Annotated in this window: 56 protein-coding genes (1 of these 56 only partly in view); 22 read left to right on the top strand and 34 right to left on the bottom strand. The window is 74.2% G+C overall.

Annotated elements, in window-relative coordinates:
• Positions 1-334 carry the 3' portion of an acyl-CoA dehydrogenase family protein gene (locus tag ACFVU9_RS15175; protein WP_380438935.1) on the top strand. 830 nt of this gene lie to the left of the window's left edge, so only the last 334 of its 1164 coding nucleotides appear in the window; its start codon lies off the left edge, out of view; its stop codon occupies positions 332-334.
• Between the two features lie 131 nt (positions 335-465).
• Here ACFVU9_RS15175 and ACFVU9_RS15170 read toward each other — a convergent pair whose 3' ends face one another.
• Positions 466-921 carry a hypothetical protein gene (locus ACFVU9_RS15170; RefSeq protein ID WP_380438937.1) on the bottom strand — a complete coding sequence of 152 codons (456 nt, stop codon included), beginning with the start codon at positions 919-921 and terminating at the stop codon, positions 466-468.
• Positions 922-1150: 229 nt separating this feature from the next.
• Here ACFVU9_RS15170 and ACFVU9_RS15165 point away from each other — a divergent pair, with 229 nt between their 5' ends.
• The 4 genes from ACFVU9_RS15165 to fxsA all read left to right on the top strand — a co-directional run bounded on the left by ACFVU9_RS15165 (position 1151) and on the right by fxsA (position 5931).
• Positions 1151-1591: an Lrp/AsnC family transcriptional regulator gene (locus ACFVU9_RS15165; protein WP_380438939.1), complete on the top strand. Its 441-nt coding sequence runs from the start codon at positions 1151-1153 to the stop codon at positions 1589-1591.
• 95 nt (positions 1592-1686) lie between these two features.
• Positions 1687-3300 (top strand): amidohydrolase, encoded by a 1614-nt coding sequence (locus ACFVU9_RS15160; protein ID WP_380438941.1) that lies wholly within the window; start codon positions 1687-1689, stop codon positions 3298-3300.
• A gap of 355 nt (positions 3301-3655) precedes the next feature.
• A complete protein-coding gene (lnt, locus tag ACFVU9_RS15155; RefSeq protein WP_387593621.1) occupies positions 3656-5296 on the top strand; it encodes an apolipoprotein N-acyltransferase in 1641 nt (546 codons plus the stop codon).
• A 56-nt stretch (positions 5297-5352) separates the two neighbouring features.
• Positions 5353-5931, top strand: coding sequence for an FxsA family membrane protein (fxsA, locus tag ACFVU9_RS15150; protein ID WP_380438943.1), 579 nt, complete (start codon positions 5353-5355; stop codon positions 5929-5931).
• Positions 5932-6087: 156 nt separating this feature from the next.
• Here the strand turns inward: fxsA and ACFVU9_RS15145 are convergent, their stop codons facing one another.
• From ACFVU9_RS15145 to ACFVU9_RS15135, 3 genes are all read right to left on the bottom strand, one after another.
• Positions 6088-6462 carry an RNA polymerase-binding protein RbpA gene (locus ACFVU9_RS15145; RefSeq protein WP_329929550.1) on the bottom strand — a complete coding sequence of 125 codons (375 nt, stop codon included), beginning with the start codon at positions 6460-6462 and terminating at the stop codon, positions 6088-6090.
• A 276-nt stretch (positions 6463-6738) separates the two neighbouring features.
• A complete protein-coding gene (locus tag ACFVU9_RS15140) occupies positions 6739-8355 on the bottom strand; it encodes a hypothetical protein (RefSeq protein WP_387593577.1) in 1617 nt (538 codons plus the stop codon).
• Between the two features lie 124 nt (positions 8356-8479).
• Positions 8480-8674, bottom strand: coding sequence for a hypothetical protein (locus tag ACFVU9_RS15135; RefSeq protein WP_188305060.1), 195 nt, complete (start codon positions 8672-8674; stop codon positions 8480-8482).
• Positions 8675-9107: 433 nt separating this feature from the next.
• On the opposite strand from ACFVU9_RS15135, the gene ACFVU9_RS15130 reads away from it, so the two are divergent.
• From ACFVU9_RS15130 to ACFVU9_RS15115, 4 genes are all read left to right on the top strand, one after another.
• On the top strand, positions 9108-9524 hold the full coding sequence (locus ACFVU9_RS15130) for an ankyrin repeat domain-containing protein (RefSeq protein ID WP_380443161.1): 417 nt from the start codon (positions 9108-9110) through the stop codon (positions 9522-9524).
• A gap of 36 nt (positions 9525-9560) precedes the next feature.
• A complete protein-coding gene (locus ACFVU9_RS15125; protein ID WP_380443163.1) occupies positions 9561-10094 on the top strand; it encodes a GNAT family N-acetyltransferase in 534 nt (177 codons plus the stop codon).
• A 60-nt stretch (positions 10095-10154) separates the two neighbouring features.
• Positions 10155-11228 (top strand): serine hydrolase domain-containing protein, encoded by a 1074-nt coding sequence (locus ACFVU9_RS15120; RefSeq protein WP_387593575.1) that lies wholly within the window; start codon positions 10155-10157, stop codon positions 11226-11228.
• A 120-nt stretch (positions 11229-11348) separates the two neighbouring features.
• Positions 11349-11852 (top strand): NUDIX domain-containing protein, encoded by a 504-nt coding sequence (locus ACFVU9_RS15115; RefSeq protein WP_380443167.1) that lies wholly within the window; start codon positions 11349-11351, stop codon positions 11850-11852.
• Positions 11853-11870: 18 nt separating this feature from the next.
• Here ACFVU9_RS15115 and ACFVU9_RS15110 read toward each other — a convergent pair whose 3' ends face one another.
• The 3 genes from ACFVU9_RS15110 to ACFVU9_RS15100 form a co-directional block, all read right to left on the bottom strand.
• Positions 11871-12524 (bottom strand): vitamin K epoxide reductase family protein, encoded by a 654-nt coding sequence (locus ACFVU9_RS15110; protein WP_380506843.1) that lies wholly within the window; start codon positions 12522-12524, stop codon positions 11871-11873.
• Positions 12525-12592: 68 nt separating this feature from the next.
• Positions 12593-13402: a thioredoxin domain-containing protein gene (locus ACFVU9_RS15105; protein WP_387593573.1), complete on the bottom strand. Its 810-nt coding sequence runs from the start codon at positions 13400-13402 to the stop codon at positions 12593-12595.
• A 180-nt stretch (positions 13403-13582) separates the two neighbouring features.
• Entirely contained in the window at positions 13583-14254 is a 672-nt protein-coding gene (locus ACFVU9_RS15100; RefSeq protein ID WP_380443173.1) for a hypothetical protein, read from the bottom strand.
• Positions 14255-14468: 214 nt separating this feature from the next.
• Here ACFVU9_RS15100 and ACFVU9_RS15095 point away from each other — a divergent pair, with 214 nt between their 5' ends.
• Positions 14469-15347, top strand: a complete 879-nt coding sequence (locus ACFVU9_RS15095) for a CHAD domain-containing protein (protein WP_380443176.1) — start codon at positions 14469-14471, stop codon at positions 15345-15347.
• Between the two features lie 155 nt (positions 15348-15502).
• Here the strand turns inward: ACFVU9_RS15095 and ACFVU9_RS15090 are convergent, their stop codons facing one another.
• Entirely contained in the window at positions 15503-16204 is a 702-nt protein-coding gene (locus tag ACFVU9_RS15090; protein ID WP_387593619.1) for a uracil-DNA glycosylase, read from the bottom strand.
• 211 nt (positions 16205-16415) lie between these two features.
• Between ACFVU9_RS15090 and ACFVU9_RS15085 the strand changes: the two genes are divergently transcribed.
• Both ACFVU9_RS15085 and ACFVU9_RS15080 read left to right on the top strand, forming a co-directional pair.
• Positions 16416-17369: an SPFH domain-containing protein gene (locus ACFVU9_RS15085; RefSeq protein WP_380506834.1), complete on the top strand. Its 954-nt coding sequence runs from the start codon at positions 16416-16418 to the stop codon at positions 17367-17369.
• Positions 17370-17480: 111 nt separating this feature from the next.
• The gene (locus ACFVU9_RS15080) at positions 17481-17924 is read left to right on the top strand and encodes a CBS domain-containing protein (protein ID WP_380443180.1); all 444 of its coding nucleotides are present in this window, start codon (positions 17481-17483) and stop codon (positions 17922-17924) included.
• Between the two features lie 31 nt (positions 17925-17955).
• On the opposite strand, the gene ACFVU9_RS15075 is transcribed toward ACFVU9_RS15080, so the two are convergent.
• Together ACFVU9_RS15075 and ACFVU9_RS15070 are read right to left on the bottom strand one after the other, a co-directional pair.
• Positions 17956-18366, bottom strand: coding sequence for a PaaI family thioesterase (locus ACFVU9_RS15075; protein ID WP_380443182.1), 411 nt, complete (start codon positions 18364-18366; stop codon positions 17956-17958).
• A gap of 32 nt (positions 18367-18398) precedes the next feature.
• Positions 18399-19019, bottom strand: a complete 621-nt coding sequence (locus ACFVU9_RS15070; RefSeq protein WP_387593570.1) for a TetR/AcrR family transcriptional regulator — start codon at positions 19017-19019, stop codon at positions 18399-18401.
• Positions 19020-19092: 73 nt separating this feature from the next.
• Between ACFVU9_RS15070 and ACFVU9_RS15065 the strand changes: the two genes are divergently transcribed.
• Entirely contained in the window at positions 19093-19569 is a 477-nt protein-coding gene (locus ACFVU9_RS15065; RefSeq protein ID WP_387593568.1) for a DUF1453 domain-containing protein, read from the top strand.
• Here the strand turns inward: ACFVU9_RS15065 and ACFVU9_RS15060 are convergent.
• The 3 genes from ACFVU9_RS15060 to ACFVU9_RS15050 form a co-directional block, all read right to left on the bottom strand.
• Positions 19566-22487, bottom strand: coding sequence for an FAD-binding and (Fe-S)-binding domain-containing protein (locus ACFVU9_RS15060; RefSeq protein WP_387593566.1), 2922 nt, complete (start codon positions 22485-22487; stop codon positions 19566-19568). The genes ACFVU9_RS15065 and ACFVU9_RS15060 overlap by 4 nt on opposite strands.
• A 132-nt stretch (positions 22488-22619) precedes the next feature.
• Positions 22620-23636 (bottom strand): glycosyltransferase family 2 protein, encoded by a 1017-nt coding sequence (locus ACFVU9_RS15055; protein WP_380443190.1) that lies wholly within the window; start codon positions 23634-23636, stop codon positions 22620-22622.
• A 227-nt stretch (positions 23637-23863) separates the two neighbouring features.
• Positions 23864-24520 carry a transglycosylase SLT domain-containing protein gene (locus tag ACFVU9_RS15050; protein ID WP_387593564.1) on the bottom strand — a complete coding sequence of 219 codons (657 nt, stop codon included), beginning with the start codon at positions 24518-24520 and terminating at the stop codon, positions 23864-23866.
• A 586-nt stretch (positions 24521-25106) separates the two neighbouring features.
• On the opposite strand from ACFVU9_RS15050, the gene ACFVU9_RS15045 reads away from it, so the two are divergent.
• Positions 25107-25895, top strand: a complete 789-nt coding sequence (locus ACFVU9_RS15045) for a serine protease (protein WP_380443195.1) — start codon at positions 25107-25109, stop codon at positions 25893-25895.
• Positions 25896-26175: 280 nt separating this feature from the next.
• Here ACFVU9_RS15045 and ACFVU9_RS15040 read toward each other — a convergent pair whose 3' ends face one another.
• The 3 genes from ACFVU9_RS15040 to ACFVU9_RS15030 all read right to left on the bottom strand — a co-directional run bounded on the left by ACFVU9_RS15040 (position 26176) and on the right by ACFVU9_RS15030 (position 29542).
• The gene (locus ACFVU9_RS15040; RefSeq protein ID WP_387593562.1) at positions 26176-27375 is read right to left on the bottom strand and encodes a helix-turn-helix domain-containing protein; all 1200 of its coding nucleotides are present in this window, start codon (positions 27373-27375) and stop codon (positions 26176-26178) included.
• A gap of 251 nt (positions 27376-27626) precedes the next feature.
• Entirely contained in the window at positions 27627-29075 is a 1449-nt protein-coding gene (locus ACFVU9_RS15035) for an amino acid permease (RefSeq protein WP_380443199.1), read from the bottom strand.
• Between the two features lie 245 nt (positions 29076-29320).
• On the bottom strand, positions 29321-29542 hold the full coding sequence (locus ACFVU9_RS15030; protein ID WP_387593560.1) for a hypothetical protein: 222 nt from the start codon (positions 29540-29542) through the stop codon (positions 29321-29323).
• Between the two features lie 98 nt (positions 29543-29640).
• Between ACFVU9_RS15030 and ACFVU9_RS15025 the strand changes: the two genes are divergently transcribed.
• Positions 29641-30639 (top strand): Ku protein, encoded by a 999-nt coding sequence (locus tag ACFVU9_RS15025; RefSeq protein WP_387593617.1) that lies wholly within the window; start codon positions 29641-29643, stop codon positions 30637-30639.
• Between the two features lie 90 nt (positions 30640-30729).
• Entirely contained in the window at positions 30730-31014 is a 285-nt protein-coding gene (locus ACFVU9_RS15020; protein WP_380443203.1) for a hypothetical protein, read from the top strand.
• Positions 31015-31047: 33 nt separating this feature from the next.
• Here ACFVU9_RS15020 and ACFVU9_RS15015 read toward each other — a convergent pair whose 3' ends face one another.
• Positions 31048-32436 carry an NADP-dependent succinic semialdehyde dehydrogenase gene (locus tag ACFVU9_RS15015; RefSeq protein ID WP_380443205.1) on the bottom strand — a complete coding sequence of 463 codons (1389 nt, stop codon included), beginning with the start codon at positions 32434-32436 and terminating at the stop codon, positions 31048-31050.
• A gap of 145 nt (positions 32437-32581) precedes the next feature.
• Positions 32582-32863, bottom strand: a complete 282-nt coding sequence (locus ACFVU9_RS15010; protein WP_380443207.1) for a DUF6158 family protein — start codon at positions 32861-32863, stop codon at positions 32582-32584.
• A gap of 196 nt (positions 32864-33059) precedes the next feature.
• Between ACFVU9_RS15010 and ACFVU9_RS15005 the strand changes: the two genes are divergently transcribed.
• The gene (locus tag ACFVU9_RS15005; RefSeq protein WP_387593557.1) at positions 33060-34058 is read left to right on the top strand and encodes an adenosine deaminase; all 999 of its coding nucleotides are present in this window, start codon (positions 33060-33062) and stop codon (positions 34056-34058) included.
• A gap of 65 nt (positions 34059-34123) precedes the next feature.
• Here the strand turns inward: ACFVU9_RS15005 and ACFVU9_RS15000 are convergent, their stop codons facing one another.
• From ACFVU9_RS15000 to ACFVU9_RS14985, 4 genes are all read right to left on the bottom strand, one after another.
• Positions 34124-34738 carry a vitamin K epoxide reductase family protein gene (locus tag ACFVU9_RS15000; RefSeq protein ID WP_380443211.1) on the bottom strand — a complete coding sequence of 205 codons (615 nt, stop codon included), beginning with the start codon at positions 34736-34738 and terminating at the stop codon, positions 34124-34126.
• Complete coding sequence (locus ACFVU9_RS14995; RefSeq protein ID WP_380497315.1) at positions 34735-35526, bottom strand: DsbA family protein; 792 nt, start codon at positions 35524-35526, stop codon at positions 34735-34737. The genes ACFVU9_RS15000 and ACFVU9_RS14995 overlap by 4 nt, the downstream gene beginning before the upstream one ends.
• Before the next feature lie 130 nt (positions 35527-35656).
• A complete protein-coding gene (locus tag ACFVU9_RS14990; protein WP_380443215.1) occupies positions 35657-36319 on the bottom strand; it encodes a hypothetical protein in 663 nt (220 codons plus the stop codon).
• Between the two features lie 129 nt (positions 36320-36448).
• Positions 36449-36892, bottom strand: a complete 444-nt coding sequence (locus ACFVU9_RS14985; RefSeq protein WP_380443217.1) for an SRPBCC family protein — start codon at positions 36890-36892, stop codon at positions 36449-36451.
• A 148-nt stretch (positions 36893-37040) separates the two neighbouring features.
• On the opposite strand from ACFVU9_RS14985, the gene ACFVU9_RS14980 reads away from it, so the two are divergent.
• Positions 37041-37910, top strand: a complete 870-nt coding sequence (locus ACFVU9_RS14980) for an Fpg/Nei family DNA glycosylase (protein ID WP_380443219.1) — start codon at positions 37041-37043, stop codon at positions 37908-37910.
• Positions 37911-37993: 83 nt separating this feature from the next.
• On the opposite strand, the gene ACFVU9_RS14975 is transcribed toward ACFVU9_RS14980, so the two are convergent.
• Positions 37994-38854, bottom strand: a complete 861-nt coding sequence (locus ACFVU9_RS14975; RefSeq protein ID WP_380443221.1) for an SAM-dependent methyltransferase — start codon at positions 38852-38854, stop codon at positions 37994-37996.
• Between the two features lie 303 nt (positions 38855-39157).
• On the bottom strand, positions 39158-39409 hold the full coding sequence (locus tag ACFVU9_RS14970) for a hypothetical protein (RefSeq protein ID WP_387593554.1): 252 nt from the start codon (positions 39407-39409) through the stop codon (positions 39158-39160).
• Here ACFVU9_RS14970 and ACFVU9_RS14965 point away from each other — a divergent pair.
• From ACFVU9_RS14965 to ACFVU9_RS14950, 4 genes are all read left to right on the top strand, one after another.
• On the top strand, positions 39393-40010 hold the full coding sequence (locus tag ACFVU9_RS14965) for a polysaccharide deacetylase family protein (RefSeq protein WP_380506802.1): 618 nt from the start codon (positions 39393-39395) through the stop codon (positions 40008-40010). The two genes, ACFVU9_RS14970 and ACFVU9_RS14965, sit on opposite strands and share 17 nt — an antisense overlap.
• A 162-nt stretch (positions 40011-40172) precedes the next feature.
• Positions 40173-40496 carry a hypothetical protein gene (locus tag ACFVU9_RS14960; protein ID WP_387593552.1) on the top strand — a complete coding sequence of 108 codons (324 nt, stop codon included), beginning with the start codon at positions 40173-40175 and terminating at the stop codon, positions 40494-40496.
• A gap of 131 nt (positions 40497-40627) precedes the next feature.
• Positions 40628-41500: a sulfurtransferase gene (locus ACFVU9_RS14955; protein WP_380443227.1), complete on the top strand. Its 873-nt coding sequence runs from the start codon at positions 40628-40630 to the stop codon at positions 41498-41500.
• 142 nt (positions 41501-41642) lie between these two features.
• The gene (locus ACFVU9_RS14950) at positions 41643-43181 is read left to right on the top strand and encodes a M1 family metallopeptidase (protein WP_380506799.1); all 1539 of its coding nucleotides are present in this window, start codon (positions 41643-41645) and stop codon (positions 43179-43181) included.
• A 2-nt stretch (positions 43182-43183) separates the two neighbouring features.
• On the opposite strand, the gene ACFVU9_RS14945 is transcribed toward ACFVU9_RS14950, so the two are convergent.
• The 10 genes from ACFVU9_RS14945 to ACFVU9_RS14900 form a co-directional block, all read right to left on the bottom strand.
• Entirely contained in the window at positions 43184-44035 is an 852-nt protein-coding gene (locus ACFVU9_RS14945; protein WP_387593550.1) for an aminoglycoside N(3)-acetyltransferase, read from the bottom strand.
• 59 nt (positions 44036-44094) lie between these two features.
• The gene (locus tag ACFVU9_RS14940; protein WP_387593615.1) at positions 44095-44568 is read right to left on the bottom strand and encodes a GNAT family N-acetyltransferase; all 474 of its coding nucleotides are present in this window, start codon (positions 44566-44568) and stop codon (positions 44095-44097) included.
• Positions 44569-44579: 11 nt separating this feature from the next.
• Positions 44580-45650: an epimerase gene (locus ACFVU9_RS14935; RefSeq protein WP_387593548.1), complete on the bottom strand. Its 1071-nt coding sequence runs from the start codon at positions 45648-45650 to the stop codon at positions 44580-44582.
• A 34-nt stretch (positions 45651-45684) separates the two neighbouring features.
• The gene (locus ACFVU9_RS14930) at positions 45685-46785 is read right to left on the bottom strand and encodes an alkene reductase (RefSeq protein ID WP_387593546.1); all 1101 of its coding nucleotides are present in this window, start codon (positions 46783-46785) and stop codon (positions 45685-45687) included.
• A gap of 50 nt (positions 46786-46835) precedes the next feature.
• The gene (locus ACFVU9_RS14925; RefSeq protein WP_387593544.1) at positions 46836-48185 is read right to left on the bottom strand and encodes a condensation domain-containing protein; all 1350 of its coding nucleotides are present in this window, start codon (positions 48183-48185) and stop codon (positions 46836-46838) included.
• A gap of 126 nt (positions 48186-48311) precedes the next feature.
• Positions 48312-49259: a PfkB family carbohydrate kinase gene (locus ACFVU9_RS14920; protein ID WP_387593542.1), complete on the bottom strand. Its 948-nt coding sequence runs from the start codon at positions 49257-49259 to the stop codon at positions 48312-48314.
• Positions 49260-49326: 67 nt separating this feature from the next.
• On the bottom strand, positions 49327-50094 hold the full coding sequence (locus tag ACFVU9_RS14915) for a CPBP family intramembrane glutamic endopeptidase (RefSeq protein WP_380497330.1): 768 nt from the start codon (positions 50092-50094) through the stop codon (positions 49327-49329).
• Between the two features lie 7 nt (positions 50095-50101).
• Positions 50102-52654 carry an MMPL family transporter gene (locus tag ACFVU9_RS14910; RefSeq protein ID WP_387593540.1) on the bottom strand — a complete coding sequence of 851 codons (2553 nt, stop codon included), beginning with the start codon at positions 52652-52654 and terminating at the stop codon, positions 50102-50104.
• A complete protein-coding gene (locus ACFVU9_RS14905; protein WP_387593539.1) occupies positions 52651-53586 on the bottom strand; it encodes a class I SAM-dependent methyltransferase in 936 nt (311 codons plus the stop codon). The genes ACFVU9_RS14910 and ACFVU9_RS14905 overlap by 4 nt, the downstream gene beginning before the upstream one ends.
• A 95-nt stretch (positions 53587-53681) precedes the next feature.
• Positions 53682-54105 (bottom strand): hypothetical protein (locus ACFVU9_RS14900; protein ID WP_387593537.1); only part of this gene is annotated, 424 nt, incomplete at its 5' end.

The following is a 54105-nucleotide window of genomic DNA, read 5'->3' as shown; positions in this document are numbered from 1 at the left end:
GTTCGGCCGCCCGATCGCCGAGTTCCAGGGCCTGTCGTTCATGCTCGCCGACATGGCCACCCAGATCGAGGCCGGCCGGGCGCTGTACCTGTCCGCCGCGCGGCTGCGCGACGCGGGCCGTCCGTTCTCCAAGGAGGCGGCGATGGCCAAGCTGTTCTGCACCGACACCGTGATGCGGGTGACCACGGACGCCGTCCAGGTGCTCGGCGGCTACGGCTACACGCAGGACTTCCCGGCCGAGCGGTACATGCGCGAGGCGAAGGTGCTGCAGATCGTCGAGGGCACCAACCAGATCCAGCGGCTCGTGATCGGCCGCCACCTCACCCGGGGCTGACGGGCCCCTCACCCGCGGGCGGCACACGGCCCCCGACACGGCCTCCGGCCGTCGCTCCAGGGTGCGGAGCGGCGGCCGGAGGTTTCGCTTTCCCGTCGTATGCGGTTTGACGTCCCGTCAACTCGCCGGCGTCAGCGGCTGATCAGCCGGCGCCGCTGCTCGGGGATGGTCGGCGTGACGGCGGCGACGCGCACCGGGCGGTGCGCCACCGCGTGCGAGAACGGCTGGGTGCGCCAGTCCAGGCCGCTCGGCAGCTTGAACAGCGCCTCGAAGCCGGCCGGGCCGTCGTCGTCCGAGGCCTCCGCCTCGGCGAGGTCGTCGGTCGGGGTGCCCGAGCCCGGGCAGATCGCGGGGGCGAAGGGGTTCCACGCGGTCGGCAGCAGGGCGTGCAGCGGCAGCCGCTCCTCGTCCGCGACGAGGGCGATCGGGCGCCGGCACTCGGGGCAGTGGACCCGGAAGATGTCCCAGGGCTCGCCGTCGCCCGGGTCGGCGCTCGGCGTGGGGAGGTGCCCGACCGCGATGTCGTCGCGGCCGGCCGTATCGTCGGTCTCGTCGGAGCCCAGGGCACGCTGGTCGGTAGCAGGCATGAGGATCCCCCTCGGATCGGGCCCGGCGTGGTCGCCCGGGGCCACAACCAGCACTTCCCTCCCGCGCGGATACATAATCCTGCGGTCCGGCGCACCATGATGCACCGGGTGTGTCCTTCGCCACATTCGCCCGGCATGTGCCCGCCTGACACCCCTGCCCGCCCCTGGTGACACCGTGTGCGCCCATCGGGGCGCCCCGCGCGCCCCCGAGCGGGTAGGTTTGCGCACTGTGGAGGATCTCGACCAACGCATCGTCCAGCTGCTCCTAGAGGACGGCCGGATGAGCTACACGGACCTGGGCAAGGCCACCGGCCTGTCCACCTCGGCGGTGCACCAGCGCGTGCGCCGCCTCGAACAGCGCGGGGTGATCCGCGGCTACACCGCGATCATCGACCCCGACGCCGTCGACCTGGCGCTGACCGCGTTCATCTCGGTCAAGCCCTTCGACCCCAGCGCGCCCGACGACACCCCCGACCGCCTGGCGGGCCTGCCCGAGATCGAGGCCTGCCACAGCGTCGCCGGCGACGAGAACTACATCCTCAAGGTCCGCGTCGGCGCGCCCGGCGACCTGGAGGACCTGCTCGCCCGCATCCGCAGCGCGGCCGGCGTCTCGACCCGCACGACGGTCGTGCTGTCCACCCCCTACGAGGCGCGACCCCCGAAGATCTGAGCACCGGTCGGTGGGCGCCTCTCCCCCAGCCCGTCGGCTTGGGGGTGCCCCCCAGCCCGTCGGCGGGCAAGGAGGGAGGGTGCAGACTTGGGCGCATGACCGAACGCACCAACCGGACCGTCCTGCTGCGCGGCGGCGCCGTCTACAGCCCCGCCGACCCCTTCGCCACCGCGATGCTCGTCGAGGGCGAACACGTCGCCTGGGTCGGCAGTGACGGCGCCGCCGAGGCGTACGAGGGGGTGGCCGACGAGATCGTCGAGCTCGACGGCGCCCTGGTCACCCCGGCGTTCGTCGACGCCCACGTGCACGCGACCTCCACCGGACTGGCGCTCACCGGCCTCGACCTCACCGGCAGCCCGTCCCTCGCCGCCGCCCTGGCGGCCCTCACCGCCTTCGTCGACGCCCAGGAGACGGCCGGCGGCGTGCTCATCGGCCACGGCTGGGACGAGACCGGCTGGCCCGAGGGCCGCCCGCCCACGCTCGCCGAACTCGACGCCGCCGCACGGGGTGCCGCCGTCTACCTGTCCCGCACGGACGTCCACTCCGCCCTCGCCACCACCGCGCTGCGCACCCTCACCGAGGGCCTCGCCGACCGGCCCGGCCACTGCGCCGAGGGCCCCCTCACCAAGGACGCCCACCACGCCGTCCGGCAGACCGCGCTCGCCCGTCTGACCCCCGAGCAGCGCCGCCGCGCCCAGCGCGCGACCCTCGCCCGCGCCGCCGAACTGGGCATCGGCGCCCTGCACGAGTGCGCCGGCCCGGAGATCTCCTCCGAGGCGGACCTGGCCGCCCTGCTGGCCCTGGCCGCCGACGGCGATGGCCCCGAAGTCTTCGGCTACTGGGGCGAGTTGGGCGGCGTCGAGACGGCCCGCCGACTCGGCGCGGTCGGCGCCGGCGGAGACCTCTTCGTCGACGGCGCACTCGGCTCGCACACCGCCTGCCTGCACGCCGCCTACGCCGACGCCGACCACACCGGCACCGCCTACCTGACCGCCGACCAGGTCGCCGACCACGTCGCCGCGTGCACCGAGGCCGGGCTCCAGGCCGGCTTCCACGCCATCGGCGACGCCGCCGTCGGCGCGGTCGTCGACGGCGTCCGGGCGGCCGGCGAGCGGGTCGGCGCCGCGCGCGTCAAGGCCCTGCGCCACCGCGTCGAGCACGCCGAGGCGCTGGACGACGAGTCCGTCGCGGCCTTCGCCGAACTCGGCCTCACGGCCTCCGTCCAGCCCGCCTTCGACGCCGCGTGGGGCGGCCCGGAGGGCATGTACGTCCAGCGCCTCGGTGCCGGACGGGCCGCCGCGCTCAACCCGTTCGCCGCCCTGCTGCGCGCCGGTGTCCCGCTCGCGTTCGGCTCCGACGCCCCGGTGACCCCGCTCGACCCGTGGGGGACGGTCCGGGCCGCGGCCTTCCACCGGACGCTGGAGCACCGGATCTCCGTCCGCGCCGCGTTCACCGCCCACACCCGCGGCGGCTGGCGCGCGATCGGCCGCGACCAGGACGGCGTCCTCGTCCCGGGCGCCGTCGCCAGCTACGCGATCTGGGCCGCCGGCGACCTGGTCGTCCAGGCCCCCGACTCCCGCGTCGCCGGCTGGTCCACCGACCCGCGCTCCGGCACCCCCGGCCTGCCGGACCTCACCCCCGGCCACCCGCTGCCGACCTGCCTGCGCACCGTCGTGCGGGGCCGCACGGTCCACGCGGCCGCCGAGTAGACGGGCGGAGCCGCCGGGCCACGCAGGTCGGCCGGACGACGATCAGCCCGGCGGTCCCCGCCGGCTCCACCGTCCCGCGCACGCTGCTCACCCAGGACTTCCGCCTGGAGCCCCTGGGCGAGCGGCACAACGCATCCGATCTCGCCGCCTGGTCCGGCAGCCCGCCTCCACCGCGCGGTCTCCATCCGATCTCGCCGCCGACCGGCCGTTCGGCGGGATCCGCCACGCGCCCCGCTGACCAGGCCGCGGGCCCGTCCCCACCCGCCCCTCGCCTCCCGGTCACCGTCCGTTCCGGGGTACCTTCTTCGCACTGCGTCCGAACAACAAGCCACAGAGAGATGGTGCGCCGGTGACCATGTCCGTCACCCAGGAGCGGTCCGCTGCCGCACCCGAGCCGCCGGCCCCCGAAGCACGGCCCGGCCGGCTCGCCCGAGCCGTCGCCAAGGTCCGCGCCGGCCTGCCCCGGACCGGCCTCGCCGCCCTGGCCGGCCTGCTGCTGGCCCTCGCCTTCCCGCCGTACGACCTGTGGCCGCTGTCGCTGCTCGGCGTCGTGGAGCTCTCGCTGCTCACCCGGGGCCGCACGGTCCGCCAGGCGGCCTGGACCGGCTTCGCGTTCGGCTTCCCGTTCTTCCTGATGCTGCTCAGCTGGCTGCGCGTGGTCGGCTGGGACGCGACGGTCGGCCTGTCGGTCGTCGAGGCGCTGTTCATGCTGCTGCTCGGCGCCGGCCTCGCCCTCACCTCCCGCCTGCCCGCCTGGCCGCTGTGGGCCGCGTGCCTGTGGGTCACCCAGGAGTGGGCGCGCGACCGGCTGCCGCTCGGCGGCTTCCCCTGGGGCCGGCTGGCCTTCGCCAACACGGCGACCCCGTACACCCCGCTGGCCGCGATCGGCGGCGCCCCGCTGGTTACCTTCGCGGTCGCCCTCTCCGGCGCCCTGCTGGCCTGGGCGGCGCTGCGCCTGCGCGGCCCGCGCCGCGCCCCGCGCGCGGCCGCCCTGGCCGGACTCGGCGCCGTGGCGGCGCTGCTGGCCGGCTACCTCGTGCCGGTGCCGACCAAGGCCGACGACACCGTGAAGGTCGCGATCGTCCAGGGCAACGTGCCCAACCCCGGCATGGACTTCCTCGGCCGCCCGATGATGGTCCTCAACAACCACGCCTCGGCGACCGAGCGGCTGGCCGCCGACATCAAGGCCGGCAAGGTCGAGCGCCCCGACGTCGTGATCTGGCCGGAGAACTCCTCCGACCTCGACCCCTTCAGCGACCCGCTCGCCTACGAGCGCATCGACGGGGCCGTGAAGACCGTCGGCGTGCCCACCCTGGTCGGCACCCTGGTGGACGGCCCGGACGCCCAGCACGTCCAGAACGAGGGCATCGTCTGGGACCCGAAGACCGGCCCCGGCGCCTCCTACACCAAGCAGCACCCCGTCCCGTTCGGCGAGTACGTGCCGTTCCGCGCCCAGCTGATGAAGGTGATCACCCGCCTGCAGCGGGTCGCCCGCGACTTCTGGCCCGGCGACCACAACGGCGTCATGCAGCTGGGCCCGGCCCGGATCGGCGACGTGATCTGCTTCGAGGTCGCCTACGACGAGATCGTCCGCGACACCGTCGACAGCGGCGCCCGCGTCCTGGTCGTGCAGACCAACAACGCCACCTACGCCAAGACCGGCCAGCCCGAGCAGCAGCTCGCGATGTCCCGGCTGCGCGCGGTCGAGCACGGCCGGGCCGTATTGATCGCCGCCACCAGCGGCATCAGCGCGGTGATCGCCCCGGACGGCACGGTGGAGCAGCGCACCCGGGAGCTGACGCCGGCCGAGCTGTCCGCCACCGTCCCGCTGCGCGACGGCACCACGGTGGCCGACCGGATCGGCCCCGCTCCGGAGTGGGCGCTCGCCCTCGGCGGCCTGCTGGCCTGCGGCGCGGGCCTCCTGGTCTCGCTGCGCCGGCGACGGTCCGGCGGAACACCGGCCGCCGGGGAATCGTTGGACGAGGTGGTGCCGTAGCCGGCCCGGACCTCCCGTGCGGCGTGCAGAGCACCGCCTTGGAGTGGATCCGTACCGTGACCCAGCAAGCTACCCCCGCCCGTCCGGCCCCGCGCGGAAAGCTCCGCCGTGTGCTGCCGCTGCTGATCACCGCCTGGCTGGTGCTGGAGATCTGGCTGCTGGTCCAGGTGGGTTCGTGGCTGGGCGGCTTCACCGTCCTGCTGCTGCTCATCGCCGGCGCCGTGATCGGCGGCTCGCTCATCAAGCGGGCCGGGCTGAAGGCGCTGTCCGCGGCGATCGAGCAGAGCAAGGACCCGAAGTCGCAGCAGCCCCAGACCGGCACCAGCATGACGGTCCTGGCCGGTCTGCTGCTGATCGTCCCCGGCTTCCTGTCGGACCTCGTCGCGCTCACCCTGCTGTTCCCGCCGACGCGCGCGCTCTGGCGGGCGGCCGGCCGCCGGCTGGCGGACAAGGCGCTGCGCAGCACCTCCGCCGTGGGCGCGGACGCGTTCGCGGACGCGATGCGGCTGCAGGAGCAGATGCGGATCCACCGCCCGGACGGCAAGGTCGTCCAGGGCGAGGTGGTGGATCCCGAGGCGGGCCCGCGCGGCCCGCAGGGCCCGGACACCACCTACCGCCCGCCGATCACCGGCTGACCGCCCCCGAAGCCCCGGTCGGGCCCGTTCACGGGCCCGGCCGGGGCTTCTGCCTGCCCGGACCGTCTGGACAGACCGGCCGGGTCCGGACACGCGAAAGGGACCCTGGATCCCAGGGTCCCTTTTCGCGTCCTCCCGCCGGGGCGGGAGAGAGGGTCAGGCGCTCTTGCGGGTGTCACGCGGGTGAACCGCGAGGTTCATCCCGCCGGAGCGGAGCACCGCCAGCCGCTCGGCCAGCACCTCCTCCAGCTCCTCGCGCGTACGGCGCTCCATCAGCATGTCCCAATGGGTGCGCGTCGGCTTGGTCTTCTTCTCCTCCGGCTCGTCGCCGTCGAGAAGTGTCGCCTCCTGGCCACAGAAGCGGCATTCCCAGGTCTGGGGGATCTCCGCCTCGACCGAGAAAGGAACCTCGAAACGGTGTCCGTTCTGACATGCGTACTCGACGGTCTGGCGGGGAGCCAGATCGATACCACGGTCGGTCTCGTAGCTAGTGGCCCCGAGTCGCGTGCCGCGGAGAGCTCGCTCGCTCATGAATCGTGCCTCCCGGGCTTATGGCCCACAGGACTAGTGGTCGCTGTTCTTCGTCGTTCGGTCAACGCTCGGCTTCCGACGAAGATTCCCGTCCCGGGACATGCGTCGTCTGTCGTGCCGCCCCTGTTTGTACCCACCGGCGCCCGATTTGTCACATCTGGCCGGTGATATCACCCCAGGTGTCACCTATTTCACATCTGGTGATCGTGCGGCCTTTCTGTCACGAGCGTACCGGGACGGGATCCGGAAGCCGTCGGCGCCCCCGGTTCCGTGCGGTCAGGAGATCGGACGGGAACGGATCATCGGCTCGCCCTTGCCGAGGTCCACGGGCCGGACGGCGGGCGCCGGCTCGGCGGGGCGGACCAGCGGCGGCTGCTCGGGGCGCGTCGGTGCGTCGGCCGCGGCCTCGGTGCGGGTGTCGCGGTGCGGCAGCAGGGCGATCACGGCGTCCCGCAGGGCGGCCGGGGCCTCGTCGTCCAGCGGGTCGACGGTGGCGGGCACCTGGAGCCGGACCGGGACGCCGTTGCCGATGCGGGCGTAGCCGCGGCCGATCGGGGCGTGCGCGGCGGGCACGATGTCGAGCGGGGCGCCGAGCGCGAGGTGGCCCTCCTCGGGGCCGGCCGGGCCGAGCAGCACGCGGGCCCTGGTGGTGGTCCGGACGGTGGGGGTGAGCCGGTCCCTGGCCTCGACGTCGTCGGCGATCACGACGGTGACGCGGGCGGCGCGGCCGTGCCGCAGCGGGAGCTCCAGCAGGTCCTGGGGGTCGGGGCGGCCCTCGGCGTGGGCGAGCTCGCTGAGCTCGGTCGGGTGGTCGAGCAGCAGCCACAGCGGCCGGGTGACGTCCTCCGGCGGGGCGCTGCCGGTGTGCCGGGCGGTGTTGAGCGCGGCGAGCCGCCGGTCGGTCTCCTGGGCGGCCCACTCCAGGGCGGCGAGCGCGCCGTGCAGGCTGGTCTCGACGGTGTGCACGCCGGGCCGGTTGACCAGGCACGCGTGCTCGCCGGTGCCCGCGCCGTCGATCACCACGAGGTCGGCGTACGGGAGGGCCTGGAGCGCGATCGAGCGGACCAGGCTGGAGGTGCCGTACCCGGCGACGCCGAGCGCGAGCAGGTGGGGTTCGCCCGAGCGCGGCCCGGTGCGCCAGATCACCGGCGGCTGCTGCGTCACGGCGCCGCCCTGGCCGACCGGGATGGTGCGGGCGGTGCCGTCCTCGTCGGTGAAGCCGAGCACGATCTCGCCGGGGGCGGCGACGAAGCGCTGGGCGACGATGTCGGTGGGCAGCGGGCTCATCGCGGAGATCCGCAGCTTGTTGGACTCCTCGTCCCAGTCGAAGCGGTACTCGCGGGCCCGCCCGGCCTTGCCCTGGACGACCTGCTCGATCCGGGCCCGGGCGGCCGGCTCGGTGTCGGTGAAGTACGCCGGATAGGTGAGCTCCAGGCGGGAGAGCCGGCCCTCGCCGTCGAACTCCCAGGAGCCGAAGGCGCTCTTGTAGCTCCCCTCGAAGTGGTACAGCGGGTTGGCGTCCTCGGGGCCGCAGAGGTAGGGCGTCAGCGCGGAGTAGAGCGCCGCGAGCTTGACGTCGGCGACGTCGGGCGCGGGCGGGGCGGGCGGCGCCTTGGGGGCCCGTCCGGCCCACGCGGCGCTGGCCATGAGCGCGATCAGGGCGAACAGCAGGCCGTGCGGCAGCAGGTAGATGCCGACGAGCATCGCGGCGGACAGGAACAGCGTCGGGCCGCGGCGCTCCTTGGGGGTGGCCTGCCAGCGGTCCTTGGCCCAGCCGGTGTGGTGGCGCAGGCCGCGGCCGATGACGGTGAGCGGGGCGAACATGTCGGAGGCGTGGTCCCCGGCGGTCCGGGCGATCTCACGGCCCTTGCCGAGGTGGCGGTGGAGCGACATTCCTTGACTCCCCGGGCGGTCGGGACGGGTGGGGGGTGAAGCGGATGGAGCTGGGACTGTCGTCGTACGACGGGGCCCGGGGCGGTGGGATCCGCGCCCGGGCCCGTACGGGGGAGTGGCGGCGCTAGAACCTGAGGCCGCCGAGCAGGCTGGCGAGGCTCGCGCCGCCCGCGGTGATGCTCGGTGCGATCGAGGAGCCGGCGACGTAGAAGCCGAAGAGCGCGCAGACGATCGCGTGGGAGACCTTTAGTCCGTCCCGGCGGAAGAACAGAAAGGCGATGGTGCCGAACAGGACGATGCCGGAAATCGAGAGGATCACGTTCTGCTCCTCGGGGAGGGGGACAGGGACAGTGTCACTGAAAGTGCCCTAATCGTGACAAAAAGTAATAGATGATGGAACGGTGCAAATGGGTGGTTTCACCGTTCAATACCGCCGTGGGGCTCGGGCGGAGGTATGCGAACCGGCCCGGGTCGGGGCCGTGCGGCGCTCTGTTGCGGTGCGGCGAGGCATTCCCGGCGGGTGGGCGGGAAGTTTCCGGGGGGTCCCGGAAGTTCGCTCGAACGGCTGCGCAACCGATCCGTCGGCGTGTCGTTTCCGGTGGAGCCCGCATCCGCCATCCGGACGCGTGCTGGCCCGGGCGTCCGCCCGGCGGCTACGGTGCGGTACGCGCGGCCGGCACCGCCACCGAGCACGAACCGACCGCGAACCGACCGCGAACCGCCCGCGAATCGACCACGAGAGGCCGCCCGCCATGACCGACGCCGCCAGCCCGCAGCCCGCCGACGCCCCCGACGCCGAGGTGATCGCGCTCGCCGGGAAGCTCTTCGACGCCGCCCGGGCCGGGGACACCGCCGCCCTGACCGCCGCCGTCGACGCGGGCGTCTCCGCGAACCTGACCAACGGCAGCGGCGACACGCTGCTCATGCTCGCCGCCTACCACGCCCACGCCGGTACGGTCGCCGCCCTGGTCGAGCGCGGCGCCGACCCGAACCGCGCCAACGACAAGGGGCAGACCCCGCTCGCGGGCGCCGTCTTCAAGGGCGCGGTGGACGTCGTCGACGCCCTGCTGGCCGCCGGCGCCGACCCGAAGGCCGGCTTCCCGTCCGCCGTCGACGCCGCCGCGATGTTCGGCAAGGCGGACCTCCTCGCCCGGTTCGAGGGCCGCTGAGTCCAGGCCGCGCCCCAGGTCGTAGGCTTTTCGTCCATGGAGAGCAGCGCGACAGAGAGCACGTCGGCCGGGGCCGCCGGCACCGTCGAGTACCGGGTCACCGGCTACGGCCACCCCGACGCCCAGGCCCTGTCGGCCGAGGTGCAGCAGGAGTACGTCCGCCGCTACGGCGACCCGGACGAGACCGTGCTGCACCCCGACGACTTCGAGGCGCCGGCCGGACTGTTCCTGATCGCCTACCTGGACGGCCGGCCGGTCGCCTGCGGCGGGTGGCGGGCCAAGCAGGCCGGCCCGCACGGGCTGCGCGACGGTGACGCCGAGCTGAAGCGGATGTTCGTCGTCCCGGGCGCCCGCGGGCGCGGCCTCGCCAGGGGCGTGCTGCGCCGGCTGGAGCAGACCGCCGCCGAGGCCGGCCGCACGCGCTTCGTCCTGGAGACCGGCACCGAGCAGCCCGAGGCCGTCGCGCTGTACCACTCCGAGGGGTACGAGGCGATACGGAAGTTCGGGATCTACCGCGAGCACCCGCAGAGCATCTGCCTCGGCAAGGAGTTCACCTCCGCGTCCGACTGACGGACCGTCCGCCGGGTAGGCTCCGGGCGAGACCGGTCCGGGGCACGTTCAGGGGGACGGATGAGTCACCAACCGCCGGCGCCCGACCGGCTCCCCGCCCTGGCCGCGCCCGGCGGGGCGCTGGACCGGCTGGTCCGCGCCGGCGCGCGAGGAGTCGGGGCGGGGGCGGTCTGGGCCGTCGGCGACGCCGGCGGGACGGTCGGGCGGGGCGCCCACGGGCCGCTCGGGCAGGGCTCGTACGCGCGGCTCTCGCCCGGACCGGACACCCGGTACGACCTCGCGAGCCTCACCAAGATCGTCGCGCTCTGGCCGTGCGCCGGGGCGCTGTGGCAGGCCGGCCGCCTCCCGCTCGACGAACCCCTCGGGCACTACTGGCCGGACGCCGCGGGGCAGCCGGCCGGCGAGGTGACGACCCGTCAACTTCTCGCCCACACCGCCGGATTGCTGCCACGGACGAACTTCGAGCGGCTCTACGGGCGCGACCTCGCGGCGATCCGCTCCGGCGTCATCGCCGCCCCGCTGCACCGCGCGCCCGGCACCGCCGTCGAGTACACCGACCGCGCCGCCGTGCTCCTCGGCCACCTCGTCGAACACCTCGGCGGCGCCCCGCTCGACGAGCTCGCCGCCCGCCGGGCCTGGCGGCCGCTGGGCATGTCCGACACCCGCTACGGGCCGCTCGGCCCCGGCGACACCGCCCACGCCGCGCCCACCGAGTACGACGAGACCCTCGGCGCCCACCTGCGCGGCGTCGTCCACGACCCGTCCGCCCGCCTCCTCGGCGGTGTCTCCGGCAACGCGGGCGCCTTCTCGACCGCCCGCGACCTCGGCCGCTTCCTCGCCGCCCTGCTCGACCCGCCGCCCGGACTCTCCTGGGGCGAGCCGTGGATCGCCGAGTCCCTGCGCGAACAGACCGGCGGGCTCGCCCCCGCCCGCGGCCTCTCCTGGCTCGTCGCCCCCGGCACCGACCCGGCCGACGGCACCTTCGTCCACTACGGGTTCACCGGCACCGGGATCTGGATCTCCCGCCGGCTCGGCCGCTGGGCGCTGCTGCTCACCAACAAGGTCCACTACGACCGCGAGGTCCAGCCGCTCACCGACCTGCGCAACGCCTTCCGGCGGGCCGTCTTCGGCTAGCGCCGTGCTGTTGGGCCCCCGCGCCACCCGATCGGGTGGATCTCGCACGAACCACCGCTCCCGGTGCGGAACCTGGGGCAGAGTGGGCCACGACGGACGGGTGGTGGCGGAGGAGTCGCGATGACGGAGACCTGGCAGCTCTCGGAGGGGGAGTGGCTGGCGCGCATGGTGCGCGCGTACGTCGGCTGCAGCGTCCTGCTCACCGACGCCATGGGCAACGTCCTCCTCCTGAAGCCGATCTACCGCGCCCACTGGCTCTTCCCCGGCGGCGGCATGGACCCCGGCGAGGGCCCGGCCGAGTGCGCCGCCCGCGAACTGCGCGAGGAGACGGGGCTCGTGCTCGACGACGAACCGCGGCTGGTCGTCGTCGAGTGGCGCGACCCGATCCCCAAGCAGCGCGAACACGCCCACCCCGCCGTCCAGTTCATGTTCGACGGCGGGGTGCTCGACGCCGCCGCCGAAATCCGCTGCCAGGCCGAGGAGATCGCCGAGTACGGCTTCTTCACCCCGGCCCGGGCGGCCGCGCTGCTCCACCCGAACGCGGCACGGCGGCTCACCCGGGCCCTGGACGCCAGGCGCGCCGGGCTCACCGCGCTGCTCCACTCGACGGGCTACCTCGGCTGAACTCCGCCCGGCCGACCGTCAGACGAGAGTGCTCCAGTAGTACCAGAACCGGTTGAGGATCAGCAGCGCGATCACCGCCGCCCACAGCACCGGCAGCGCCCAGTGGTAGCGCGCCGCCTCCCGCACGACCGTCCGCAGCCGCGGGCCCGCCGGGATCACGCCCGAGCGCAGGTTGTGCAGCGTCGTGTACCAGAACAGCGCCACGACCGTCGCCCACACCACCATGCAGTACGGGCACAACGCGCCGATCTCGTACAGCGCCTGGTCGATCAGCCAGTGCACGAAGACCACGCCCAGGAACGTCCCCGCCTGGAGGCCCAGCCAGAACCAGCGGCGGTACGCGGCGCCTGCCAGCAGTCCCGCGCCGATCGCCGCCAGTGCGCCGAAGGCGGCCAGCCCGATCAGCGGGTTGGGGAAGCCGAACACCCCCGCCTGCTCGGTGCGCATCACCGAACCGCAGCTGATCACCGGGTTGATGTTGCAGGTCGGGACGTACGACGGGTTCTCCAGGATGCGGAGCTTGTCGAAGGTCAGGACGGCGGAGGCCGCCAGCCCGATCAGCCCGCCGAGGAGCAGGAGCAGCGAGAGCGCCCGGCCGGCGCCGATCGGGGCGCCGGCCGGGGCGGGGCCGGCGGCGGGGCGGGGCACGTGCACGGAGGTAGAGGCGGTCATGGCAGCACACTCCGGTGGCTGGGAAGGGTGCCGGCCCGGCCGGGGTTCGGCCGGGCCGGTGGAGCTCGCTACAGGCCGGCGGCCTGCTTGACCTGCGCCGTGAACTGGTCCGGAGTGGCCGGGTTCTGGCCCGAGAACAGTGTGACCGGCTTGCCGTCGACCTTCACCGTCGGCGTGCCCTGCACCCCGCTGTCGTTGAACGCGTTCGCGACCTTCGCCGCCCACGGCGCGTAGGTGCCGTCCTGGACGGCCTTGACGAAGGCGTCGGTCTTCAGGCCCGGCACCTGGTCGGCCAGTTCCAGGATCTTGTTGGTGTCGCCGAAGCTGTCGGTGCGCTCGTCGGGCTGGTTCTTGTAGAGCACGTCGTGGAAGGCCTTGAACTTGTCCACGCCCTCGTTGAGCGCGGCGCCGGCGGCGGCCAGCGCGGTGCGCGAGCCCTTGCCGCCGAGGGCCTTGTCCAGGAACGCGGCCAGGTGGAACTCGACCTTGATCTGGCCGTCCGCGGTGAGCTGCTTGACCGTCTCGCCGTTGGCCGCCTCGAAGTGCTTGCACACCGGGCAGCGGAAGTCCTCGTAGACCTCCATCGTGTGCGGGGCGTCGGCCTTGCCGTAGGTGATCACGGTGCCGTCCTGGCCGGAGGCGTTCGCGGGCACGACCAGCGGCGCCGAGGAGCCCGGCCCGGCGGCCGTCTCCTTGTCCTTCTTGGCCGAGTTCACGGCGATCGCCCCGGCGCCCGCGATGGCGAGGACCACGACGGACGCGACGGCGATGACAATGCGCTGGCGGCGCTTGGCGGCCGCCTGCTCACGGCGCTGCGCCTCCTGGATCCGCTCGCGGGCGCTGATGCGCTGGGACTGCTTGCTGTTGGCCTGAGCCATGGGGGTCAACTCCTGTACGCGGCGCGCGGGTGCGCGCGGGATGCCTCGCTCGGGCGTGCCTCGGAGGGGCGTGCCTCGTTGGGCTGTACCTCGGAGGGCCGTGCCTCACTGGGGCGTGCCGAGGGGCGGGGTGGGTGAACGCGGGAGTCGTGCGCCGGGCCCGTGGCCGTGGGAACGGTGTCAGCAGGCCGGCGCGAAGGCCGGCGGGCCGCGCCGGGGCGCGGGGCTGAGGACGACGTCCTCGCGGCGGGGACGCTCGTGGTCGGACACCGGCAGCGGCACCCGCAGCACCGGGCGCACCGGGGCCGGGACCAGCAGCAGGAGCAGTGCCCGCAGCGGCGCGGCCACCGACTGGCGCAGGGCGCGCAGCGCCCGGGCCAGCCCGGTCAGGGCGGCATCGCCCAGCCGCAGCCAGGCGGACGCGGCCACCGCGATCATCAGGTGCACCAGCAGGACCAGCAACTGGGTGGCGGCGGGCGCGAACGGTCCGTCGTGCCCGAGCGGCCCGGACAGCAGCGAGCCGTCCACCGAACCACCGCCGCACACCAGCAGGTTCATGCCGCGCGCGGGCACGTGCTCGCTCAGGATCGGGCCACAGCCGGTCTGGCCGAGGTTGAACGTCGTGTTGAGCAGCAGCTCCACCGGCACCATCACGGCGGAGATGTGCAGCAGCCGCCGCTCCCCGCCGGCCAGCGCGGCCGACACCAGGAAGACGACGGCGGTCGCGGCGGCCACCAGCGTGAGCGGCAGCGGGCGACCCGTGATGACCACCTGGCCCAGCGCGGACAGCGGCACGGCGAGCGCGGTGAACACCGCGGCCCGCAGGGCCCTGGTCGCACGGGTGGACGTCATCACGTCCGGGAGTATGTCACGACCCTTACACCCGGCACGAGGGTGCGGGCCGGAACGGTGCCCCTCGGGAGGGGGTGGCGGGTCGTGCCGCGCGGTCGCCCGTGGTGGACGGAAGATGAACGCCCAGTAGACAAGGAGGGTCGGAGGACTAGCCTGGAAGGCGTTTCGCCGCCCCCGGGATGGGGCGGCGACCCCGACGAGGGGGTGAACGCCCATGGCCCGGCCCGACGCCACGGTCGGACAGGTGCTGCTCGCCCGCATCGAGGCCCAGGCCGCCGTGCTCGCCGGACTCGACGACGCCGTCCGCGCGGACGAGCCGGACGCGGTTCACCGGATGCGGGTCGCCTGTCGGCGCCTGCGCAGCGCGCTGCGGACGTACCGGCGCCTCTTCGCGGCCGGCGCCACGGACGAGCTCGTGGCCGAGCTGAGATGGCTGGCCGCCGCCCTCGGCCGCGCGCGCGACCGCGAGGTCCTGGCCGAGCGGCTCGCGGCCCGCGCCCGGGAGCTGCCCGCCGAGTGCGGCCCGGAACGGGTGGCCGCGGAACTGGAACGGTGGGGCGGGGCCGAGTACCGCCGGATCCGGCCCGAAGTGGTGGCCGCCCTCGACAGCTCCCGCCGCCGTGCCCTCGCCGCCGGGCTGGCCGGGCTGCTGGCCGCCCCGCCGCTGCGCCGCCGGGCCCGGCGCCCGGCCGTGCCCGAGCTGTCGCGCATCGCCGCCAGGGAGCAGCGGCGCACCGGCCGCCGGGTGCGGGCCGCCCTGGCCGCCGGGCCCGAGGACCGGGACCGCGCCCTGCACGAGGCCCGCAAGGCCGCCAAGCGCGCCCGCTACGCCGGTGAGACCGCCGCGCCGGCGGTGGGCGGGGCTGCGGACCGGTACGTCGAGCGGATGAAGGCCGTGCAGGAGGTGCTGGGCGAGCACCAGGACGCCGCCGTGGCCGCCGTCGCCCTGGCCGGCCAGGCCGCGACGAGCGGCGAGGCGTTCGCGTACGGGGTGCTGTACGGCGGACAGCTGGCGGCGGCGGAGGCGGCCCGGGACCGCCTCCCGGCGGTGTGGGCCCGGGCGTCGCGGCACAGGCTGGTGCGCTTCGGCTAGTGCCGTGGCCCTAGTGCCGTGCCGGGCGTCGCAACGCGGTGGACCTGTCCGGCCACGGCACCAGGGCCACGGCACCGGCGCCGGGGGCCTCAGGGGGTGCCTGGTCGACGGCGGGATCATGGCGGCGCGGCGCTTCGGCCGAGCACCCCGCCCCGCTACTTCGGGTCGAGGCCGGCGGTGCGGGCGGCGGTGCGGAGGAGGTCGTGGAGCATCTCTGTCGTGAGGCGGCCGGTGTTCGTGTTGCGCGGGCTCACGTGGTAGCAGCCGTACAGGTGGAGCGGCGGGCCGCCGTCGGTGGCGGGCAGGGTGGCGTGGGCGGCGTGGCCGAACGCGGGGCGTGGCCGCGGGACCTCCCAGCCGGCGGCGGCCACGGCCGGGAGCAGGGCCTGCCAGGCGAACCCGCCGAGGGCGACGACCGTCCGCACGGCGGGGCGCAGGAGCTCCAGTTCCCGGGTGATCCAGGGGCGGCAGGTGTCGCGCTCGGCGGTGGTCGGCTTGTTGTCGGGCGGGGCGCAGCGCACCGGGTCGGTGACGCGGACGCCGCGCAGCTCCAGGCCGTCGCCGTAGCGGACGGACTCCGGGCGGTTGGCGAGCCCGAGCTCGTACAGGGCCGCGTACAGGATGTCGCCGGAGGGGTCGCCGGTGAAGATGCGGCCGGTGCGGTTGGCGCCGTGGGCGGCGGGGGCGAGGCCGACGAGGACGAGCGGGGCGTCGGGCGGGCCGAAGCCGGGGATCGGGCGAGCCCAGTAGTCCCAGTCCTGGTAGGCGCGGCGCTTGGTGCGGGCGGTCTCCTCGCGCCACTCGACCAGGCGCGGGCAGGCGCGGCAGCCGGTGACGACGCGGTCCAGGGCGGCCATTGCGGCGGCGCGGGCGGCGGCCTCGGCGGGGTGGCGCGGGTGGCCGGGGTCGTCGGCGGGGGACAGCGGCATGGCGACGATCCTAGGGCCGGTCAACGTTCTCCCGGCTCGCACCCGGGCAGGCGTAGCGTGGAACCAGCTGCTCCGGCGGCCCCCGGTCGGCCCGGGTCGGCCACGGCCGGGACGGGTGGGCGCGCGCGAGGAGGCCGCGATGATCGTCGATGCGGTGCTGGGGGCGATCGGGGGTCTGGTGGGGCTGGGGGCGGTCTGGGCGGGCCTGAGCATCAGGGTGGTCCAGCAGTTCCAGAAGGGCGTGGTGTTCCGCTTCGGGCGGGTGCGGGACGAGGTGCGCGAGCCCGGGCTGGTCGCGCTGATGCCGATCGCGGACAAGCTGCGCAAGGTCAACGTGCAGATCGTGACGATGCCGATCCCGGCGCAGGAGGGCATCACCCGGGACAACGTGACCGTGCGGGTGGACGCGGTGGTCTACTTCCGGGTGGAGGACCCGGTCAAGGCGACCGTCAACGTGCAGGACTACAACTTCGCGATCTCCCAGGTCGCGCAGACCTCGCTGCGGTCGATCATCGGCAAGAGCGAGCTGGACGACCTGCTGGCCAACCGCGAACCGATCAACCAGGGCCTGGAGTTGATGATCGACAGTCCGGCGCTGGGCTGGGGCATCCAGATCGACCGGGTGGAGATCAAGGACGTCGCCCTGCCGGAGTCGATGAAGCGCTCGATCGCCCGGCAGGCGGAGGCCGAGCGCGAGCGCCGGGCGCGGATCATCACGGCGGACGGCGAGTACCAGGCCTCGGCCCGCCTGTCGGAGGCCGCCGCGGTGATGAGCGCGACCCCGGCGGCGCTCCAACTGCGGCTGCTGCAGACCGTGGTGGAGGTGGCGGCGGAGAAGAACTCGACGCTCGTGCTGCCGTTCCCGGTGGAGCTGCTGCGCTTCCTGGACTCGGCGACGGACGCCCAGCTGCGGTCGGCGCGGAACGCGGTCGCCGAGACCGCACAGGCGGCCGTCGACACCGCGCAGCCGGCTGTCGAGGACGGCGCGCAGCAGCTGGAACTCCCGCCGCTGGAGGAGCTGTTGAAGCCATCGCCGCCGCTGGAGGGCGCGGAGGCGGAGGACCGGCGCGCCGAGCACGGCAAGGCGGCCTGAGGGCGGTCCGGAGGCGGCCGTGAGGCTCCCCGGGGCTGCCCCGGTGGCGACCGTCGGCCGCCCGGACCACGATGGACAACGGGGACGGCAGGCACGTCAGGGAGGCGGACCATGACCAGAGCCAGCGACATCATGCACCCGGGCGCGGAGTGCATCCGCGAGCACGAGACGCTCGCCACCGCCGCCCGGATCATGCGGGACCGGGACGTCGGGGCGCTGCCCATCTGCGGCGAGAACGAGAAGCTGCTGGGCATCGTCACCGACCGCGACATCGTGCTCAAGTGCATCGCGGAGGGCCGGGACCCGTCCGCGGTGACGGCGGGCGAGCTGGCCGAGGGCCGGCCGATGACGGTGGAGGCGGACGAGGACACCGAGCAGGTGCTGCGCGTGATGGAGCAGTACCGGGTGCGCCGGCTGCCGGTGATCAACCACCCCGAGCACAAGCTGGTCGGGATGATCAGCGAGGCGGACATCGCGCGCGGGATGCCGCAGGCGCGGGTGGCGGAGTTCGTGTCGGCGGTGTGCGCGGAGGAGGCGCCCAAGGCGGACGCGTGACGCGCGTCCGCCCTTCGGGGGGAGCGTCCGGTCAGGCGAGCGCGTAGACCGTGGTGGCGTGCGCGGCCGGCTCCTCGTCGCCCTCGGCGGTGAGCGTGATGTCGAGGAAGGCGATCCGCCGGCCGAGCTTGGTCACCCGGGCGTGCACCAGGACGTCCCGCTCGGCGACGGCGCGCTGGAAGGTCGTCGACTGCTGGACGGTGGTCATCGGCCCGAAGCCGCCGCGGGCCGCCGACACGGCGATCACGCTCGCGGTGTCGGCGGCGGCCATCAGGGCCTGCCCGGACAGCCCGCCGCCCTCCCGGGCCAGTTGCCCGGACCACGGCAGGCGCAGCACGGCGTGCCGCTCGCCGGTCTCGGTCACCGACAGGCCGAGCGCCTGCACCCAGGGGGCGAAGTTGTCGGCCAGGATCTTGTCCGCCTCGGCGGTGGTGAGGGTCATCCGGCCATTGTGGCGCCGCTGGTGGCCCCGTGTCAGCGGGGTGCGGTGAGGCTGTCGAGGTGACGGCGCAGCACCGTGCGCAGCTCGTCCGGGCCGACCAGGTCGGGGTGCTGGACGGCCTGGAGGGTGAGGCCGTCGAGGAGGGCGGAGAGGCGGCGGGTCTCGACGGCGAGGTCGAGGCCGGGGGCGAGGGCGCCGGAGCGGGCGGTCTCTTCGAGGACGCGGCGGACGAGGTCGTCCAGGCCCGCCTGCATCTCGGCGGCGCGGGGCCGGAGTTCGGGGCGGGTGCGGGCGGCGGTGACGAAGGCGAGCCAGAGCGCGGACTCCTCGCGCCGCCGGGCGTCCAGCGGGAGGACCTCGGCGAGCAGCGCCTCGGTGCGGGCGGGCCGGTCGCCGGCGGCCGTCGCCGGGTCGAGCAGGGCGCCGGCGTGGGCGCGGATCCGGGCGTCGATGCGGCGGGCCAGCTCCTGCATCGCGAAGATCATCAGCTCCGGGCCGCCCGCGAAGTAGTGCCGGACCGACCCGACGGCGAGCCCGGCCTCCTCGGCGACGTTGCGCAGTGAGGCGTGTTCCAGTCCGTCCCGGGCGGCGACCCGCAGTACGGCGTCGGCGACGGCCTGGCGGCGTTCCGCGGGGTCCACGATCTTGGGCATGTTGTCGTTATAGCACGGGTGGGCTAAATTGCTGATTTAGCACAGTCGAGCTAAAAACGTGGGGGGAACCGACATGAACGTCTGGCTGCACGCGGGGCTGATCGCCGCCGTGGTGGCGGTGGTGGTCGTCCGGCGCCTGAACGGCGAACCGCTCAACGCCCGGGACCTGTTCGCGCCGCCCGTGGTGCTGACCGGGATCGGCCTCTGGACGGTCTCCCGGCACGCGGGCCTGCACGCGGCGGACTACGCCTGGATCACCGCGGGCGCCGTCCTCGGCACCGCACTCGGAGCGGCCCGCGGCGTGACCGTCCGCGTCTACGAGCGCGACGGCGTGCTGTGGCAGCGCTACACCTGGCGGACGTTCCTGGCGGCCGGGATCTCCCTCGCCGTCATGGCCGGATTCGCCGCGCTGGCCGCCCACTTCGGCCTCGCCGCGGACGCCCGACCGGTCCAGCTCTCCATCGGCACCGGCTTCCTGGGCGAGGCCCTGGCCGTCGGCCACCGCGCCCTGTCCAGCGGCACGCCGTTCGCCCCGGAGCGGCGGGTCTAGTCCTCCTCCCGCAATCCCCCGGCGATCAGCTCGGCGAGGTGCAGCGCCCGGCGTCCTTCGGCGAGTTGGGTGATCTGGGTGCGGCAGCTGAAGCCGTCGGCCAGGATCACCGTGCCGGGGGTGGTGGCGCGCAGTTCGGGGAGGAGGACGCGTTCGGCGATCGCCTCGGAGATCTCGAAGTGGCCCTGCTCGAAGCCGAAGTTGCCGGCCAGGCCGCAGCAGCCGGAGTCCAGGACCCGGTTGTGCAGGCCCAGTCGGGCTTCGACGCGGCGGTCGGCGGCGGTGCCGAGGACGGCGTGCTGGTGGCAGTGGGTCTGGGTGACGGCGTCGCGCGGGATGCGGGGGAGCGGGGCGTCGGGGGCGTGTTCGTCGAGGAACTCGGCGAAGGTGAGCGTGCGTCGGGCGAGCGGGCGGCCGTCCGGGCCGAGCAGGCGGGGGAGGTCCTCGCGCAGGCTGGCGGTGCAGCTCGGGTCGAGTCCCACCACGGGGGTGTCGGCGGGCAGGCCGGCCGCGTCGATCGCGCGCAGGCTGCGGCGCAACACCCGCCGGGCGGAGTCGAGTTGGCCGGTGGAGTACCACGTGAGGCCGCAGCAGACCGGGCCGGCGGGCAGGCGGACGTCGAAGCCCAGGTGCTCCAGCACCTCGACGGCCGCGCGCGCCACGTTCGGCTGGAGGTGCTCGGAGAACGTGTCCGGCCAGAGCAGGACGGGCGGTGCGCCCGCCGGGGCCGGGTGCGCGGCGCGGTGCCGGCGGTACCAGCGGGTGAAGGTCTCCGGCGGGAGGACGGGCAGGACGCGCCGCCGGTCGATCCCGCCGAGCCGCTTCAGCAGGGCGCCGGCCGGGGAGCGGGCGAGGGTGTTGGCGGCCCCGGGGGCGAGGGCGGCGGCGCGCAGCCAGAACGGCAGCCGGCCCATCGAGTAGTGGGAGCGCGGGCGGAGGCGGCGCCGGTAGTGCTGGTACAGGAACTCCGTCCGGTACGTCGCCATGTCGACGTGCACCGGGCAGTCGCTCGCGCAGCCCTTGCAGCCCAGGCAGAGGTCCAGCGCCTCCCGGACCTCCTCCGAGCGCCAGCCGTCGGTGATCGCGGCCTCGGAGCGGTGGCCGGAGGGTGTCCCCGCGCCGCGCAGCATCTCGGCGAGCAGCCTGGCCCGGCCCCGGGTGGAGTGCCGCTCCTCGCTCGTGGCCATGTAGCTCGGGCACATCACCCCGGTGCTGGTGTCGACGCACTTGGCGACGCCGACGCAGCGGTGCACGGCCTTCGTGAGGCTGCCGCCGTCCTGCTCGTACGGGAGGGCGAGGGGCAGGGCGCGGCGCGGGGCGGTGACGAAGCGCAGGTCGGCGTCGAGCGGGCGCGGGTCGACGAGGGCGCCCGGGTTGAGCAGGTTCTCCGGATCCCAGATGTGCTTGAACTCGCGGAAGAGCGCCAGGACTTCGGGCCGGTACATGCGCGGCAGCAGCTCGGCGCGGGCCTGTCCGTCGCCGTGCTCGCCGGAGAGCGAACCGCCGTACGAGACGGCCAGATCGGCCGCCTGCTCCAGGAACTCCCGGAAGACCAGCACCCCTTGGGGCTCGCCGAGCGGGAAGTCGATCCGCAGGTGCACGCAGCCCTCGCCGAAGTGCCCGTACGGCACGCCGCGCAGGCTGTGCCGGCGCAGCAGCGCGCGCAGGTCGCGCAGGTAGTCGCCGAGCCGCTCGGGCGGGACGGCGGAGTCCTCCCAGCCCGGCCAGGCCTCACCGCCTCCCGGCAGCCGGGTGACGGTCCCGGCGCCCGCCTCCCGGACGGCCCACAGCTGCCGCTGCTCGACCGGGTCGGTGACGAGGGCGACGGCGGCCGACGGCTCGCGCCGCACCGCGTCGGCGAGCCGGCGGGCGGCCTGGTAGGCCTCGGTGCGGGTGGCGCCGCCGACCTCCAGGAACAGCCAGCAGGCGCCGGCGGGCAGCCGGTCGAGCGCGGGCGGGCGGGGGCCGGCCGCGAGGAGGGCCTCGATCAGGTCGGCCGCCATGCCCTCGGCGGTCAGCGGGCCCAGCGGCAGCAGGGCGGGGACCGCGTCGGCGGCGGCGCCCTCGTCCGGGTAGCCGGCCACGACGAGTGCGCGGGCGGGCGGGTCCTCGACGAGCCGGACGGTGGCGCCGAGCAGCAGCGCGCAGGTGCCCTCGGTGCCGGTGAGGGCGCGGGCCAGGTCGTGGCCGTGCTCGGGGAGCAGTGCGTCCAGCGGGTAGCCGGAGCCGCGGCGGGGCAGGCGGGGCAGGCCCTGGCGGATGGTCGCGAGGTTGCGGTCGGTGAACTCCTGGAGCAGCGTGTGGAGTTGTCCGGCCCGTCCGGGCAGGGCGCGCAGCGTGTCGCGTTCGGCGGGGGTCAGCGAGCCGCCGACGGTCAGCTCGGTGCCGTCCGCGAGGAGCAGTTCCAGCCGCTCGACGCTGTCGGAGGTGCGCCCCCAGGCGAGGGAGTGCGAGCCGCACGCGTCGTTGCCGATCATGCCGCCGACCGTGCAGCGGCTGTGCGTGGACGGGTCCGGGCCGAAGCGCAGCCCGTGGGGGCGGGCGGCGCGCTGGAGGTCGTCCAGGACGACGCCGGGCTCGATCCGGGCCGTGCGGGCCTCGGGGTCGACGTCGAGCACCGCGCCCAGGTGGCGGCGGAAGTCCAGCACCACCGCGCCCGGCCCGATCGCCTGCCCGCCGATGCTCGTGCCCGCCCCGCGGGCCACCACCGGCACCGCGTACCGGCGGCACAGCGCGAGCGCGGTGCGCACGTCGTCCCGGTCGGCCGGCTTGACCACGCCGAGCGGCAGGTGGCGGTAGTTGGAGGCGTCGTGGCCGTAGACCGTGCGCTCGGCGGCGCCGAAGCGGACCTCGCCGCGCAGCTCGGCGGCCAGCTCACGGGCCAGCTCGGCTCCGGGGACGGCGGACGGACGGCTCACCGGGGACCTCCGGGGCGGTGCGGCGACGGCTCCGGCCGATCATGACAGCTCGACGTGCCGCGCGGCAGTGGGCCACCCCGCCCGTTCCTCCGACGGAGTGGCCGCCGTAGCCGCTGCCCCGCGATCCCGGGATCAGGGCTTGCGCCGGTTGGCCCCCGTGATCGTGCCGCGCGCGATGTGGGACAGCTTCGCCACCTCGAACGCCGGGTACGCCCCGCCCGCCAGGAGCGTGAACTTGACGCCCTCGCGCCCGCCCGGCTTCTTGTGCCCGGGCGGCAGGAAACGGCGGTGGTGCTCGGCGGCCCGGTGGAAGAACTGCGGCCGCTCGGCGCGCGTCACGCACCCGGCGAGGTCGAACACGAACAGGTAGTGCCGGATCATCCGGACGAACACCGCGTCGCGGACGGCGTACAGGTGCGGCTGGTCCTCCAGCAGCGCGAAGGCGCGCTCGTACTGCTCGAAGAGGTCGAAGACGCTGCCGCCGGGCGAACCGGTCGGGTGGACGGTCTCCCGGCGCCGCAGCTGCACGCACTCGCGCGGCAGGACGGCCACCCGCTGCGCGCCGAGCATCGCCTCGTACACGACCGGGATCTCCTCGTACCGGCCGTCGGGGAAGGCCAGCTTGAGCTCGGCCCAGTGGCCGCGGCGCACCAGGCGGTCCCAGATCAGCGGCGGCGCGCCCAGCAGCTCCGGGCGCTCGAACGGCCCGGCGACCTCGCCCCCGGCCGCGGCCAGCCGCTGCGCCGCGCCGCCGGCCCACTCGCGGCCGTTGTGCAGCCGGGTGTGCCCGAACTGCAGGACGTCCACCGGGCCGGTCTCCGCCAGCCGGTCCGCGAGCGCCTGGAGCCCGTCCGGCGGCAGTACGTGGTCGGCGTCCAGGAACAGCAGGTACTCGCCGGCCGCCCGCGCCGCTCCGGCGTTGCGCGCCACGCCCACCCCGACCGCGGCGTCCAGGTGCAGCACCGACACCTGCGGGTGCTTCGCCGCGAACGCGTCCACGAGGTCGCGCGGGGTCTCGGCGGAGCGGTCGGCGACCACGATCACCTCGACGTCCCGGAAGGACTGGCCGAGCAGCGAGTCCAAACAGTCCGCCAGCTGTTCGTGCTGGTCGTAAGCGGGGAGCACGACACTGATCAGGGGTGAGGGCATGACGCCGGAGCGTAAGAGGGCGCGCGAACCGTGGCAAAGCCCTGACGCCCCGTAATTCCGGGCAATCCCCGGCAAACCGCACGACCGTGCGCGATATCTTCACGCCGCCTTCCGGACGCGTCCACGCCAGAAACCTGGCCGTATCCGAACGGCACGGGCCCGCGACGCGCTGCGCGCCGCGGGCCCGTGGGGGTGCCGGAGGGGCCGGCTCGGTGCCGGCGGCCGGATCAGTACCAGTGGTGGGTCTGCCAGAAGGACCACGCGCCGCAGGGGCTGCCGTAGCGGGAGTTCATGTAGTCCAGGCCCCACTTGATCTGGGTCGCGGGGTTGGTGCGCCAGTCGGAGCCGGCGGAGGCCATCTTGGAGCCGGGGAGGGCCTGGACGAGGCCGTAGGCGCCGGAGGAGGCGTTGACGGCGAGGGGGTTCCAGGTGCTCTCGCGGGAGACGATGTTGCTGAAGCACTGGAGCTGGCCGGCGGGCACGAGCTGGGCGGCGATCTGCTGCGGGGTGCCGGTGGGGGCCGCGGGGGCGGCGCTGAGGGTCTGGCGCTGCTGGGAGCGGGACGCGGCGGCGTCGGCGTCGGCCTTCGCCTTGGCGTCCGCCTGGGCCTTCGCGTCGGCCTCGGCCTGCGCCTGGGCGGCGGCCTGGGCCTGCGCCTGGGCGGCCGCGGCGGCGTCGGCCTGGGCCTGCGCGGCGGGGTCGGCCTGCGGGGTCTGCGGCGCCTGGGCGGCCTGGTCGACGACCGAGACGGCGGCGACCGGGGTGGCGGCCTCGGCCGTGTCGCCGGCCTGCGGGATCGCCAGCGCGGCGGTGGCGGCACTCGCCACGACGAGGGTGGCGACACCGGTGATCAGGGAATTGCGGCGGGCATGGCTGAGCGGCATGACTGCGGAAGGTCCTTTTCCGTCGGGTGGCATCACACGACCGTCCTCGGACGGCCGCGGCGCCCCGGCGGAACCGGCGGGGCGGGCCGGGCGGCGCGGCGGTGGGACCGTCGGCGCTGCCTGGCGACGAGCCATTCTTGGCAGGGCCGGGGACGGGTGGCAAAGGCGCTCGCTACTACGCCGGGTAGTGGGTGCGGCGGGGGGTGGTCGCCCGTTTTGAGTGGATTGCCCGAGTTGTTCGGCTGGAGGTTGCGGGCCGGTTGCGGACGGTGATCCAGAGGGGGAACGGCATGGTGGCCTGCGTTCTTCAGGTGGGGTGAGGCGCCGGGCGGGCCCGGGATCAAGCGGGTCGGGCGCCCGGTGCGGGGCTTCTGCTACGGAGAGTCGTAGATGGGGAAACCCCTGTGGGCGGCCTCACATGTTTGGCGGGCGGAGTTCGGCGGAGAGTGGTCGGATCGTCACCGGAATGTGGTGGAATCCCGCCTTGCTGTGTTCCTGCCAAGCCGGGCTGGCAGGGCCCGACCCCTCCTGCCGCGCCGCCGCGGCGCGCCACGCTCGATCCTCCCGACCTGTCCAGGAGGTATCGATGAAGCGTCAATTCGGAAGGATCGTCGGTCTGTTGGCCGGATTCGTGTTCGCGGCGGGCATGACGGCCCTGCCCGCCGCGGCCGCCCCGACGCCGTCCCAGACGGTCGTCGGCGGCACGCAGGCCGCGCAGGGCGAGTTCCCGTTCATGGTGCGGCTCTCGATGGGCTGCGGCGGCGCGCTCTACAGCCCGCAGATCGTCCTCACCGCCGCGCACTGCGTGAACGGCACCGGCGCCGACACGACCATCACGGCCACACTCGGCGTCGTCGACCTCAACAGCCCCGACGCCATCACCGCGCAGTCCGCGTACGTGTACCAGTCGCCCGCCTTCAGCGGCGCGGAGAACGGCAACGACTGGGCACTCATCAAGCTGAGCGCGCCGGTCGGCGGCGCACAGGTCGCCACGCTGCCGGTCACCGACTCCACCGCGTACGACGACGGCACCTTCACCATCGTGGGCTGGGGCGCGGCCACCGAGGGCGGCGACCAGCAGCAGTACCTCCTGAAGGCCACCGTGCCGCACGTGGACGACGCGGCCTGCACGACCGCCTACCCGAACCTCGTCACCTCGGCCTCGCTGTGCGCGGGCTACGTCGACCAGGGCGGCGTCGACACCTGCCAGGGCGACTCCGGCGGCCCGATGTTCCGGGCCGACTCGGCCGGGCGGCCCGTCCAGGTCGGCATCGTCAGCTGGGGCAACGGCTGCGCCCGACCGGGCTACCCCGGCGTCTACACCAAGGTGAGCACCTACGCCGCCGACATCGCGGCGGCCGCGGCCACCCTCTGACCGGGGATGCGGAGAGGCGCCCGGGAGCCGGTCCTCGGCCCCCGGGCGCCGGCGCGTGCGGAAGAAGGGGAGGGAGTGGGCCAAGAGGGGGTGCGGGCCCGGCGGTCTGCCGGGGCGGTGAGGGCGTGGGTCTGGTGGGGTGCGGCCTGTTGGCGGGGGTGGTCCCCGAGCGGGGGGTGCGGGCCCGGCGGTCTGCCGGGGCGGTGAGGGCGTGGGTCTGGTGTGGTGCGGCCCGTTGGCGTGGGTGGTCCCCGGGCGGGGCGAGGGCGGGCACCCCGGTTCAGGGGGTCGGGACGCGCGACAGCAGGCTGCGGGCCTGTCGGGCCTCGTGGGCGGTGCGGCCCGTCGGGGTGGGCGGCAGGTGGGCGAGGAGGGCGGTCGCGGCCTCCGGCTCGCCCGCGTGGGCGTGGGCGGTGGCCAGGCGGGCCGTGACGAGGGCGTGGTCGTGGGGGTGGGTGGAGGGCGGCAGCTGGGTGAGCGCGGTGCTCAGGTGGGCCGCGGCGCTGCGGGCGTGGGACGGGCGGCCGAGGCTCGCGGCGAGGTCGCGGTGGCACGTGCCGTGGGCGACGGTCAGGACGAGGTGGGCGCGCGCGAGCCACGGGCTCGGTTCGCCCGCGCGCAGGGCCGCCGCGGTCAGCCGCTCGGCGTCGGCGAGGGCGCGCAGGGCGTCGGGGGCGGCACCGGCGCGGCCGTACGCGTGGGCCTCGGCGAGGGCGGCCCAGGCCTGGACGCCGGGCCGGGCGGGCAGGAGGAGTGCGGCGGCGCGGGCGGCGCCGGCGAGGGCCAGGGCGGTCGTGGGGTCGCCGTTCCACCAGTGCACCGAGCTCTGCCGGGCGAGCAGGTCGGCGACGGCGGCCCGGTCGTCGGCGGCGCGGGCCCACGCGAGCCCGCGGCCGTACCAGGCGAGGGCGCGGGTGGGGCGGTCGCCGTCGAAGTGGGCCCAGCCGGCGAGCTCGGCGTAGCGGGCGGCGAGGGCGAGGACGCGGGCGTCCGGCCGCCAGCCGGCCAGGGTGCGGGCGTGGTGTTCGAGGACGGCGGTGAGGTCCTCGCCGCCGATGTGGCCGAGGGCGGCGCGGTAGACGGCCAGCAGGCCGCTCTGGACGTCGAGGGCGGCCGCGTCGGGCCGGACGGTGCCGGCGGCCCCGGGCGCGCCGAGCGGGCCGAGTGCGCCGAGGTGTTCGCGTTCCTGCCGCACGGGCTGCCAGAGCTCGGTGAGTTCGCCGCCGGTGCCGAGCAGTGCGTCGGCGCGGACGGCGAGTCCGGGCGGCGGCCAGCGGCGGGCGTTCTCGATCCGGCTGATGAGGGAGTCGTCGTAGCCGAGCCGGCGGCCGAGTTCGGCCTGGCTGAGGCCGTGGACCTCGCGCCAGTGCCGCAGCCGGTGGCCGAAGCGCAGCCGGGCGGAGACGGGGATGGGGGCGGAGATGGGGACCGGGATGGGGGCGGGGGAGGGAGCAGGCGAGGGAACGCGGGGGAGCGGCACGGGGCCTCCCGGTGACGGTGGGGGTGCGCTCCGAGGGGGAAGCGCCATGCCGGGGTATCCCCATTGACGTAGACCCGTCAAACGAGTCGCCGCTCAAGCCGCCGCTCAAGCCGCCGCTCAAGCCGCCGTTCAACGCCGCCGTTCAAGGCTGCCGCTCAAGCGCGGGGCGGAGCCCCTGGAACGCGGACCGGGCCCGGGAGCCTCCGCAACGGCTCCCGGGCCCGGCGTTCCTCACGCGCGGGGCGGACGGCTCAGGAATCCGCCGCCACCGCGGCCCGCCGCCGACGGCCCACCACGGCCGAGGCCGCGAGCACGATCGCCGCGGCGACCAGCGACAGGTACATCTGCTTGCGCCCGTCGGAGTCGGTGAACATGTACGCCATCACGAACCCGATCATGCCGATCGCGGTCCAGGTGAGGTACGGGTACAGCCACATCCGCACGGTCAGCCGCTCGGGCATCTCGCGCTCGATGATCTTGCGCATCCGCAGCTGGGTGCCGCAGATCACCAGCCAGACGAAGAGCGCGACCGCGCCGGAGGAGTTCAGCAGGAACGCGAACACCGTGTCGGGGGAGGTGTAGTTGAAGAAGACGGCGATGAAGCCGAATACCACCGAGGCCAGGATCGCGACCCGCGGCACGCCGCGCTTGGTGACGGTCGCGAACGCCTTGGGCGCGTCGCCGCGCTGGCCGAGCGAGAAGGCCATCCGGGAGGCCGTGTACATCCCGGAGTTGAGGCAGGACAGGACGGCCGTCAGCACGATCACGTCCATCACCTGGCCGGCGTGCGGGATGCCCACGTGGTTCAGCACCGCGACGTACGGGCTGGCCTTGACCTCGGCGGAGTCCCAGGGCAGCAGGGTGACGACGAGCAGGATCGAGCCCAGGTAGAAGACGCCGATGCGCCAGATCACGCTGTTGGTGGCCTTGGTGACGGCCTTCTCCGGGTCCTCGGACTCGCCGGCGGCGAGCGTGACGATCTCGCTGCCCATGAACGCGAACACGACGGTGAGCATGCCGGTGAACACCGCGCCGACGCCGTGCGGCAGGAAGCCGCCGTGGCCGGTGAGGTTGCTGGTGCCGACCGAGTGGGTGCCGGGCAGCAGGCCGAACACGGCGAGGATGCCGATCACCAGGAACGCGGCGATCGCGACGACCTTGATCCCGGCGAACCAGAACTCGAACTCGCCGTAGGACGACACCGAGGCGAGGTTGGTGGCGGTGAGCACCGCCATCACGATCAGCGCGAACGCCCACTGCGGCACGCCGGGCATCCAGTGGTTGAGGATCTTCGCGCCGGCGGTCGCCTCGACCGCGAGCACCACGACCCAGAAGAACCAGTACAGCCAGCCGATGCTGAACCCGGCCCAGCGGCCGAGCGCGCGGTCCGCGTAGGCCGAGAACGAGCCGCTCTGCGGGTCGGCCGCGGCCATCTCGCCGAGCATCCGCATCACCAGCACGACCAGCAGGCCGGCCAGCGCGTAGGAGAGCAGGATGCCGGGGCCGGTGGCCGCGATGCCCGCGCCGGAGCCGACGAACAGGCCGGCGCCGATCACGCCGCCGATGGCGATCATCGACAGGTGGCGGTTCTTGAGCCCGGCCTTCAGGTGGCCGTCGCCGCCGTGCCCGCCGTGCCCGTCCGGTCCCGCCTGGTGGGGGACCTTCGCCGTCGTCGCCGGCTTGGTGGTGTCCGCACTCATCAAGGGTGCCCTTTTGCCTTTCCCGCGCGGTGTGACCCTCGGCTCGTCTCGCCGGAGGGTTTGTGGGGACAGACCCGCGCATTGCGGTGCAACCTAACTTCTACGCCCGAGTATCGGAACAAGGCCTCGATAACTGTTCGGTAAGCGGACGAGAAAGCGCAGGTCAGAGGGGGTGCAAAGGTGACGTGGAAGCCTCAAATCTGACGCAGCGTCAGATCGCGTGAGGGTGTTCCGGGATGGGAGGTCTATGCCTCTCGCAGTTCCAGGACGACGATCCGGCGCGCGTCCGCCGGCCGTCCGGTGAGGCGGGCCGCGAGGATCCGGGGGATGTCGCTCTCCTGCGCGTGGCCGGGGAGCAGGGCCACCTCCGCCCGTCGCACCCCGGGCTCCCCGTGGACGGCGTACGCCACCCGGTACGTCGTCCGCTCCGGCGGTGGCGTGCACTGCTCCCGCCCGTCGACAGTCATCGGCACCCGCCTCCTCCGGGCCATTGTCGACCCGGTGTGGCCGAACGGGGCAAATCCGGGCAGAGTGGGATTCTCCGGAAGGGGTGGCCCTCATGCCCATGCAGACCACCTGGAAGGGGACGATCAGCTTCGGGCTGGTCAGCATCCCCGTTCACCTGTACTCGGCGACGCAGGAGCACGACGTCGCACTGCACCAGGTGCACGCCAAGGACGGCGGACGGGTGCGGATGAAGCGGTACTGCGAGCGGGAGGAGAAGGAGGTCCCGTACGCGGAGATCGCCAAGGGCTACGAGTCGCCCGACGGCCGGACCGTCACCCTCACCGACGAGGACCTGGCCGACCTCCCGCTGCCCAGCAAGAAGATCATCGACGTGCTGGCCTTCGTCGACGCCACCGAGATCGACCCGCTGATGTTCTCCAAGGCCTACTACGTCGGCGTCGCCGACAAGGGCGCGGCCAAGCCGTACGCCCTGCTGCGCGACGCGCTCGTCGAGTCCGGCCAGATCGCCGTCACCAAGATCGCGCTGCGCACCCGGGAGTCGCCCGCGGTGCTGCGCGTGCACGACGGCACCCTCGTGCTGCAGACCTGCATCTGGCCCGACGAGGTGCGCCCGGCGGCCGGGATCGCGCCGGAGGAGGACGTCAAGGTACGGCCGCAGGAGCTGAAGATGGCCCGGTCGCTGATGGAGACGCTCTCCGAGGACTTCGACCTCTCCCAGCTCCACGACGACTACCAACTGGCCCTGCAGCAGGTCGTCCAGGCCCGCCTGGAGGGCGTCGAGATCCCGCACGAGGAGGAGCCCGGCGAGGCGCCCGACAACGTGATCGACCTGATGGAGGCGCTGCGCAGCAGCCTCAAGCAGGCCAAGGTCGCGCACGGCGGCGACGGGCCCGCGGGGGAGGGGCCCGCGCCGCCGCGCAAGCGGGCCGCCCCGGCGAGGAAGACGGCGTCCGCGCAACCCGAGGCCGCCGCGACGAAGACCACCGCCCGCAAGACCACCGCCCGCAAGACGACGACCGGCAAGACGACGACAGGCGAGACGACGACCGGCAAGACGGCCACCCGCAAGACCGCGGCCCCCCGCAAGGCCTCGTAGGCCGTGCGGGAAGGTCCGCGGACCAGGCAGTCCCCCTTTCCCGACTTCCCCCTTTCCGACTTTCCCGACCGACGACGGGAGGCGATCCCCATGGACCTGCTGACCTACAAGGAACTCGACACCGGCCCCGACGCCCCGGCGGACCCGAGCTGGGGCCACCGGGCCTGGCACTGGCTGCTGAGCCTCAGCCCGACCGCCGTGACGATCATGGTCGCGCTCTCGATCGGCTTCTGCATGGTCGCGGTGCAGGTGTCCCAGGAGGTCGTGCTCGCCGTGCTGGCCGTCTTCTGGGGCCTGACCTTCATCGCGCTGGTGGGCGTGGTCGCCCGCTGGATGACGACGCCCGGCCGGGGCAGGCACCGGATGGCCGCCTGACCCCGGCCACGCAGGCGCGGGATCCGGGCGGGCTCAGCCGATCCACACCGTGGTGACGTTGCAGAACTCCCGGATCCCGTGCCCCGACAGCTCCCGCCCGAACCCGGAGCGCTTGACGCCGCCGAACGGCAGCGCCGGGTGGGAGGCGGTCATGCCGTTGAAGAACACCCCGCCCGCCTGGATGTCGCGCACGAAGCGTTCCTGCTCCGCCGCGTCCGTCGTCCAGACGTTGGAACTCAGGCCGAACGGCGTGTCGTTGGCGAGTGCGACGGCCTCGTCGAGGTCGGCGACGCGGTAGACGGTGGCGACCGGCCCGAAGGTCTCCTCCAGGTGGATCCGCATGGCCGGGGTGATGCCGGTGAGCACCGTCGGCTCGTAGAAGTACCCGGTGTCCCAGCCCTCGGGGCGCCCGCCGCCGCACTCGACCCGGGCGCCGTGGGAGCGCGCGTCCTCGACGAGTTCCTCCAGGTCGTCCCGGCCCTGGCGGCTGGCGAGCGGGCCGACGTCGGTGGCCTCGTCCATCGGGTCGCCGACCCGCAGGGCGCGCATCGCCTCGCTGAAGCCGGCGGTGAAGGCGTCGTAGACGTCGGTGTGGACGATGAAGCGCTTCGCGGCGATGCAGGACTGGCCGTTGTTCTGCGCCCGGGCCCGGACGGCGGTGCGGACGGCCGCGTCGAGGTCGGCGGACGGCATCACCACGTACGGGTCGCTGCCGCCGAGTTCCAGCACGGCCTTCTTGACCTCGTCGGCCGCGGTGGCGGCGACCGCCCGCCCGGCCGGCTCGCTGCCGGTGAGGGTCACCGCGGCCACCCGGCGGTCCCGGATCACGCCCTCGACCGCGCCGGAACCGATCAGCAGGGTCTGGAAGCAGCCCTCGGGGAAGCCGGCCCGGCGGAACAGCTCCTCCAGCGCGACGGCCGTGCGAGGCACGTTGGAGGCGTGCTTGAGCAGGCCGACGTTGCCGGCCATCAGCGCGGGCGCGGCGAACCGGATCACCTGCCAGAACGGGAAGTTCCACGGCATGACGGCCAGCACTGCGCCGATCGGGCGGTAGCGGACGTAGGCGCGGGCGGCGCCCGAGTCGGCGACGTCGGCCGGGGCCGGGTGCTCGTCGGCGAGCAGCGCCTCGGCGTTGTCGGCGTACCAGCGCATCGCCTTCGCGCACTTGGCGGCCTCGGCCCTGGCCGCGGTGAGCGGCTTGCCCATCTCCTCGGTCATCGTGCGGGCGATCGCCTCCTGGTCCTGGTCGAGCAGGTCGGCGGCCCGGCGCAGCAGCGCGGCGCGGGAGGCGAAACCGGTGGTCCGGTAGCTGTGGAAGGCGGCCTCGGCGAGGGCCAGGCGCCGGTCGAGGCCGGCCGCGTCGAGGGGTTCGAAGGTCTGCAGGATCTCGCCGGTCGCGGGGTTGACGCTTGCGATGGGCATGCGGGGGGCTCCCAGGGTGTCGGGGAAGGGCCTGTGCCCAAACCTGCCCGACCGACCGTCCCCGGACACGCCACCGCCGCCCGGCGTGTCCTGCCGGGCGGTGGGCGGGGACGGCCGGGCGGTGCGTGGGGACGGCCGGCGCGGGCTACTCGGGCAGCGACTCGACCCGGGCGGCGGCCTCGCGCGCACGGGCCCCGGCCCGGGTGCGGCCGGCCGTCACCAGGCGGTTCGGGAAGCGGTGCAGGTACTCGGCCTCCAGCTGGCCGGTACGCAGGGTGTGGCGCTTGAGCGCCTCCTCGGAGCCGTACAGGAACGTCTCGTGGCGTGTGCGGTGCAGCTGTTCCAGCTCGTGCAGCAGGATGTCGTTGCCCAGCGCGTGCGGGGAGACGCCCTCGGGCCTGAGCTGCGGGGCGGTGGCGTGCCGCATGTCCGTACCTCCTCGGCGAATGCCCCCCTTGTACCCGGTGCCCGGCTACCCGCTCCAGTACACGCGTTCGGGTGACGGGCGGCATCTCGGGGTGGGCGCCGCGCCGCGGGTCCGGGCAGGCTGTGATCATCAAGCCTCGACATGAGACGTAGGATGAATCCTTCGTTTCCACAGAAACCGCGCGGACGGATCGCTCATGCCCCTTCCCAAGGCCGAACTCCACCTGCACATCGAAGGCACGCTGGAGCCCGAGCTCGCGTTCGCCCTCGCGGACCGCAACGGCGTCGCACTGCCGTACGCCGACACCGAGGAGCTCCGCGAGGCCTACTCGTTCAGCGATCTGCAGTCCTTCCTGGACCTGTACTACGCGCTGATGGCCGTGCTGCGCACGGAGGAGGACTTCGCGGACCTCGCCGACGCCTACCTCGCCCGCGCCGCGGAGCAGGGGGTCCGGCACGCGGAGATCTTCTTCGACCCGCAGGCGCACACCGCGCGCGGCGTGCCGATCGGCGTCGTCGTGGACGGGCTCACCCGCGCGCTCGGACGCAGTGCGGAGCGGTACGGCATCAGCACCCGGCTGATCATGTGCTTCCTGCGGGACGAGTCCGCCGACTCGGCGCTGGAGACCTTCGAGGCCGCGCGCCCGTACTTCGACCGGATCGCGGGGATCGGCCTCGACTCGGCCGAGGTCGGCAACCCGCCGGCCAAGTTCCGCGAGGTGTACCGGCGCGCGGCCGAGGCCGGGCTGCGCCGTGTCGCCCACGCCGGGGAGGAGGGGCCGGCCGGGTACGTCACGGAGGCGCTGGACGTGCTGGGCGTCGAGCGGATCGACCACGGGCTGCGCTGCCTGGAGGACGGCGAGCTGGTGGCCCGCCTGGTCCGCGAGCAGGTGCCGCTGACCCTGTGCCCGCTGTCCAACGTCCGCCTGCGGTGCGTCGACACGCTCGCCGACCACCCGCTGCGGGAGATGCTGGACGCCGGGCTGCTGGTCACCGTCAACTCCGACGACCCGGCCTACTTCGGCGGCTACGTCGACGACAACTTCCGGGCCGTCCAGCAGGCCCTGGCGCTGGAGCCGGAGACCCTGCGGCTGCTCGCCGCGAACTCCTTCCGCGCGTCCTTCATCGACGACGACCGGAAGGCCGAACTCCTGGCCGAGGTGGCCGCGTTCACCTTCCCGCCGGTCGAGTTCTGACGGCGGGTCGCGCCTGCGCCCCCTCCGGGCAGTGCTTGGGGTCGAGGGGGCGGAGGCGCGGCAGGTCAGAGCAGGGTGCTCCAGTAGTACCAGAACCGGTTGAGCACCAGCAGCGCGATCACCGCGTACCAGAGCACCGGCACCACCCAGTGGTAGCGCGCCGCCTCCCGCACCACCGGCCGCAGCCCGCGCCCGACCGGGATGATCCCCGAGCGCAGGTTGTGCAGCGTCGTGTACCAGAACAGGGGGATCATCGTGGCCCACACCACCATGCAGTACGGGCAGAGCGCGCCGATCCGGTAGAGCGCCTGGTACATCAGCCAGGTCACGAAGCCGATCCCGAACAGCGTCCCGGCCTGGAGGCCGAGCCAGAACCAGCGCCGGTACGCCGCCCCCGCGAGCAGGCCCGCGCCGATCGCCGCCACGACGGCGAAACCGGCCAGGCCGAGCAGCGAGTTGGGGAAGCCGAAGGCCTCGGCCTGCTCGCTGCGCATGATCGAGCCGCAGCTGATGATCGGGTTGATGTTGCAACTGGGGACGTACGACGGGTCCTTCAGCAGCCGGAGCTTGTCCAGCGTGAGGACCGCCGAGGCGAACAGGCCGACCGCGCCGCCGATCAGCAGCAGCCAGGCGAACGGCCGGCCCGCGCCGTACGTCCGCCCGGCGGGGGCGGCCGTCACCCGGTCACCTGCTTGACCATCGCGGTGAACTGCTCGGGGCTGACGGCCTTCCCGCCGGTGAGGACGTCCAGCTTCTTGCCGTCCAGCTTGACGGTCGGGGTGCCGGTGACGTCGCTCTTGTTGAACTCCTCGTTCACCTTCGCCGCCCACGGCGCGTAGGTGCCGTCCTGGACGGCCTTGACGAAGGCGTCGGTCTTCAGGCCCGGCACCTGGCCGGCCAGGTCGAGGATCTTGTTGGTGTCGCCGAAGCCGTCGGTGCGCTCGTCGGGCTGGTTCTTGTAGAGCACGTCGTGGAAGGCCTTGAACTTGTCCACGCCCTCGTTGAGCGCGGCGCCGGCGGCGGCCAGGGCGGTGCGTGAGCCCTTGCCACCGAGGTTGTCGTCCAGGAACGTCGCCAGGTGGTACTCGATCTTGTACGTGCCGGCGTCGGCGAGCTGCTGGATCGCCGTTCCGGTGGTGGTCTCCAACTGCTCGCAGAACGGGCAGCGGAAGTCCTCGTAGATCTCCAGGGTGTGCGGGGCGTCGGCCTTGCCGTAGGTGATCACGGTGCCGTTGGTGCCGCCGGCGTTGGCCGGGACGACCAGCGGGCCGCTCGCGGAGCCGCCGGAGGAGCCGGAGGAGCCGTTCACGGCGAAGGCCACGCCGCCCACGATCGCGAGCAGGGCGACGGAGGCGGCGCCGACCACGACGCGGCGGCGGACCCGGTCCGCGCGCTCGGCCTGCTCGCGGGCGGCGCGCATGCGGTCGGTGGCGGAGGTCCTGGTGCTGCTCTTGCGGGAGTTGCTCATGGGGTGTCGTCCTGTGCTCTCGGGTGCTCGCGGGCCTGCGGAAGAGGGCGCGCGGGCGTGCGGAAGGGCGGGCGCGCGCGGGGATCCGGCGCGCGGTGAGAGGACCGGCCGCGACCGTGGGAGGGGTCGCTCAGCCGGCCGGGGCGAACACCGGCGGACCGCGCCGCACGGCGGGGCCGAGCACGACGTCCTCGGCCGGGACGCGGACCCGGCTGGCCCGCGGGAAGGGCACCCGGACCACCGGACGGGCCGGGACGGGCGCCGAGAGCAGCGGCAGCAGACGGGCGGCGGCCGGCAGGTGGCGGTGCAGGAACTCGGCCGTCATCCGTGCCGAGCGCGCCAGGCCGGCCAGCGCGGCGTCCGCGCGGCGCAGCCAGAACGCGCCGGCCAACCCGATCGCCGTGTGCAGCAGCAGGAGCAGCGCCAGCCCGGTGTGCGGGGAGACTCCGTGCCCGAGCAGGAGGCCACCCAGGGACCCGCCGCCGCACAGCAGCGGCTCGAAGCCGCGGGTGGCGCCGGGCGGCAGCGACGGACAGCTCGCCTGGGCGTAGCCGAACAGCGCGCTCACGCCCAGCTCCAGCGGCAGGAACACCGCGGCGACCGCCGGGTAGCCGCGCTCGCGGCCGGCGAGCGCGAAGGCCACCGCGAAGACGGCGGCGGAGGCGACGGCCAGCGTGCCGGCGGGCAGCGGGCGGCCGGTGACGAGCACCTGGCCGAGCCCGGCGAGCAGCACGACCAGCGCGGCGAAGACCGCCGCGCGGAGTGTCCTGGTGACCGGGCCGGAGTAGTGCATCGCACCCGAGTCTGCCACAGGTTGAAACCCGAACGGTCCGGCCGACAGCCCCCTGTGGGGAGCCTCACCATGGCCGCTGAGCTGGGCTTATGTCGTCCTTACGCGATCGCGGGGGGCGCGGCGCGGCGATCACCGGGCGGCGGCGACCCGCGCCTCGACCAGGTCCCGGAAGTGTTCGAGGTCGCCCCGCACGGCCCGCTCGATCGCCCCGGCCTGGGCGAAGCCGCGCGGCCCGCCGAAGGCCTCGTGGACGGCGTCCGGGTCGTACTCCACCCGGATCTGCAGGCGGGTGTGCCCCGCGTCGATGGGCAGCAGGGCGAACGCGCCGCGCAGCCGGACCCCGTCGAGCGTCCGCCAGGCCATCACCCGGCCCCGGCCGCGGTCGGTGATCTCGGTCTCGACGTCCCGCTCGGAGCCCCCGATCGCCACCCCGAGGTGGGCGAGGTTCCGTCCGTGCGGGTAGGCGCTGCGCACCCCGTCGACGAACTGCGGGTAGTCGTGCACCCGGTGCAGCTGCTCCCAGGCGGCGAGGACGGGGGCTGCTATGTCGATCTGCTCCTCCAACATGGTCATGACTGGACCGGACCTCCTGCGGTTGGTCGCTCCGCCGGTTGATCGTGGAGTGGTTCCAGCCTGCGCTCCGGAGCGGCCGCGGGCAAAGGGCGCACGGGGGCGCACCCGCCGGGGCGCGGGGTGCGGGGCCGTGCGGGAGACTGGGCGCATGCCGGAGCTGCCCGAGGTCGAGGCGCTGTGCGCCTTCCTGCGCGAACGGCTGACCGGGCGGGTCGTCGCCCGGGTGCAGCCGGTGGCGATCAGCGCGCTGAAGACGTACGACCCGCCGGTCACCGCCCTGGAGGGGCTGACGGTCGGGTCGGTCGCGCGGCACGGGAAGTTCCTGGACATCGAGGCCGGCGGCCTGCACCTCGTCATCCACCTGGCCCGCGCCGGGTGGCTGCGCTGGAAGGACGGCCTGCCCGCCGAACCGCCGCACCCGAGCCCGAAGAACCCGCTCGCGCTGCGGGTGCGCCTGGCCGGCGAGGCCGGGGACGGCTTCGACCTCACCGAGGCCGGGACGAAGAAGGGGCTCGCCGTCCACGTCGTCCGCGACCCGGCCGAGGTGCCCGGGGTGGCCCGGCTCGGCCCGGACCCGCTGGACCCGGGCTTCACCCCGGAGTCCTTCGCCGCGCTGCTGAGCGGCGAGCGGCGGCAGCTCAAGGGCGTCCTGCGGGACCAGACCGTGCTGGCGGGCGTGGGCAACGCCTATTCGGACGAGGTGCTGCACGCGGCCCGGATGTCGCCGTTCAAGCTGGCGTCGAGCCTGACCGACGAGGAGACGGCGCGGCTGTACGCGGCGCTCGGCGACACGCTGCGCGACGCGGTGGAGCGCTCGCGCGGGCTCGCGGCGGGGGAGCTGAAGGCGGAGAAGAAGCTGGGGATGCGGGTGCACGGCCGCACCGGGCAGCCGTGCCCGGTGTGCGGGGACACCGTGCGCGAGGTGTCGTTCGCGGACTCCTCGCTGCAGTACTGCCCGACCTGCCAGACCGGCGGGAAGCCGCTGGCGGACCGGCGGCTGTCCCGGCTGCTGAAGTGAGCTGACGTGAGTGGTGCGGCAGCCGGGACGCGGGTCGGTGCGGGTGCGGGTGCGGTCGCGGGTGCGGTGGCGGGTGCGCTCGCTCAGCGCTTGATCGCGACGCCGCCCCAGTAGTACGCGGCCCACGGGTTGGCCGGCGGCGGGCCGTCCGGGCGCCAGGCGAGGACGGGGGTGACGCCCGGCTCGACGAGGTCCCAGCCGTCGAAGAAGCGCACGACGTCGTCGCGGGTGCGCGGCACGAGGGTCATCCCGCCGGCCCGGGCGGCCTCGGTGACCTGGCCGACGGCCACCGGGTCGAAGTCCTGGGTGGGGGTGGTGAGCGCGAGGCAGCTGCCGGAGGGCAGGGCGTCGCGCAGCGCGGCGACCCGGCCCCACGGGTCGTCCTCGTCGGCGATCAGCATCAGCACGGCGATCATCAGCAGGCCGACCGGCCGGTCCAGGTCGAGGGTCGCGGTGAGCGCCGGGTCGGAGAGCAGTTCCCCGGGCTTGCGCAGGTCGGCGTGGATGTAGGTGGTGCGGCTGGCCGGGGTGGAGACCATCAGGGCGCGGGCGTGGGCGAGCACGATCGGGTCGTTGTCGACGTACACCACGCGGGTGCCGGGGCTGACCTCCTCGGCGATCTCGTGGGTGTTGGGCGAGGTCGGGATGCCGGTGCCGAGGTCGAGGAACTGGCGGATGCCGTGCTCGCGGGCGAGGTGGCGCACGGCCCGGCCCTGGAAGGCGCGGTTGGCCCTGGCCATCTCCTTGATGCTGGGCACGGCCTGCTCGATGGCCTCGGCCATGGCGCGGTCGGGCGGGAAGTTGGTCTTGCCGCCCAGCCAGTGGTCGTAGACGCGGGCCGAGTGGGGAGTGGTGGTGTCGACGCCGAAACGTTCCCACTGGCTCAGCTCGGCGGGCTCGTCCTCGTGCTGCTCCCGGTCCGGGAAGTCCTGACTTGTCGTCATGGCCACGTCCTCTGATGGCAGATCATCACACTGGAGGGGGCCAGCGTAGCGGGCCTGTGTGGAACCTGTGCGTCCGGTGGGGGAAGGCCGGTGCCCTTGGGCCGTCGGAGTGGTGATCAGGTCCGTCGGGGGTGCCGACCGGGAGCCGGGGTTCCGGGCGGGGGAAGCATCCACCATGCTGTCAGATCGTCTGATTACCTCTCGGATTACTACGAACCCTGGCCCCGGGTCCGGATCGGGCCGCCCGTCCCGCCGGCTGCTGCTCGTCGCGGCCGGAATGTCGCTGCTCGGGGCGGCGGGCTGTCAGAACCCCTTCGACGGTGCGGATCCGCCCCCGGCGCCACCTGTGCCGGACGCCGCCGAGGCGGGCGCGGTCGGGGCGGCGCCGATCGGGTCCCCCTCGCAGTGGGCCTCGCCCACGGCCTCGCCCACCGCGCCGCCGTCCGCGACCCCGTCGAGGGCTCCCTCGCCCACTGCGACGGGCTCGCCGAGTGCGCAGGCCACGCAGGCCACGCAGGCCGCGCAGCCCGTCCAGCCCGTGCACAAGGTGCTCACCCAGGCGGAGAGCAAGCCGGTGTACGAGCTGGACCCGTCACGGAAGGTCGTGGCGCTCACCATCGACGACGGCCCGGACCCGCGGTACACGCCGGCCGTCCTCGACCTGCTCCAGAAGTACGGGATCCGGGCGACGTTCTTCCTGATCGGGGAGAACGCCGTCGAACACCCGGCCCTGGTGCGGGAGATCGCGGACCGCGGCCACCACATCGCCAACCACACCTGGACCCACCCGGACCTGCGGCACATGTCCGATTCGAAGGTCAAGGACGAGCTGGAGCGCACCTCGGACCTGCTCCTGCGGACCACCGGCCGGCAGCCGACCTGGTTCCGCGCGCCCGGCGGGGACTGGTCGGACGCCTCGCTGCGGATCGCCGCCGACCTGGGGCTGCGGAACATGGCCTGGTCGGTGGACCCGCGCGACTGGGCCAGGCCGGGGACGTCGGCGATCATCGACACCATCCTCAAGGACGTCCGGCCCGGCTCGATCGTGCTCAACCACGACGGCGGCGGGGACCGGTCGCAGACGGTGGCGGCGATCAAGGCGTACCTGCCGGTGCTGGTCGACTCGGGGTACTTCTTCACGGCCCCGCCGAACTGAGGGCGGTGGTGGCGGTGGCCGGTGCGGCGGGTAGCGGTTTGCTTGCTTAAACCACTCGAAAAGGTGGATTGGAAGAACCGTTTCTGCGCTTTTTGGGCCCATAGGGTGATCTCGCACCAATTCACCAGGTACCGCCGGGTACCACCTGAAAGGCCCTCAATCATGCGTCTCCGCAATGCCGTACTGGCCTCCGCCAGCGCCATCGCCCTCGTTCTCGCCGTTCCGACCTCCGCCGGCGCCGCCACCGGCGATTTCCTCTACAAGGTCGGCCCCGGGGTGCTGACCGGCCTGGCCGATCCGGAGAGCCGCGTGTGCATCGACCTTCCGGAACTCGGGAACGGCCCGGCCTTCGCGCCGGAGAACCTCACGAGCTCGACGGCCACGGTGTTCCTCGACGCCCACTGCGACGGGGACATCTTCTACGTCATGAACCCGGGCAAGAAGCTCGGCGACAAGCTGAAGCTGCGCTCGGTCATCTTCTCCTGACCGGCGGCGACGGGTGAGGTGGCCGGGGCCGGGCGGTCGGCGTAGCGTCGAACTGTCCGGCCCGGTCGCCGGCGCCTCGTCGTGCCCCGTGGTCGGGCGCCGCAGCCTGGGCAGAACGAAGGAGGCCTGGGATGACCGGCAACGGCTACGCCCACCCCGAGGCGCTGGTCCGCACCGACTGGCTGGCCCACCACCTGGACGACGGCACCGTCAGGGTCGTCGAGGTGGACGAGGACACCAGCGCGTACGAGCGGGACCACATCCCCGGCGCGGTCGGCTGGAACTGGGCCACCGACCTGCACAGCAGCGTCGGCCGCGACTACGTCGACCGGGCGGGCGTCCAGTACCTGCTGCGCGCGGCCGGGGTGGAGGACGACACGACCGTCGTGCTGTACGGCGGCAACAACAACTGGTTCGCCGCGTACGCGTACTGGCTGCTGCGGCTGCGCGGGTTCGGGCCGGTGCGGCTGCTGGACGGCGGGCGGAAGAAATGGGAGCTGGAGGGGCGCGAGCTCACCCACGAGGTCATGGACTACCAGCACACCTCGTACCGGCTGACCGGGCCCGAGCGGCCGGAGCTGCGTGCGCTGCGGGACGAAGTGCTGGGCAAGGCCGAGGTGTTCGCGAAGCCGGGCACGGACGCGGTGCTGGTGGACGTCCGCTCGCCGGCCGAGTTCCGGGGCGAGCTGATCGCGCCGCCGCACCTGCCGCAGGAGCAGGCGCAGGTGCCCGGTCACATCCCCGGCGCGCTGAACATCCCCTGGTCGCAGGCGGCCAACGACGACGGGTCGTTCCGCTCGGCGGAGGAGCTGCGGGCGCTGTACGGGGGCCGGGGCGTGGGGCCGGAGCGCGAGGTGATCGCCTACTGCCGGATCGGGGAGCGGTCCGCGCACACGTGGTTCGCCCTGACCGAACTGCTGGGGTACCCGCACGTCAAGAACTACGACGGCTCCTGGACGGAGTACGGCTCGCTGGTGCGGGCGCCGGTGGCGCTCGGGGCGTGAGGGCGCCGAAATCCGGCGTTCGGCCGGTTGCATCATTTCGGCTTGTTTCTTTGCATGAACATCTCATAATCCGGGAGTGGATCCGGGGCTGCCGGGACAAGGATCGATCCGACCCTTCGTCCCAGCGATCCTGGAGGACCCGTTGCGCAAGAGGCTGATCGTCTCCGCCGCGAGTGCCATGGCCCTGTTCCTCGCCGTCCCGGCGTCGGCCGCCGACTTCCAGCCGGGCGCCCCCGGCATCGGCGACTCCTACTACCCGACTTACGGCAACGGCGGCTATCACGTCTCCCACTACGACATCCGGCTGAAGTACCAGCCCGCCACCGACGAGCTGGAGGGCACCACCACCATCCTCGCCACCACCACCCAGGACCTCTCGCGGTTCAACCTGGACTTCGCGCTGAACGTCCAGGAGGTCCGGGTCAACGGGCGGGCGGCCACCTTCGCCACCAGCGGGGAGCAGGAGCTGGAGATCACGCCCGCCCGGCCGCTCGCCAAGGACAGCCAGGTCACCGTGGTCGTGCGCTACAAGGGCGTGCCGTCCACCGTGAAGCGCTACGGCTTCACCGCGTGGCAGCGCACCCCGGACGGCGGGGTCGCGGCCGGCGAGCCCGAGGCGGCGTGGTGGTGGTTCCCGAGCAACGACCACCCCAGCGACAAGGCCACCTTCGACGTCTCCGTCCAGGTGCCCGACGGCAACGAGGTGATCAGCAACGGTGTCCTCGTGAGCAAGAGGTCCCAGGCGGGCTGGACCCGCTTCTCCTGGCGCGAGAACAAGCCCCAGGCGACATATCTGGCCACCCTGGCGGTCGGCAAGTTCGACGTCACCCAGGACACCACGGCGAGCGGCATCCCCGTCTACAACGCGTACAGCAAGGACCTCGGCGAGAACGCCGACGCCGCGCGCGCCAGCGTCGAGCGCACCGGCGAGCTCGTCGACTGGCTCAGCGGCTACTTCGGCGAGTACCCGTTCAGCTCCGTCGGCGGCTACGTGCCCAACTCCAAGGCCGGCTACGCGCTGGAGAACCAGACCCGGGTGTTCTACGGCGCCAAGCAGTTCGCCCGCGGCTCCAACACCTCGGTGGTCGTGCACGAGCTGGCCCACCAGTGGTACGGCGACAGCGTCTCCGTCGCGCACTGGAGCGACATCTGGCTCAACGAGGGCTTCGCGTCGTACGCGCAGTACCTGTGGTCCGAGCACGAGGGCGAGGGCACCGCGCAGGAGCTCGCCGACTACGTCTACGCCTCGCACCCGGCCGGCGACAAGTTCTGGACCATCAAGCCGGGCGACCCGGGCGCGGACAACCAGTTCGACTCCGCCGTCTACGACCGCGGCGCGGTGGCGATCCAGGCGCTGCGCAACACCGTCGGCGACGACGCCTTCTTCCGGATCCTGAAGGGCTGGCCCACCGAGCACCGCTACGGCAACGCGAGCGTCAAGGACTTCCAGGCGTACGCGGAGACGATCTCCGGGCAGGACCTCGGGGAGCTCTTCACCACCTGGCTGTTCACCCCGTCGAAGCCGGCCGTCGGCCCGGCGCCGAAGGCCGGCGTCGACTCGCAGGCCTCGCTCGCCGCACGCTCGGACGCGGTGGGCACCGCCGACGAGCCGCAGGCCGTCGTCGAGCCGAAGTCCTGGCAGAAGATCCAGGACAGCCACGCACGCGGCGGCGAGCGCTGACCTCACTGCCGAACCGACCCCGCGCCGTCCGCCGCCAGCAGTTCACCGAGGCGGCGGACGGCGAAGGGTATGAGGCGCCGGACCGGGAGCAGGCGGCAGGGTGCGGTGCCGACCAGGGCCGGGCGGATGCCCGCCTGCTCCTCGAACTCCCGGCCCACGACCGGGAAGTGGGTGTCGTTGTCGTTGCCCACGTCGATCGTCTCGATCCAGACGCGCTCGCCCGCGACGGCCATCGGGAAGCGGCGCAGCTTGCGGCGCGGGGCAGGCGCCAGCGACTCGGCGTAGTGCAGGAAGGTGTTCCGGTTGTGGCCGACGCCGAGCAGCAGCACGTGCGCGTCCAGGTCGTGCAGCGCACCGAACGGGGACTCGCGGCCGACCGCGTCGCCGAGTGACTGCCGGGCGGTGATCCGCGCGGCCTCGGCTCCGACGGCCGCGACCGACGCCTGCGGGTGCGGGCTGCGCAGGCTCTCCGGGAGCGCGCGCAGCGCCTCCGCTATGGCGCCCATCGGCGACGGCATGGCGGGGTGGAACAGCGGGACCGCGGCCCGGCGTTCGGCGATCTCGGGCGTCGGGACGCCGGTGTGCTCCGGGTGCGGATCGAGGACGACGGACCCGGTGAAGGCCGGCACCACGACCGTCCCGGTGGGCCCGACGGCCGCGCGCAGGCTCGCGACGACGGCGTCGGCGCCGCCCTCGACCCGGCCGAGTCTGGAGAGCGACGAGTGCACCATGAGCGCCATGCCCTCTCGGACGCCCATCGAGCGCCAGGCCTCGGTGAGCCCGGCGGCGGTGAGCGGCTCGGTGAGCGGCTTGTTGAGCGGTGTGGTGCGCGGCGTGGAGTCGTGTGCGGTCATGGTGCCCCCGTTCGTCTGGTCGTTCGGGGCCGACCCTAGCCCGGGGGTCTGACAATCGATCAGTTCACGGCGGGGCTCCGGCGTTCGACGAGGACGACGTCGCGCCAGCGGCCGTTCAGGCGGCCGACGCGTTCGCGGGTGCCGACGGTGCGGAAGCCGGCGCGGTGGTGGAGGGCGAGGCTCGCGCCGTTCTCCGGGAAGATCCCGGCCTGGACGGTCCAGATGCCGGCGGCGTCGGTGGAGGCGAGCAGGGCCGACAGGAGAGTGCGCCCGACGCCGCGCCCGTGGGCGGCGGGGGCGACATAGACGGAGTGCTCGACGACGCCCGCGTAGGCGCTGCGGCTGGAGACGCGGGACACGGTGGCCCAGCCGAAGAGGGTGCCGTCGTCGTCGAGGGCGACCAGGCGGTGCTCGGGCAGGCGGGAGGCGTCGAAGGCGGGCCAGTCGGGGGCGGCGGTCTCGAAGGTCGCGTCGCCGGTGTCGATGCCTGCCTGGTAGACGGCGAGGACGGCCTCGGCGTGGTCGGGGGTCATCGCGGTGATGTTCACCGGGCGTCCTGGTCGAGCGCGGAGAGGACGCGGGCCTCGTCCTCGGCGGTGAAGCCGTGGCCCAGGGGCGGTGCGCCGCGGTCGCGGTCCCAGGTGAGGACGTCGGCCGCGGTGACCGCGAGCGGGGTGGTGGGCAGGCCGGCCGCGCGGGCGCGGGAGGCGTCGCGCTGCTGGCCGGGCCAGAGCCCCTCCTCGCGGACCAGCGGGAAGAACGGTGGCGGCGCCGTCTCCGGCGGCACTGGGACGACCTCGACCTCGGTGCCGGCGACCGCGGCGCAGGTGGCGATCACCCCGCCCAGCGTGACCGGTTCGGCCGGGCCGACGGCGTGGAACGCGCCCGGCCGCTCGTCCTGGACGAGCCGCAGCACGAAGCGGGCGAGGTCGCGCGAGTCGACCAGCTGGACGGGCTGCTCCGGCCGCCCGGGGAGCGCGATCCGGCCGCCGCGCGCCGCCCGACGCGCCCAGTAGGTGAGCCCGCGCTGGTCGTCGTGGGGGGCCGGCCCCCGGGCGGGGCGCCCCGAGCGCGCCCCCCGCCCGCCCCGCCCCCCCCCCCGCCCCCCTTCGTTGCCCCCGCGGTGGTCGCCGTGCGCCCGCCACACCTGGCGGGCCCCCACGATCGTCGCCCGCTCGCCGTAGCGGGCGACGACCTCGTCCTCGCAGGCGACCTTGAGCCGGCCGTACGTCTCCTCGTCCAGCTGCTCGGCCTCCCGCAGCGGTGCCCGGCGCGGGGTGGACTCGTCCGAGCCGGGGGCGAGCCCGGCGCGCTCGTAGACCGCGTGGCTGGAGATGAACAGGTAGCGGCCGACGGAGTCGCCGAGCACGTCCATCGCCCCGGTGACCTGGCGGGGGAAGAAGCCGCTCAGGTCCACCACCGCGTCCCAACCGCCGTGCCGGAGGGCCGAGTAGTCGCCGGCGTCGCGGTCGCCGGTGAGGCGGGTCGCGGCGGGGAACAGGCCGGGGTTCGTCCGGCCGCGGTTGAAGAGGGTGACGTCGGCCCCGCTGCGCAGGGCTTCGTCGGCGATGGTGCGGCCGATGAAGGAGGTGCCGCCGAGGAGGAGAATTCGCATGCGGCCGAGCCTACTTCGGCGGTTCAAGCGGTTTTCAGCGCGCGCCGGCCAGGCGCGGGTAGTCGGTGAAGCCGGCGGCGCCGTGGGTGTAGAGGCGGGCCGGGTCGAAGGCGGTGAGCGGGGCGTCGACGGCGAGGCGTGCGGGCAGGTCGGGGTTGGCGATGAAGGCGCGGCCGTAGGAGACCAGTTCGGCGAGGCCGGAGTCGAGGACGGCCTCGCCGCGGGCGCGGTCGGTGGCGGCGCGGTTCTCGCCGACGTTGGCGATCAGCGGGCCGTGCCAGCGGGGGCGGAGGTCGGCGAGGGCGGGGTAGTCGTCGTTGTCGGTGAGGTGGAGGTAGGCCAGGCCGAGGCTGTCGAGTTCGTCGAGCAGCGCCCGGTAGACGGGTGCCGGGTCGGCCTCGGCCATGCCGAACTGCGGGTTTCCGGGGGACAGCCGCAGGCCGAGCCGGTCCGGACCGATCGCCGCGGCGACGGCGGTGACCAGCTCGACCGGGAAGCGGAGGCGGTCGGCGAGGGTGCGCGGGCCGTACTCGTCGGTGCGGAGGTTGGTGTTGTCGGCGAGGAACTGGTGGATCAGGTAGGAGTTGGCGCCGTGCAGCTCGACGAGGTCGAAGCCGGCCGCGAGGGCGTTGCGGGCGGCGTCGACGTGGTCGGTGACCGCCCGGCGGATCTCGTCGCGGGTCATCGCGCGCGGGGTGACGGCGTCGGCCTTGGCGCCGTCGCGGACGTGCACCGGGCCCGGGGCCGGGACGGCGGACGGGCCGGCCGGGACGTCGCCGAGCAGGCGGTTGAGCGGGTGGCCCTGGCGGCCGCCGTGCATCAGCTGGGCGACGATCCGGCCGCCGGCCGCGTGCACGGCCTCGGTGACGGCCCGCCAGCCGGCGGTGTGCTCCGGCGTCTCCAGGCCGGGCAGGCGCCAGCCGGACTGGCCGGCCCGGCTGGGCCAGATGCCCTCGGTGATGATCAGGCCGGCGCTCGCGCGCTGGGCGTAGTACTCGGCGACGACGGGCAATGGTGTGCCGTCCTCGGTCGCCCGGTAGCGCGTCATGGGGGCCATGACGACGCGGTTCGGCAGGTCGAGCGCGCCGAGGCGGTAGGGGGTGAGGAGCGGGCCGGTGAGGGCGGTGGTGGTCATGCCCGCACGGTAGAACCTGACACCGGTGTCAAGTTCAAGCGGTGTCAGGTTCAGGCGGTGGCCGGTGCCGCGGCCTCATCCAGGACCAACTCCTCGATCCCGTAGAGGAATTCCTCCATGGCCGAGCGTGGCAGCACAGCGGGATCGGCGGTCATGATGAGGCTCAGCGCGTCGGCCGTCCGGACGGCGTCCAGGGCGTAGGTCAGGCCGGGGCGCGGCTCGAAGTCGACGGGCCAGGTGAGAGTGGTGCGGTCGTCGCCGCCCACTGCCTCGGCGGGGACGGGCGGGGCCAGCTCACGGGTGTCGTTGAAGACGCAGGACCGGTCGGCGAGCGGGACGCCTCCGGCGGCGAGGGCGGCGATCTCCTCGTCCAGGCGCAGTTTGTCGTAGTAGGCGTGGCGGTAGGTGCCGATCGCGGCGGCGTGCGTGCGGCGTACGATCCCGCCGAACTCGCCGGTGGCGTCCGGGAGGTGGAACAGGCCCTCGCCGGCGACGGTGCTGACGGCGTTCGCCAGTTCGGGCAGGAAGCGGTTGTTGACGACGACGTGCAGGACGGCCTCGGAGGAGCCGGAGAGCTTGGCGGTCATCGCGGCGGTGGCGGCGAGGAGGACGGAGGAGGAGCTCACCCGGTGTGCGGCGGCAACGAGTTCGACGGCGGCGGGCAGGGCGGGGGAGCGCAGCACGGCGTTCGGGAAGCGGGTCGCGGCGGGTCCGTTCGGCTGGGGGAACAGGCGGGCCGGGCCGAGTCGCAGCTTGCGCAGGAACTGCTTGCGGGCGCCCGCGTCCCGCCGCCTGCCGCGTTCGGAGGCCTGGAACTCGGCTTCCTCCAGCGGCTGTTGGGCGGGCTCGCGGAGCGCGGCCAGCTCGGCGGGCGCGGTGCCGAGGCAGAGCGCGGTGAGGTCCGCGACGAGGCGGGTCATGCCGTTGCCGTCGACGGCGGTGTGGGCGAGCACCAGGCTGACGTGGCGGGCCAGGCCGCCGTGCTCGACCACGCCGACGCGGATCGGCCACTCGTCGGCGCAGTCGAACGGGCGGGCCGCCAGCTCGTCGTGCAACCTGGCACCGGTGGCGGCGAGTCGGCCCGGGTCGGGGCAGTGTTCGGTGTGCACGGCGAGTCGGCCGTCGGGGTCGACGAGTTGGCGCAGCCGCCCCTCCTCGTCCGGGACGAGCCTGGTGTGCAGCGCGTCGTGGAGGTGGAGCAGTTGGTCGAGGGCGGTGAGCAGGACGGGCAGCGGCAGGCCGGGGTCGAGCGGGGCGGCGGTGGTGATGGTGTAGCGCGGCGCGTCGCCGGGGGCGAGGCGCCGGACGGCGTCCCAGATGGCCTGCTGGCCCCAGGTGGCCGGCCCGGAACCGGACCGGCCGGACGAGAAGGCGATCTCCGGCAGTTGACGAGTGGTCACCGTGTGGCTCTCCGTAAGGGCGTGGATCGGTACGTCCTGGCTGGTGCGGTGGGAGCGCGTGGGCCGTTCGGGGAGAGTGTGGCGCACCGGCCGCCGGGCCGTCGAGAGAGCGGGTGACGAGGGGGCCTAATGGACGTCCGCGGTGACCGCGTAGACGTCGGCGAGGCGGGCGTCGAACGCGGGCCGGGTGAACAGGTAGTCCTGGCTGCCCGCGGACTCCAGGGCGTACGCGGCCAGCACACAGCCGGTCCGGGCGGCCTGTTCGTCGTCGAGGCCGTCGGCCTTCGCGGAGAGGAAGCCGGCTCGGAACGCCCCGCCGCCGCCCGCGCCGTCGGGCAGCCGGGAGATCGGCGCGGCGGGGACGGCGATGGAGGGGCTGGTGGCGTAGTCGATCCAGACGCCCTCCGCGCCGAGGGTGGTGATCCAGGCGCCGACCCGGTGCAGCACGTCGGCCGCCGCCCAGCCGGCGTGCTCCAGGAGGGCGGCGCGCTCGCGGCGGTTGGTGACCAGGTAGGTGGCGCCGGCGAGGACGGCGTCGGCGCCGGCCCGGCCGAGCCGCTCGGTGCGGCCGGCCACGTCGACCAGGTACGGCAGGCCGCGGCGGCGGCACTCGGCGGCCCGCTCGGCGAGCACCTCGGGCTCGGCGGGGCCGAGGAAGACCAGGCCGACGTCCTGCGGCCAGCCCTCGGGGCCGGGCGCGTCGTCCTCGGCGAGGGCGCCGGGGTGGTAGGAGACGATGCGGTTGTCGTCGGCGTCGGTGGTGCGGGTGTAGCGGGCGGTGGCCAGGCCGGTGGAGATCCGGACCCGCGAGGTGTCGACGCCGACCTCCTCCAGCCGGGCCCGGTACTCGCCGAAGTCCTTGCCGGCCGCGCCGAGCAGCAGTGGCGCGCGGCCGAGCCGGCCGAGGCCGAAGGCGACGTTGGCGGCCACGCCGCCGTAGCGGACCTCCAGGTCGTCGACGAGGAACGACAGGGACAGGTGCTGGAGCTGGGCCGGCAGCAGCTGGCTGGTGAAACGGCCGGGGAAGGTCATCAGGTTGTCGATGACGATCGGGCCGGTGACGGCGATTCTCATGGGGTGCCTCACCTGGGGTGAATGGGTGTGAGCGGGACTGTGCCGGGGGAGGCGGGGGAAGGGGATCTCAGAGGGCCCAGAGGACCCAGGCCAGCAGGAGCAGGTTGGCGGTGCCCTGGGCGACGGCGCTCGCGAGCGCGGAGCCCGTCCAGGCGCGGCAGACGCCCAGGGCGACGCCCATCGCGAAGACGGACGGCAGGACGCCGCAGATCACCCGGGCGTTGAGCGGGTTGAGCCCGTAGTCGCCGAGGTGGACGAGGGCCCAGCCGGCCGAGGTGACGGCGATCGCGACGAGCGGGCCGCGGGTGCGGGCGACGGCGTCGTACAGCACGCCGCGGTAGCAGACCTCCTCGACCAGCGGCACCAGGAGGCCCATGCAGAGCACCATGGCGACTCCGGCGACGACCGGCTGCCCGGGGGCCATCTGCCGGAAGAGCTCGGGGACGAGGGAGGTCCAGTTGTCGGCGCCCCGGCCGAACGCGGCCCGGGTGGCGAACACGGTGTTGGCGTAGGCGAGCACCACGAGGCCCGTCCCGGCGAGGGCCGGGAGGAAGCGGAAGCGGCGCAGGCCGGCCGCCGCCCACTCGGCCCGGTCCAGGACGGTGACGACGGCCGCGCTCAGGCCGACCGAGAGCACCATCAGCGGCATCGACACCGCGCCGGCGATCCGGACGACGGCGAGCACGGCGAACACCTTGGCGGCGGAGGAGGCCGGCGCCTCGCGGTGGTGCCGCCTGAGCCGGTGCAGGGTGCGCCGGCGCAGGGGAGTGCGAGCCCGCCCGGCGGTGGCGGGCGCGGGGGTGGCGGGCGCCACCGCCGGACGGTCCGCGGTCACGGGCGGCTCACCCCGCCTTCGCGGGGGCCGGGGCGGAGGAGCGGCGCAGGCTGGGCAGCCACCAGTTGTAGCGGCGGAACAGCAGCAGCGTCGCCGGGACGAACAGCATCCGGATGAGCGTGGCGTCCAGCAGGACGGCGAGGCCGAGGCCGGCGCCGTACTCCTGGAGCATGATCGTCGAGGAGAGCGCCATGGTGCCGAGGCTGCCGGCCATGACCAGGCCGGCCGCGTTGATCACCCGGCCGGTGTCGACCACCGCCCCGACGGTCGCGCTCTCCTGGTCGGCCCCGCCGCGCACCAGGTCGCGGACGCGGGTGACCAGGAAGATCTCGTAGTCCATGCCGAGGCCCATCATCAGCACGGTGAGGAAGATCGGCAGGTCGTCGATGATCGCCTTGTCGAGCCAGAAGTGGAAGACCAGCACGGTGATGCCGATCGCCCACACGTTACTCATCATGATCGTGAGGATCAGCCGGATCGGGATCAGCAGCGAGCGCAGCGCGAACACCAGCATCACGAAGACGCCGACCGAGACGAGCCCGATCATCTGCCAGAAGCTGGAGTCGAGCGCGTCGCCGTACTGCCGGTCGACCTGGGTGGCGCCGCCGACCGCGAGCGGGCCGACGTCGCGGGCCGCGGCGGTGACGTCCTGGATCCGGTCGACGGTGTGCACCGCGGCCTCGGTGTAGGGCTTGTCGGCGAGTTCGACGACGATCCGCAGCGCGCCGTCGTCGGACAGGTAGTCGCGGCGGACGTCGGGGCCGAGCGCGTCGAGGTCGGCGGCGCCCACCGGCGTGCCGAAGGGCCTGGTCACGGCGGAGACCCGGGCGACGCCCGGCACCGCGGCCAGCTTGTCGGTGAGGTCGGTGACGGCCTTGCGCCCGCTGTCGGTGAGGTGGTGCTGCCCGTCCACCACACCGGGGTCCGGCCGGCCGACGACGAGCGTGGGCAGCACGGAGGCGTCGCCCCACTCGCGGGCCACGAGCTCGAAGCCCGTGCGCGAGTCGGTGGCCGGGCTGAGCGCGACCGGGTCCGCCGTGGAGCGGTGCTGGGCGGTGATCACCGCGAACGGGACCGTGACGGCCGCGAAGAGCAGCACGATCGCCACCTTGCGGCGGCGGGCGAGGTCGGCGGCCCGCTTCAGGTGGCGGCCGAGCGCGCTGCCGTGCTCCAGGTCGGCCAGCGGGTCGCGGCCGAGCCAGAAGAAGCGGTCGCCGAGCAGCACGAGCAGGGCCGGGGTGAGCGTCAGCGCGGCGAGCAGCACGATCGGGATGCCGATCAGGCCGCCGTAGCCGAGCGGCGGGATCCAGTCGACGGGCGAGAACAGCGTGGCGCCGAAGGCCAGCACCACGGCGACCGCGGCGAGCAGCATCGACTCGCCCGCGTGCGCGGTGGCGTGCACGGCGGCGTCCTTGGGCGAGCGGCCGGCCAGCCGTTCCTGCCGGTAGCGGGAGGACAGCAGCATGCTGTAGTCGACGCCGGCGCCCAGCATCACGAAGTTCATGATGGTGATGGTGAACTGGGTGAGCGTCACGCCGTGGCCGAGCGCGAACAGCGCGGCCTGGCTGACGGTCATCGCGAGGCCGATCGCCGCCACCGTGAGCACGGCCGGCACGACGGCCCGGAAGAACAGCAGCAGGACGAGGAAGATGATCGCGTAGGCGACCGTCTCCATCAGCGCGTTGTCGTCCTCGGCCTTCTTGTACGTGTCCTTGATCAGCGCCAGCTCGCCGGTGACGTGGGCCTCGACGTCCGGTCCGGCCCCGGCGGCGCGCTGGGCGCCGGCGATCGCCGAGCGGAGCCAGTCCACGTCCGGGTCGTGCCCGGCGCGCTTGGCGAAGCTGACCGAGACCAGGGTGGCCTTGCCGTCCTTGGCGACCAGCCGGTCGACGGCCTCGGCGGGCACCGGCACCGGGAAGGTGCGCCAGTCCGTCGCCTTGGTGAACGCAGCCGAGATCGGCAGGAGTTGGGCGTCGTCGGTGACGGCGACCGCCTGGCGGGCCGGATCGGCGAGGGCCGCCGGGACCTGGCCGGCCGCGACGGCGGCGTCCACCGCCTGCCGGCGGGTGTCGGGGGTCGCCGGCGTCTGCGCGGCGGCGAGCTGCTGGTCGACCTGGGTGTGCAGGCGCTTGAGGTACTCGGTGGTCGAGTCCCGGTACAGCGTGTACGCCGAGGTGGACTGCTGCACCTCGCCGGTGCGTACGCGGGTGGCGATCTGCTCGTCCAAGTCGGCCAGCATGGCGCGCAGTTGGGAGCTCCGGACGTCCGGCGCGCCGATCGCGACGATGGACTCGCGCTGCGAGCGGGCCGGGAACGACTCCTCGACGAGCCGGTCGGCCCGGGCACTGCTGGTGCCCGGCACGACCTTGGACGCCCCCTGTTTGGTGAGGACGTCGTTCAGCTGCGAGGCGAACGGGAAGCACGCCGCGATGACCAGCACCCAGATCACGAGCACGGTCTTCGGGCGGGCGGTGAGCCCCTCGGCGAGGCGCAGCAGCCGGTGCTGCACCGCGCCGTGGGTGGTCTCCGCCGCCGGTGCGGGTGTGGCGGTGGTGGTCATGCGCTGCGGACTCCCTCGCGGTGCCGGCCGCCCGGCCCGGTTCCGGTGGTGGTGCCCGGGTTGGTCCCGGTGACGACGACGAAGGTGTGGCGCAGCTCCAGTGCGCCGTGGCGGGCGACGTGTTCGGCGAGGCCCTTGCGGATCAGCTCCAGGGCGTGCTCCTCGCGGCTCTGGTCGACGGCGTCCTTGAAGCCGGCCGCCGCGCCGGAGCGCTGGACCCACTCCAGGGCCTCCTCCGGGGTGGTGGCGGGCAGCACCTGGTGGCCGTCGCGCTGGACGTCCACGGTGAGGCCGGCCTTGGTGAACCAGCGGGCCACGGTGGCCGCGTCCTTGGGCAGGTTGACCCGGATCATGCCGGTGAGCAGCGACGGGTCGGCGGTGAACACCTTCTCCAACTGCTCGATCAGCGTCTTGAGGGCGTCGCCGCGGGTCTCGATGACGACGATCCGGCCGCCGGGGCGCAGGACCCGCTTGATCTGTTCCAGCAGTCTGACCGGCTTGCTGTAGCAGATCGCCCAGCCGACGACGACGAGGTCGGCGCTGTCGTTCGGCCGGGTGCGCAGGAACTCCTCCATGTCCCCCTCCTCCAGGGAGACTTCGAGGTCCGGGGAGCGCATCGCCTCGGGCAGGACCTTGGCCTTGGCGACGGACAGCATGCCGGGGGACTTGTCGACCGCGCGGACGGAGCCGCGGCCCTCCAGCTTCCGGACGATGTCGTGGGTCAGGTGGCCGGTGCCGCAGGCGAGTTCGAGGACGTCGTCGCCGGGGCTGACGGTGACCTCGCGCAGGGCGGCGAGCGAGTGGACACCCATGACCGGGCTGAAGTAGGTGTCGTAGCTGGAGCTCGCGGCGTCGTAGTCGGGCGTGGTGTCGGCGTTGGTCCGGCTCAGGGTCAGTCGCAGGGCGCGGGCGGCGAGTCCGAGGCGGCTCATGGCTGGCTCCTTGGGGTCGGGACGGGTGCGGGCATCGTGGTAAGGGGTGGTGCTCGGCTCGGTTCCTCTACGGGGCGGGGCTGGTCGCGGTGGGGCTATTCGTGGTGGGGCTGGTCGCGGTGGGGCGTGGTCGCGGGGGTGCTGCTGTGGGCGAACTGTGCGGTGGAACCTGGGCGTTGGACCGGGCGGGACAGGTCGGCGACGAGCAGGAGCCCGCCGGTCCCGGCGAGGGTGCCGAGCACGGCGGCCGTCGCCGCCGGGGCCGAGGCCGCCGCGACGGCCCCGGCGGCCAGTGCCGCGAGGGCACCCGCTGCGACCGCCGCGCGGGGCGCGGTCACGGCGGCGGTGAGGAGCGCGGCCGAGGCGGCCAGGGCCGCGCACCACGGGCTGTCGGAGGTCGCGGCGGCCGGCAGCGCGCCGCCGACCAGCAGCAGCCCGGCGGCCGGCGCCCAGGCGGGCCGGTGCCGGCCCGCCCGCCGGTGGAGCGCGGCGGCGAGCACGGCGAGCGCGGCTCCCACC

Source organism: Kitasatospora sp. NPDC057936, assembly GCF_042887525.1.
Classification (GTDB): domain Bacteria; phylum Actinomycetota; class Actinomycetes; order Streptomycetales; family Streptomycetaceae; genus Kitasatospora.
The sequence above is the reverse complement of the archived record's forward strand: the minus strand, read 5'-3'. Positions and strand labels throughout refer to the sequence as shown.

What these genes read in the sequence shown, in the direction of transcription:
- ACFVU9_RS15090 (WP_387593619.1), bottom strand. Translation starts at nt 16,204, where the DNA reads ATGGCCGCCCTGGACCGCGTCGTCACCGGCTGCCGCGCCTGCCCGCGC.
- ACFVU9_RS14980 (WP_380443219.1), top strand. Translation starts at nt 37,041, where the DNA reads ATGCCGGAGCTGCCCGAGGTCGAGGCGCTGTGCGCCTTCCTGCGCGAA.
- ACFVU9_RS15050 (WP_387593564.1), bottom strand. Translation starts at nt 24,520, where the DNA reads ATGCCGCTCAGCCATGCCCGCCGCAATTCCCTGATCACCGGTGTCGCC.
- ACFVU9_RS15115 (WP_380443167.1), top strand. Translation starts at nt 11,349, where the DNA reads ATGACGGAGACCTGGCAGCTCTCGGAGGGGGAGTGGCTGGCGCGCATG.
- ACFVU9_RS15160 (WP_380438941.1), top strand. Translation starts at nt 1,687, where the DNA reads ATGACCGAACGCACCAACCGGACCGTCCTGCTGCGCGGCGGCGCCGTC.
- ACFVU9_RS15170 (WP_380438937.1), bottom strand. Translation starts at nt 921, where the DNA reads ATGCCTGCTACCGACCAGCGTGCCCTGGGCTCCGACGAGACCGACGAT.
- ACFVU9_RS15080 (WP_380443180.1), top strand. Translation starts at nt 17,481, where the DNA reads ATGACCAGAGCCAGCGACATCATGCACCCGGGCGCGGAGTGCATCCGC.
- ACFVU9_RS15130 (WP_380443161.1), top strand. Translation starts at nt 9,108, where the DNA reads ATGACCGACGCCGCCAGCCCGCAGCCCGCCGACGCCCCCGACGCCGAG.
- ACFVU9_RS14905 (WP_387593539.1), bottom strand. Translation starts at nt 53,586, where the DNA reads ATGAGCCGCCTCGGACTCGCCGCCCGCGCCCTGCGACTGACCCTGAGC.
- ACFVU9_RS15030 (WP_387593560.1), bottom strand. Translation starts at nt 29,542, where the DNA reads ATGACTGTCGACGGGCGGGAGCAGTGCACGCCACCGCCGGAGCGGACG.
- ACFVU9_RS15055 (WP_380443190.1), bottom strand. Translation starts at nt 23,636, where the DNA reads ATGCCCTCACCCCTGATCAGTGTCGTGCTCCCCGCTTACGACCAGCAC.
- ACFVU9_RS15140 (WP_387593577.1), bottom strand. Translation starts at nt 8,355, where the DNA reads ATGTCGCTCCACCGCCACCTCGGCAAGGGCCGTGAGATCGCCCGGACC.
- ACFVU9_RS15095 (WP_380443176.1), top strand. Translation starts at nt 14,469, where the DNA reads ATGGCCCGGCCCGACGCCACGGTCGGACAGGTGCTGCTCGCCCGCATC.
- ACFVU9_RS15005 (WP_387593557.1), top strand. Translation starts at nt 33,060, where the DNA reads ATGCCCCTTCCCAAGGCCGAACTCCACCTGCACATCGAAGGCACGCTG.
- ACFVU9_RS15045 (WP_380443195.1), top strand. Translation starts at nt 25,107, where the DNA reads ATGAAGCGTCAATTCGGAAGGATCGTCGGTCTGTTGGCCGGATTCGTG.
- ACFVU9_RS15025 (WP_387593617.1), top strand. Translation starts at nt 29,641, where the DNA reads ATGCAGACCACCTGGAAGGGGACGATCAGCTTCGGGCTGGTCAGCATC.
- ACFVU9_RS15065 (WP_387593568.1), top strand. Translation starts at nt 19,093, where the DNA reads ATGAACGTCTGGCTGCACGCGGGGCTGATCGCCGCCGTGGTGGCGGTG.
- ACFVU9_RS15100 (WP_380443173.1), bottom strand. Translation starts at nt 14,254, where the DNA reads ATGACGTCCACCCGTGCGACCAGGGCCCTGCGGGCCGCGGTGTTCACC.
- ACFVU9_RS15085 (WP_380506834.1), top strand. Translation starts at nt 16,416, where the DNA reads ATGATCGTCGATGCGGTGCTGGGGGCGATCGGGGGTCTGGTGGGGCTG.
- ACFVU9_RS14910 (WP_387593540.1), bottom strand. Translation starts at nt 52,654, where the DNA reads ATGACCACCACCGCCACACCCGCACCGGCGGCGGAGACCACCCACGGC.
- ACFVU9_RS15010 (WP_380443207.1), bottom strand. Translation starts at nt 32,863, where the DNA reads ATGCGGCACGCCACCGCCCCGCAGCTCAGGCCCGAGGGCGTCTCCCCG.
- ACFVU9_RS15125 (WP_380443163.1), top strand. Translation starts at nt 9,561, where the DNA reads ATGGAGAGCAGCGCGACAGAGAGCACGTCGGCCGGGGCCGCCGGCACC.
- ACFVU9_RS15070 (WP_387593570.1), bottom strand. Translation starts at nt 19,019, where the DNA reads ATGCCCAAGATCGTGGACCCCGCGGAACGCCGCCAGGCCGTCGCCGAC.
- ACFVU9_RS14930 (WP_387593546.1), bottom strand. Translation starts at nt 46,785, where the DNA reads ATGACCACCACCGCCCTCACCGGCCCGCTCCTCACCCCCTACCGCCTC.
- ACFVU9_RS15145 (WP_329929550.1), bottom strand. Translation starts at nt 6,462, where the DNA reads ATGAGCGAGCGAGCTCTCCGCGGCACGCGACTCGGGGCCACTAGCTAC.
- ACFVU9_RS14945 (WP_387593550.1), bottom strand. Translation starts at nt 44,035, where the DNA reads ATGACCGCACACGACTCCACGCCGCGCACCACACCGCTCAACAAGCCG.
- ACFVU9_RS15015 (WP_380443205.1), bottom strand. Translation starts at nt 32,436, where the DNA reads ATGCCCATCGCAAGCGTCAACCCCGCGACCGGCGAGATCCTGCAGACC.
- ACFVU9_RS15035 (WP_380443199.1), bottom strand. Translation starts at nt 29,075, where the DNA reads ATGAGTGCGGACACCACCAAGCCGGCGACGACGGCGAAGGTCCCCCAC.
- ACFVU9_RS14920 (WP_387593542.1), bottom strand. Translation starts at nt 49,259, where the DNA reads ATGAGAATCGCCGTCACCGGCCCGATCGTCATCGACAACCTGATGACC.
- ACFVU9_RS14940 (WP_387593615.1), bottom strand. Translation starts at nt 44,568, where the DNA reads ATGACCCCCGACCACGCCGAGGCCGTCCTCGCCGTCTACCAGGCAGGC.
- ACFVU9_RS15020 (WP_380443203.1), top strand. Translation starts at nt 30,730, where the DNA reads ATGGACCTGCTGACCTACAAGGAACTCGACACCGGCCCCGACGCCCCG.
- ACFVU9_RS14960 (WP_387593552.1), top strand. Translation starts at nt 40,173, where the DNA reads ATGCGTCTCCGCAATGCCGTACTGGCCTCCGCCAGCGCCATCGCCCTC.
- lnt (WP_387593621.1), top strand. Translation starts at nt 3,656, where the DNA reads ATGTCCGTCACCCAGGAGCGGTCCGCTGCCGCACCCGAGCCGCCGGCC.
- ACFVU9_RS14955 (WP_380443227.1), top strand. Translation starts at nt 40,628, where the DNA reads ATGACCGGCAACGGCTACGCCCACCCCGAGGCGCTGGTCCGCACCGAC.
- ACFVU9_RS14995 (WP_380497315.1), bottom strand. Translation starts at nt 35,526, where the DNA reads ATGAGCAACTCCCGCAAGAGCAGCACCAGGACCTCCGCCACCGACCGC.
- ACFVU9_RS15110 (WP_380506843.1), bottom strand. Translation starts at nt 12,524, where the DNA reads ATGACCGCCTCTACCTCCGTGCACGTGCCCCGCCCCGCCGCCGGCCCC.
- ACFVU9_RS15120 (WP_387593575.1), top strand. Translation starts at nt 10,155, where the DNA reads ATGAGTCACCAACCGCCGGCGCCCGACCGGCTCCCCGCCCTGGCCGCG.
- ACFVU9_RS14985 (WP_380443217.1), bottom strand. Translation starts at nt 36,892, where the DNA reads ATGACCATGTTGGAGGAGCAGATCGACATAGCAGCCCCCGTCCTCGCC.
- ACFVU9_RS14935 (WP_387593548.1), bottom strand. Translation starts at nt 45,650, where the DNA reads ATGCGAATTCTCCTCCTCGGCGGCACCTCCTTCATCGGCCGCACCATC.
- ACFVU9_RS15105 (WP_387593573.1), bottom strand. Translation starts at nt 13,402, where the DNA reads ATGGCTCAGGCCAACAGCAAGCAGTCCCAGCGCATCAGCGCCCGCGAG.
- ACFVU9_RS15075 (WP_380443182.1), bottom strand. Translation starts at nt 18,366, where the DNA reads ATGACCCTCACCACCGCCGAGGCGGACAAGATCCTGGCCGACAACTTC.
- ACFVU9_RS14975 (WP_380443221.1), bottom strand. Translation starts at nt 38,854, where the DNA reads ATGACGACAAGTCAGGACTTCCCGGACCGGGAGCAGCACGAGGACGAG.
- ACFVU9_RS14990 (WP_380443215.1), bottom strand. Translation starts at nt 36,319, where the DNA reads ATGCACTACTCCGGCCCGGTCACCAGGACACTCCGCGCGGCGGTCTTC.